At 61.1% G+C, this 55466-nt stretch carries 53 protein-coding genes, 1 tRNA gene, 1 other RNA gene and 1 riboswitch (1 of these 56 running past the window's edge); of the genes, 34 read left to right on the forward strand and 21 right to left on the reverse strand.

The features are described 5' to 3' along the window. Positions 1–175: 175 nt before the first annotated feature. Entirely contained in the window at positions 176–829 is a 654-nt protein-coding gene (gene ribB / locus ACJ8IL_RS08240) for a 3,4-dihydroxy-2-butanone-4-phosphate synthase (protein ID WP_004937218.1), read from the reverse strand. Positions 830–938: 109 nt separating this feature from the next. Next, positions 939–1099: riboswitch (FMN riboswitch) on the reverse strand. A gap of 145 nt (positions 1100–1244) precedes the next feature. Here ribB and ubiK point away from each other — a divergent pair. Continuing rightward, the gene (ubiK, locus tag ACJ8IL_RS08245; protein ID WP_004937216.1) at positions 1245–1520 is read left to right on the forward strand and encodes a ubiquinone biosynthesis accessory factor UbiK; all 276 of its coding nucleotides are present in this window, start codon (positions 1245–1247) and stop codon (positions 1518–1520) included. Positions 1521–1581: 61 nt separating this feature from the next. On the opposite strand, the gene hldE is transcribed toward ubiK, so the two are convergent. The 3 genes from hldE to ACJ8IL_RS08260 all read right to left on the reverse strand — a co-directional run bounded on the left by hldE (position 1582) and on the right by ACJ8IL_RS08260 (position 7280). Next, positions 1582–3012: a bifunctional D-glycero-beta-D-manno-heptose-7-phosphate kinase/D-glycero-beta-D-manno-heptose 1-phosphate adenylyltransferase HldE gene (hldE, locus tag ACJ8IL_RS08250; protein WP_019453075.1), complete on the reverse strand. Its 1431-nt coding sequence runs from the start codon at positions 3010–3012 to the stop codon at positions 1582–1584. Positions 3013–3089: 77 nt separating this feature from the next. Continuing rightward, positions 3090–5927: a bifunctional [glutamate--ammonia ligase]-adenylyl-L-tyrosine phosphorylase/[glutamate--ammonia-ligase] adenylyltransferase gene (gene glnE, locus ACJ8IL_RS08255; protein WP_435967846.1), complete on the reverse strand. Its 2838-nt coding sequence runs from the start codon at positions 5925–5927 to the stop codon at positions 3090–3092. A gap of 45 nt (positions 5928–5972) precedes the next feature. Continuing rightward, positions 5973–7280 carry a CYTH domain-containing protein gene (locus tag ACJ8IL_RS08260; RefSeq protein WP_442516482.1) on the reverse strand — a complete coding sequence of 436 codons (1308 nt, stop codon included), beginning with the start codon at positions 7278–7280 and terminating at the stop codon, positions 5973–5975. A 278-nt stretch (positions 7281–7558) separates the two neighbouring features. On the opposite strand from ACJ8IL_RS08260, the gene ACJ8IL_RS08265 reads away from it, so the two are divergent. Next, positions 7559–8179, forward strand: a complete 621-nt coding sequence (locus tag ACJ8IL_RS08265; protein ID WP_016930153.1) for a TIGR04211 family SH3 domain-containing protein — start codon at positions 7559–7561, stop codon at positions 8177–8179. Positions 8180–8301: 122 nt separating this feature from the next. Beyond that, complete coding sequence (locus tag ACJ8IL_RS08270; RefSeq protein WP_442516483.1) at positions 8302–9546, forward strand: multifunctional CCA addition/repair protein; 1245 nt, start codon at positions 8302–8304, stop codon at positions 9544–9546. Between the two features lie 39 nt (positions 9547–9585). Here the strand turns inward: ACJ8IL_RS08270 and bacA are convergent, their stop codons facing one another. Together bacA and folB are read right to left on the reverse strand one after the other, a co-directional pair. Further along, positions 9586–10410 carry an undecaprenyl-diphosphate phosphatase gene (bacA, locus tag ACJ8IL_RS08275; RefSeq protein ID WP_004937204.1) on the reverse strand — a complete coding sequence of 275 codons (825 nt, stop codon included), beginning with the start codon at positions 10408–10410 and terminating at the stop codon, positions 9586–9588. Between the two features lie 132 nt (positions 10411–10542). Continuing rightward, positions 10543–10902 (reverse strand): bifunctional dihydroneopterin aldolase/7,8-dihydroneopterin epimerase, encoded by a 360-nt coding sequence (gene folB / locus ACJ8IL_RS08280; protein ID WP_442516510.1) that lies wholly within the window; start codon positions 10900–10902, stop codon positions 10543–10545. A gap of 107 nt (positions 10903–11009) precedes the next feature. Here folB and plsY point away from each other — a divergent pair, with 107 nt between their 5' ends. Beyond that, positions 11010–11654 (forward strand): glycerol-3-phosphate 1-O-acyltransferase PlsY, encoded by a 645-nt coding sequence (gene plsY / locus ACJ8IL_RS08285; protein WP_442516484.1) that lies wholly within the window; start codon positions 11010–11012, stop codon positions 11652–11654. Between the two features lie 30 nt (positions 11655–11684). On the opposite strand, the gene tsaD is transcribed toward plsY, so the two are convergent. After that, positions 11685–12698 carry a tRNA (adenosine(37)-N6)-threonylcarbamoyltransferase complex transferase subunit TsaD gene (tsaD, locus tag ACJ8IL_RS08290; protein WP_442516485.1) on the reverse strand — a complete coding sequence of 338 codons (1014 nt, stop codon included), beginning with the start codon at positions 12696–12698 and terminating at the stop codon, positions 11685–11687. 325 nt (positions 12699–13023) lie between these two features. On the opposite strand from tsaD, the gene rpsU reads away from it, so the two are divergent. The 3 genes from rpsU (at position 13024) to rpoD (ending at position 17126) form a co-directional block, all read left to right on the forward strand. Further along, complete coding sequence (gene rpsU / locus ACJ8IL_RS08295) at positions 13024–13239, forward strand: 30S ribosomal protein S21 (RefSeq protein WP_001144069.1); 216 nt, start codon at positions 13024–13026, stop codon at positions 13237–13239. 136 nt (positions 13240–13375) lie between these two features. Next, entirely contained in the window at positions 13376–15127 is a 1752-nt protein-coding gene (dnaG, locus tag ACJ8IL_RS08300) for a DNA primase (RefSeq protein ID WP_442516486.1), read from the forward strand. Between the two features lie 157 nt (positions 15128–15284). Continuing rightward, entirely contained in the window at positions 15285–17126 is a 1842-nt protein-coding gene (rpoD, locus tag ACJ8IL_RS08305) for an RNA polymerase sigma factor RpoD (protein ID WP_025304326.1), read from the forward strand. Positions 17127–17181: 55 nt separating this feature from the next. Here the strand turns inward: rpoD and ACJ8IL_RS08310 are convergent, their stop codons facing one another. Beyond that, on the reverse strand, positions 17182–17634 hold the full coding sequence (locus ACJ8IL_RS08310) for a nuclear transport factor 2 family protein (protein WP_442516487.1): 453 nt from the start codon (positions 17632–17634) through the stop codon (positions 17182–17184). A gap of 16 nt (positions 17635–17650) precedes the next feature. Further along, positions 17651–18139 (reverse strand): G/U mismatch-specific DNA glycosylase, encoded by a 489-nt coding sequence (mug, locus tag ACJ8IL_RS08315; protein WP_442516488.1) that lies wholly within the window; start codon positions 18137–18139, stop codon positions 17651–17653. 146 nt (positions 18140–18285) lie between these two features. Between mug and ACJ8IL_RS08320 the strand changes: the two genes are divergently transcribed. Then, a tRNA-Ile gene (locus ACJ8IL_RS08320) sits at positions 18286–18361 on the forward strand. Positions 18362–18496: 135 nt separating this feature from the next. Here the strand turns inward: ACJ8IL_RS08320 and ACJ8IL_RS08325 are convergent. Further along, complete coding sequence (locus ACJ8IL_RS08325; protein WP_025304329.1) at positions 18497–18901, reverse strand: winged helix-turn-helix transcriptional regulator; 405 nt, start codon at positions 18899–18901, stop codon at positions 18497–18499. Between the two features lie 96 nt (positions 18902–18997). Here ACJ8IL_RS08325 and ACJ8IL_RS08330 point away from each other — a divergent pair, with 96 nt between their 5' ends. The 3 genes from ACJ8IL_RS08330 to aac(6') all read left to right on the forward strand — a co-directional run bounded on the left by ACJ8IL_RS08330 (position 18998) and on the right by aac(6') (position 21236). Beyond that, positions 18998–19606 carry an FMN-dependent NADH-azoreductase gene (locus ACJ8IL_RS08330; RefSeq protein WP_442516489.1) on the forward strand — a complete coding sequence of 203 codons (609 nt, stop codon included), beginning with the start codon at positions 18998–19000 and terminating at the stop codon, positions 19604–19606. Between the two features lie 148 nt (positions 19607–19754). After that, positions 19755–20657 (forward strand): pirin family protein, encoded by a 903-nt coding sequence (locus tag ACJ8IL_RS08335; RefSeq protein WP_442516490.1) that lies wholly within the window; start codon positions 19755–19757, stop codon positions 20655–20657. 138 nt (positions 20658–20795) lie between these two features. Beyond that, entirely contained in the window at positions 20796–21236 is a 441-nt protein-coding gene (gene aac(6') / locus ACJ8IL_RS08340) for an aminoglycoside 6'-N-acetyltransferase (RefSeq protein WP_442516491.1), read from the forward strand. Here the strand turns inward: aac(6') and ACJ8IL_RS08345 are convergent, their stop codons facing one another. Continuing rightward, positions 21237–21953, reverse strand: coding sequence for an HPP family protein (locus tag ACJ8IL_RS08345; protein WP_107227067.1), 717 nt, complete (start codon positions 21951–21953; stop codon positions 21237–21239). Positions 21954–22123: 170 nt separating this feature from the next. Here ACJ8IL_RS08345 and yfcF point away from each other — a divergent pair, with 170 nt between their 5' ends. After that, the gene (gene yfcF / locus ACJ8IL_RS08350) at positions 22124–22759 is read left to right on the forward strand and encodes a glutathione transferase (RefSeq protein ID WP_004937171.1); all 636 of its coding nucleotides are present in this window, start codon (positions 22124–22126) and stop codon (positions 22757–22759) included. Between the two features lie 73 nt (positions 22760–22832). On the opposite strand, the gene ACJ8IL_RS08355 is transcribed toward yfcF, so the two are convergent. From ACJ8IL_RS08355 to ACJ8IL_RS08365, 3 genes are read right to left on the reverse strand one after another with little or no spacing between them, the layout of a single operon-like run. Then, positions 22833–24074 (reverse strand): aromatic amino acid transport family protein, encoded by a 1242-nt coding sequence (locus ACJ8IL_RS08355; RefSeq protein WP_028127589.1) that lies wholly within the window; start codon positions 24072–24074, stop codon positions 22833–22835. 58 nt (positions 24075–24132) lie between these two features. Then, positions 24133–25587, reverse strand: coding sequence for an NAD-dependent succinate-semialdehyde dehydrogenase (locus ACJ8IL_RS08360; RefSeq protein WP_038879538.1), 1455 nt, complete (start codon positions 25585–25587; stop codon positions 24133–24135). A gap of 12 nt (positions 25588–25599) precedes the next feature. Further along, positions 25600–26865, reverse strand: a complete 1266-nt coding sequence (locus ACJ8IL_RS08365; RefSeq protein ID WP_043142044.1) for a 4-aminobutyrate--2-oxoglutarate transaminase — start codon at positions 26863–26865, stop codon at positions 25600–25602. A 121-nt stretch (positions 26866–26986) separates the two neighbouring features. Between ACJ8IL_RS08365 and pdxR the strand changes: the two genes are divergently transcribed. Continuing rightward, positions 26987–28477, forward strand: a complete 1491-nt coding sequence (gene pdxR, locus ACJ8IL_RS08370) for a MocR-like pyridoxine biosynthesis transcription factor PdxR (protein WP_442516492.1) — start codon at positions 26987–26989, stop codon at positions 28475–28477. 15 nt (positions 28478–28492) lie between these two features. On the opposite strand, the gene ACJ8IL_RS08375 is transcribed toward pdxR, so the two are convergent. After that, positions 28493–30112, reverse strand: a complete 1620-nt coding sequence (locus ACJ8IL_RS08375) for an ABC-F family ATP-binding cassette domain-containing protein (protein ID WP_147823198.1) — start codon at positions 30110–30112, stop codon at positions 28493–28495. A gap of 424 nt (positions 30113–30536) precedes the next feature. Here ACJ8IL_RS08375 and ACJ8IL_RS08380 point away from each other — a divergent pair, with 424 nt between their 5' ends. Next, a complete protein-coding gene (locus ACJ8IL_RS08380) occupies positions 30537–32558 on the forward strand; it encodes an oxidoreductase (RefSeq protein WP_442516493.1) in 2022 nt (673 codons plus the stop codon). A 34-nt stretch (positions 32559–32592) separates the two neighbouring features. Here the strand turns inward: ACJ8IL_RS08380 and rlmG are convergent, their stop codons facing one another. Further along, complete coding sequence (gene rlmG, locus ACJ8IL_RS08385) at positions 32593–33732, reverse strand: 23S rRNA (guanine(1835)-N(2))-methyltransferase RlmG (RefSeq protein ID WP_060434619.1); 1140 nt, start codon at positions 33730–33732, stop codon at positions 32593–32595. Positions 33733–33881: 149 nt separating this feature from the next. Here rlmG and ACJ8IL_RS08390 point away from each other — a divergent pair, with 149 nt between their 5' ends. From ACJ8IL_RS08390 to sstT, 5 genes are all read left to right on the forward strand, one after another. Further along, positions 33882–34388, forward strand: coding sequence for a M48 metallopeptidase family protein (locus ACJ8IL_RS08390; RefSeq protein WP_004937154.1), 507 nt, complete (start codon positions 33882–33884; stop codon positions 34386–34388). 50 nt (positions 34389–34438) lie between these two features. Further along, entirely contained in the window at positions 34439–35419 is a 981-nt protein-coding gene (locus ACJ8IL_RS08395; RefSeq protein WP_025304343.1) for a Gfo/Idh/MocA family protein, read from the forward strand. 1 nt (position 35420) lies between these two features. Then, entirely contained in the window at positions 35421–36152 is a 732-nt protein-coding gene (locus ACJ8IL_RS08400) for a glutamine amidotransferase (RefSeq protein ID WP_334273851.1), read from the forward strand. A gap of 252 nt (positions 36153–36404) precedes the next feature. Next, the gene (locus tag ACJ8IL_RS08405; protein WP_025304345.1) at positions 36405–37373 is read left to right on the forward strand and encodes a TerC family protein; all 969 of its coding nucleotides are present in this window, start codon (positions 36405–36407) and stop codon (positions 37371–37373) included. Between the two features lie 262 nt (positions 37374–37635). Further along, complete coding sequence (gene sstT / locus ACJ8IL_RS08410; protein ID WP_164063435.1) at positions 37636–38871, forward strand: serine/threonine transporter SstT; 1236 nt, start codon at positions 37636–37638, stop codon at positions 38869–38871. Positions 38872–38923: 52 nt separating this feature from the next. Here sstT and ACJ8IL_RS08415 read toward each other — a convergent pair whose 3' ends face one another. Further along, positions 38924–40411, reverse strand: coding sequence for a UxaA family hydrolase (locus ACJ8IL_RS08415; protein WP_439056267.1), 1488 nt, complete (start codon positions 40409–40411; stop codon positions 38924–38926). Between the two features lie 20 nt (positions 40412–40431). After that, the gene (gene uxaC, locus ACJ8IL_RS08420; RefSeq protein ID WP_147823195.1) at positions 40432–41844 is read right to left on the reverse strand and encodes a glucuronate isomerase; all 1413 of its coding nucleotides are present in this window, start codon (positions 41842–41844) and stop codon (positions 40432–40434) included. A 284-nt stretch (positions 41845–42128) separates the two neighbouring features. Between uxaC and ACJ8IL_RS08425 the strand changes: the two genes are divergently transcribed. The 11 genes from ACJ8IL_RS08425 (at position 42129) to ACJ8IL_RS08475 (ending at position 49664) form a co-directional block, all read left to right on the forward strand. Next, entirely contained in the window at positions 42129–43427 is a 1299-nt protein-coding gene (locus ACJ8IL_RS08425; protein WP_025304349.1) for an MFS transporter, read from the forward strand. Positions 43428–43545: 118 nt separating this feature from the next. Then, a complete protein-coding gene (gene exuR, locus ACJ8IL_RS08430) occupies positions 43546–44322 on the forward strand; it encodes a transcriptional regulator ExuR (RefSeq protein WP_033636102.1) in 777 nt (258 codons plus the stop codon). 186 nt (positions 44323–44508) lie between these two features. After that, a complete protein-coding gene (locus ACJ8IL_RS08435; RefSeq protein ID WP_025304351.1) occupies positions 44509–44955 on the forward strand; it encodes a hypothetical protein in 447 nt (148 codons plus the stop codon). Positions 44956–45091: 136 nt separating this feature from the next. Beyond that, a complete protein-coding gene (locus ACJ8IL_RS08440) occupies positions 45092–45772 on the forward strand; it encodes a DedA family protein (protein ID WP_025304352.1) in 681 nt (226 codons plus the stop codon). Next, positions 45769–46143 carry an EnvZ/OmpR regulon moderator MzrA gene (gene mzrA / locus ACJ8IL_RS08445; protein WP_004937130.1) on the forward strand — a complete coding sequence of 125 codons (375 nt, stop codon included), beginning with the start codon at positions 45769–45771 and terminating at the stop codon, positions 46141–46143. Before ACJ8IL_RS08440 ends, mzrA begins: the two co-directional genes overlap by 4 nt. Before the next feature lie 242 nt (positions 46144–46385). Then, entirely contained in the window at positions 46386–46757 is a 372-nt protein-coding gene (locus tag ACJ8IL_RS08450) for a DUF1090 domain-containing protein (RefSeq protein ID WP_025304353.1), read from the forward strand. Between the two features lie 164 nt (positions 46758–46921). After that, the gene (locus ACJ8IL_RS08455) at positions 46922–47227 is read left to right on the forward strand and encodes a DUF883 family protein (protein WP_004937125.1); all 306 of its coding nucleotides are present in this window, start codon (positions 46922–46924) and stop codon (positions 47225–47227) included. Positions 47228–47229: 2 nt separating this feature from the next. Further along, on the forward strand, positions 47230–47631 hold the full coding sequence (locus ACJ8IL_RS08460; RefSeq protein ID WP_015379160.1) for a phage holin family protein: 402 nt from the start codon (positions 47230–47232) through the stop codon (positions 47629–47631). Beyond that, positions 47628–47915 carry a YqjK-like family protein gene (locus ACJ8IL_RS08465; RefSeq protein ID WP_004937121.1) on the forward strand — a complete coding sequence of 96 codons (288 nt, stop codon included), beginning with the start codon at positions 47628–47630 and terminating at the stop codon, positions 47913–47915. The genes ACJ8IL_RS08460 and ACJ8IL_RS08465 overlap by 4 nt, the downstream gene beginning before the upstream one ends. Before the next feature lie 295 nt (positions 47916–48210). After that, positions 48211–48606, forward strand: a complete 396-nt coding sequence (locus tag ACJ8IL_RS08470) for a DoxX family protein (protein WP_004937119.1) — start codon at positions 48211–48213, stop codon at positions 48604–48606. A 71-nt stretch (positions 48607–48677) separates the two neighbouring features. Further along, complete coding sequence (locus tag ACJ8IL_RS08475) at positions 48678–49664, forward strand: glutathione S-transferase family protein (RefSeq protein ID WP_049208330.1); 987 nt, start codon at positions 48678–48680, stop codon at positions 49662–49664. Between the two features lie 50 nt (positions 49665–49714). Here ACJ8IL_RS08475 and ACJ8IL_RS08480 read toward each other — a convergent pair whose 3' ends face one another. Further along, positions 49715–50611: a LysR family transcriptional regulator gene (locus ACJ8IL_RS08480; RefSeq protein WP_025304355.1), complete on the reverse strand. Its 897-nt coding sequence runs from the start codon at positions 50609–50611 to the stop codon at positions 49715–49717. A gap of 107 nt (positions 50612–50718) precedes the next feature. On the opposite strand from ACJ8IL_RS08480, the gene ACJ8IL_RS08485 reads away from it, so the two are divergent. Next, on the forward strand, positions 50719–51420 hold the full coding sequence (locus tag ACJ8IL_RS08485) for a pirin family protein (protein ID WP_261425116.1): 702 nt from the start codon (positions 50719–50721) through the stop codon (positions 51418–51420). Between the two features lie 58 nt (positions 51421–51478). Here the strand turns inward: ACJ8IL_RS08485 and rnpB are convergent. Both rnpB and rsmI read right to left on the reverse strand, forming a co-directional pair. Then, an RNA gene (rnpB, locus tag ACJ8IL_RS08490) (RNase P RNA component class A) lies at positions 51479–51856 on the reverse strand. Between the two features lie 41 nt (positions 51857–51897). Next, the gene (gene rsmI, locus ACJ8IL_RS08495) at positions 51898–52761 is read right to left on the reverse strand and encodes a 16S rRNA (cytidine(1402)-2'-O)-methyltransferase (protein ID WP_004937108.1); all 864 of its coding nucleotides are present in this window, start codon (positions 52759–52761) and stop codon (positions 51898–51900) included. 62 nt (positions 52762–52823) lie between these two features. Here rsmI and ACJ8IL_RS08500 point away from each other — a divergent pair, with 62 nt between their 5' ends. The 3 genes in view from ACJ8IL_RS08500 to diaA are tightly spaced (at most 51 nt apart) and all read left to right on the forward strand, a layout consistent with a single transcriptional unit that may run on beyond the window. Beyond that, a complete protein-coding gene (locus ACJ8IL_RS08500) occupies positions 52824–54863 on the forward strand; it encodes a penicillin-binding protein activator (protein ID WP_043141990.1) in 2040 nt (679 codons plus the stop codon). Next, entirely contained in the window at positions 54860–55213 is a 354-nt protein-coding gene (locus tag ACJ8IL_RS08505; protein WP_015379164.1) for a YraN family protein, read from the forward strand. The genes ACJ8IL_RS08500 and ACJ8IL_RS08505 overlap by 4 nt, the downstream gene beginning before the upstream one ends. Before the next feature lie 51 nt (positions 55214–55264). After that, positions 55265–55466, forward strand: the 5' end (the start) of a protein-coding gene (gene diaA / locus ACJ8IL_RS08510) for a DnaA initiator-associating protein DiaA (protein WP_004937103.1). It continues 389 nt past the right edge of the window; only the first 202 of its 591 coding nucleotides appear in the window; its start codon is at positions 55265–55267; the stop codon falls past the right edge of the window.

The following is a 55466-nucleotide window of genomic DNA, read 5'->3' on the forward strand; positions in this document are numbered from 1 at the left end:
TCGACGACAGCCAGTTTAAAGGATAGAGAGTAATCGCGTTGTGTGCGTTTAATATACTGGTTCATCACATTTTCCTCTGTGCGTGAGTAAAATGTGTCAACGCTATTCAGGACGGGTCATAGCCACAAAAAAAGCCGCGTAACGCGGCTTTTTTATCGTTGAAAGCGGCCGGCTATCAGCTGGCTTTTTTCTCGTGCGCCTGGCGGTAGGCCACCAGATCTTCGATGGTCAGCACCACCATGTCGTGCTGTTTGGCGAAGGTAATCACTTCCGGCGCATGCGCCATGCTGCCGTCGTCATTGGTCAGTTCACACAGCACGCCGGCAGGTTTGAAACCGGCCATGGAGACCAGATCGATGGTCGCTTCGGTGTGGCCGCGACGGCTCAGCACGCCGCCCGGCTGCGCACGCAGCGGGAACACGTGGCCCGGACGGTTCAGGTCGCTCGGCTTGGCGCTGTCTGCCACCGCCGCGCGGATGGTGGTCAGGCGATCGGAAGCGGAAACCCCGGTGGTCACGCCCTGCGCCGCTTCGATGGTCACGGTGAAGGCGGTCTGGAACTGGCTGGAGTTGTTGGTCACCATCATCGGCAGCTCGAGCTGCTGACGGCGTTCTTCGGTGATGCACAGGCACACGATACCGCTGCCGTGGCGGATGGTCAGCGCCATCTGCTCAACGGTCATGGTTTCCGCGGCGAAGATCATGTCACCTTCGTTTTCACGATTTTCATCATCGAGCACCATTACGCCGCGCCCGTTGCGCAGTGCGTCAATCGCGCGTTCAACGCGTTCTGTCGGCGTGCCGAAGTCTGAAAGTAGCGTCTGATTCATGGTAAAAAACCTCATTAAAAATTATGGATTACCAGAACCAGGGCGATCTTGAGGAGTAGCTAGCAATAGCTAAAAAAATAACGCAAGCGGGCGCATGCCCGGCAGATACCGTTACTCTCTCCCATCCGGACTATAACCGTCGGCCCCGGAATTACACCGGATCTGCTGACCTCTAACCGGCCTTTACAGGCTGGCTGAGCGCTCGCGGGCTTTCACCGTAGAAGGTGATTTACCGCCGGTGGGGACTTTCACCCCGCCCTGAGAATAAGCAAGATGACTATAACGCTAATGGGTAGGCAGGGCAATTGGCAAAAGCACAATTCGGCCACGCGCGGTGAATGCGCTTAATGGTTTATCCGACGGGCAACTCGCATTACACTAAGCGGCAGCTATTAAACTCTGAAAGGGATACGCCATGATTGACCCGAAAAAAATCGAACAAATCGCACGCCAGGTTCATGAGTCCATGCCTAAAGGCGTTCGTGAATTCGGGGAAGACGTTGAGAAAAAAATCCGTCAGGTCCTGCAATCGCAGTTGACCCGCCTGGATTTGGTTAACCGCGAAGAGTTCGACGTGCAGACTCAGGTGCTGTTGCGCACCCGCGAGAAGCTGGCGCTGTTGGAACAGCGCATGGCCGAGCTGGAAAGCAAACTGAGCGCGGCGCCGGCAGCCAAGCAGGAAGACGAATAATTCCCGCGAAGGGCGCGCACCTGTATGAACCGCGCGCCCTTGTTCTTTAGATTACCCGGCGTTAGCCGCGCCCGTCTTTAATCGCTTTGATGATGTTGGTGGTCGACAGGCCGTCTTCAAAGTTCAACACTTTGACATCGCCGCCGTTGGCCCACACTTCCGCACTGCCGGCAATCTCTTCCGGTTTGTAATCGCCGCCTTTCACCAGCAGATCCGGCAGAATGTCGGCGATCAAGCGCTGCGGCGTGTCCTCTTCGAACGGCACCACCCAATCCACCGCTTCCAGCGCACCCAGCACGATCATGCGGTTCTCCAGCGCGTTGACCGGGCGTGTTTCCCCTTTCAGGCGCTTGGTCGACGCATCGCTGTTCACCGCCACGATCAGGCGATCGCCCAGCTTGCGGGCGTTGGCCAGATAAGAGACGTGGCCGGCATGCAAAATGTCGAAGATGCCGTTGGTCATCACCACTTTTTCGCCGCGCTGACGCGCCTGCGCGACGGCATGCTTCAACTGCGCTTCGGTCATCACGCCAAAACCGGTCTCGGCGCGGCCGCGCACCGCGTTTTCCAGCTCGATCGGCGACACGGTGGAGGTACCGAGCTTGCCCACCACCACGCCGGCGGCAGCGTTGGCCAGGAAACAGGACTCTTCCAGCGAGTTACCGGCGGCCAGCGAGGCGGCCAGCACGCCGATCACGGTGTCGCCGGCGCCGGTCACATCAAACACTTCCTGCGCCTGGGTCGGCAAGTGCAGCGGTTCAACGCCCGGCTGCAACAGCGTCATGCCGTGTTCTGAACGGGTAACCAGCAGCGCCGACAGCTCGAAATCCGCCACCAGCTTCATGCCGCGTTCCACCAATTCCGCTTCATCCTTGCAGTGGCCCACCACCGCTTCGAACTCGGACAGGTTCGGCGTCAGCAGCGTCGCGCCGCGATAGCGCTCGAAATCGGACCCTTTCGGATCGATCAGCACCGGCACCTTGGCGGCGCGCGCCAGTTGGATCATGCCCTGCACCTGGCTGAGCGCGCCCTTGGCGTAATCGGACAGCACCAGCGCGCCGATCTGCGGCAGCGCCTGCTGAATACGCTCCAGCATCGGCTGTGGATCAACGTTGGAGAAGCCTTCTTCGAAGTCGAGACGGATCAGTTGCTGGTTGCGGGACAGCACGCGCAGCTTGGTGATGGTCGGATGGGTCGGCACCGAGACGAAGTCGCAGCGCACGTTGACTTCATTCAGCTTGGCGCTCAGCGCCCGCGCCGCATCGTCGATGCCGGTCAGGCCCACCAGGCGGGAAGTGGCGCCCAGCGAAGCGATGTTCATCGCCACGTTAGCCGCGCCGCCGGGACGCTCTTCGATGGTATCGACCTTGACCACCGGCACCGGGGCTTCCGGTGAAATGCGGCTGGTCGGCCCATACCAATAGCGATCCAACATGACGTCACCGACCACCAGCACACCGGCGCGGCGAAAATCAGGCAGCGTAACTTTCATCCGATAACTCCAAAAAAGAACAAAATTTTAGTGGCGCAGATATTACCACAGACCGCCGGAATACCCGCAAAAAGGTATTAATCCAGCCATTTGGCCCAGCTGGCGCGTACCTGTTCGCGCTCGGCGGCAAACAGCTCGCTGCCGACCTTGCCGGAATGTTCCTGCAACGCCAGGTGGTGGATCTCGTCGCGCATGGTGACATAGGCCTGGGTCAACGCGCGCGCCTCCTCTTCCGGCATGATGTCGTAATTGGCCATCAGCTCGAAGATGCGCACGTTGTCCGACCAACGCGTCAGCCGCGGTTCACCCGGCGCATAGCGTAAGACCAGATATTGGGCGATAAATTCGATGTCGGTAATGCCGCCCTCATCGGTTTTGATATCAAACAGATCGCGCTGCTTGCTGCCGAGATGGTTGCGCATCTTTTCGCGCATCTCGCGGACTTCGCGCTTCAGGGTCTGCGCATCGCGCGTTTTGCACAGGATCTCGCGCCGGATCGCGTCGAACTGCTGATGCAGCGCCGGATCGCCATGCACGATGCGCGCGCGCACCAAGGCCTGATGCTCCCAGGTCCAGGCTTCGTTTTGCTGGTAGTCGGCGAACGCCTCCACGGTGCTGACCAGCATCCCCGCGGCACCGGAAGGCCGCAGACGCGCGTCCACCTCATACAAAATGCCGGAGGAGGTGCGGGTGCTGAACAGATGCATCACCCGCTGCGCCAGCCGCAGGTAGAACTGACGGCCGTCGATGCAGCGATCGCCGTCGGTCATCACTTCCGGCGGGCAATCCAACAGGAACACCAGATCGAGGTCAGAACTGTAACCCAGCTCCCAGCCGCCCAGCTTGCCGTAGCCGATCACCGCAAAGCCGCGCCCTTCACGCTCCTGCAGATGGGTCGGCTGGCCGTAGCGCGCCACCATGTCGCTCCAGGCCTGTTGCACCACCGCGTCGATGATCGCCTCCGCCAGATAAGTCAGGTGATCGCTCACTTTCATCACCGGCAGCGCGCCGGCGATATCCGCCGCGGCGATGCGCAGCTGCTGCGCCTGCTTGAACTGGCGCAGCGCCTCCAGCTTTTGCTCTTCGTCGTCTTCCGGCACCCGCAGCAGATACTGGCGCAGCTCGCTGCGGTAGGCGTCCAGCGCCACCGGCTGATACAGCGTGGCCGGATCCAGCAGTTCGTCCAGCAACAGCGGGTAACGCGACAACTGGTTGGCGACCATCGGCGACGCGGCGCACAGGCGGATCAGATGGCTGAGCGCCGCGTGGTACTCCACCAACAATTCGAGGTAGGTGGTGCGGGTGACGATGCTGAGCAGCAGCTGCGCCAGCCGCACCAGCGCGGTCGGCGCGTCCTGGCGCGGGCACACCTCCGCCAGCAGGCGCGGCATCAGTTGATCGAGCACGTCGCGGCCGCGCGGGCCAATGGTGCGCTTGTCGACGTCGTGGCAGAAATCGGCGATGGTGCGCAGCATCTGTCGACGGCCTTCTTCATCGAGGTGTGGCGTCAGCGGCGCCAGCTCGTTCTCCTCCAGCGCGTCCTGCCACAGGCTGTGGTAGTGCTGGTAGTCGGGATCTTCGCCGACATCCGGGCTATCGTCGCCGATCAGGTCGTCGAACACCGCGCGTACCGCCTGCATGTGCACGTCCAGCGCCGCCATCAGCGCCGGCCAATCCGCCAATCCCATGCCGTAGGCCAACCGCGCCTGATCGAGCGCCTCCTGCGGCAGCGTCTGAGTTTGCTGATCGCCGATCGCCTGCAGCAGGTTCTCCAGCCGCCGCAGGAACAGATAAGCGGCGCTCAGCGCCCGCACCTGCTCGGCCTCCAGCAGCCCCAGCTCACCCACCGCCTGCAGCGTCGGCAGCAGCGAACGCCCCTGCAGCGCCGGCTCGCGGCCGCCGCGGATCAGCTGGAATACCTGGGTAATGAATTCGATTTCGCGAATGCCGCCGGCGCCCAGCTTGATGTTGTCCTTCAGGCCGCGACGCCGCACTTCACGGGCGATCATACCCTTCATGTTGCGCAGCGACTGGATGACGCTGAAATCGATATAGCGGCGGAACACGAACGGCCGCAGCGTTTTGCGCAGCTCCTGGCTGTAGGCGTCTTCCGCCCCGCCCATCAGGCGCGCCTTCACCATCGCATAGCGCTCCCAGTCGCGCCCCTGCTCCTGATAATAATCCTCCAGCGCCGCGAAGCTCATCACCAACGGGCCACTGTCGCCGAACGGCCGCAGCCGCATGTCGACGCGATAGACGAAGCCGTCGATGGTCTGTTGATCCAGCGCCTTGATCAGCCGCTGGCCGAGGCGGGTGAAGAACTGGGCGTTGTCCAGCTCGCGCCGCCCGCCCTGAGTCTGGCCGTTTTCCGGGTAGGCGAAGATCAGATCGATATCCGACGAGAAATTCAGCTCGCCGCCGCCCAGCTTGCCCATGCCGAGGATCAGCAGCGGCTGCGGTTCACCGCCGGCGTTGCACGGCGTGCCCCACTCGCGACAGCAGGTTTGGTACAGCCAGTCGCGTGCGCTGACGATCAGCGTCTCCGCCAATCCGCTCAACTGCAGCAGCGTTTCTTCGGTCGAACACAGCCCCTGCGCCTGCGCCCAGGCAATGCGCACCAGCGTTTCGCGGCGAAACAGACGCAACGTGCGCATCAGTTGCGCCTCGTCGCGCACCTCTTCCAGCTCGTCCTGCAGCCAGGCGGCGTAGTGTTGCCACTCGCCGGGCGCCGGTGGTTGTTCGCGCAGCGTCCCCAGCCAGGCCGGTTGGGCGAGCAGCGCGTCGCTGACGAAGTCGCTCGACGCCAGCACCCACTGCTCCTGTTCGCTAAAGGCGCTGTCCGCGCCGTGAACTTCCTGAAAACGCTGCACAACCTGCTGTGCCTGAGCCTGTAACGCGGCTGAAAGTGGCGACATAGTGTATGACCCGTTCTGCGGCCCACGGCTGGCGGGCCGGCTTGATTAACGAAGCGCGCCGTTTAACCAGAATGGCGCATGCGATAAGGCCTGTTTGCGGCTGGCTTCATACCAGCCCTGGCGGCGCTCGCTCAGCGCCGCCTGCAGTTCGCGCCAGGCCTCGATATAAGGCCCGGTCTGCTCGTCGGGGTAAGCGCCCGACAACAGGATCAGCGCTGAAATCTGACGCGTCAGGCGCGGTAATTGTTCCTGATATTCATCTTCGTTCAGCGTACGGCTGAAGGCTTCTTTCAGCTCCGCGCCGCTGCGCCCCAGCATGATGTCGCTAAAGCGTTTGAAAGAACCGTCCAGCTTGGCCTGCCCTTTGGCATCGATAAACGGCCGCCAGGCGCCGCGCACCAGCCATGATGTGAGCGCCAACTTACATTGCAGGTAAGCTGTGCTGTAGCACAGGGTCTCTGGTTGCGCGGCTTTATCCGCCAACAATGGTTCGAGCTCGGTCAAACGGGCGCGCAGATCGGCGCTGGCCTTGCGCGGCACCAGGCCGCCGAAGATCACCAGCGCCTGACGGATCGTTCCAACCGCCTCAATCACCGAAGCGCGCGCCTGCGCGTCGCCGCGCAGCCATAGCTCTTCGTGATACTGCCAGTGGCTGAGCGCCTGCTCGAAGGCGGCGATCATTCCCTGCTCCACGGTCGCCTTCGCCGCCGGCTTCAACACCTGCAGCGAGCGCACCTGGCGCGGCGGATTGCCCTGCGCCAGGTGATAACCGCGCGCCGCCTTGCTCAGGCTGCCCTGACGCAGCCCATCGTGCGCCGCCAGCTCACCGGCCAACGCCAGCAGATCGGCGGTATTGCCGTTCAGCAACTCCAGTTCTATCTCGCTCAGGGCTTCGCTTTGGTCACCGGCGCGCACCTCGCCCTGATCCAGGCCAACTTCTATCTCGCTTTGGCCGTAAGTAACCACCCACTTCTCACGCACGAAATCGGTACGGAACAGCGGTTGCAACGCCTGCTGCAGCGCCGCGATATCGCAATCCTGCGGCCAGATGTCGGCAGGAAACTGCGCCAGCGCCAGCTGCGGTTCGGCGATGGCAACATTGTATTCCGGGCGCTGGTGCAGGCCTGCCACCACTTTACCGGCGGTTTTGATGGTCATCTCATAGCGATCGTCGAAACCGCGAATGCGCAGCCCCATGTCGTGACGGCGCAAGACGTTGTCGGCCGTTTCGAAGTAAATGTTGGTCAGTTTTTGCGGCGCGGAATGCTGATGCGGCCAGGCGGCGAGCCAGTGTGGCAGTGCGGCCACCGCTTGCGGCGCGGCGATGAATTTCAGTTCAATTTCAACGGTCATAATTCTTTAACACCAATAAGTTACGCATTCACGTCGGTTTCAGCTCGGCGCGCTCGGCCCGCCTTATGCTGCCCACTGACGCACAGTTGCCGTTATCTTACCGCGATTCCCGGCGCCTTAACCCTGCTAACTGTAGAAAAAACCTGTTACGTTATAAAACGCTGCGCAACTCACAGAATCAGCCACAGTAAGATAGTTCTCATTCCGGTTTTGGCGTTGCGTCGTCAGACTGAACCCTCTACTATCGTTCCATAAATTCACCCAGAAACGATGAACTAATGCAGAAATTACGCCTGATTTTCCTTGCCGCGCTGAGCTTCAGCATCACTTGGGCCGCACATGCCGAAGATAAACGCTATATCTCCGATGAGTTAAGCACTTACGTCCATAGCGGCCCAGGTAATCAGTACCGTATTGTCGGCACTCTGAACGCCGGTGAAGAAGTGACCCTGCTGAGCGTCAACGACAGCACCAACTACGGCCAGATCCGCGATCCGAAAGGCCGCACCACCTGGATCCCGCTCGACCAGCTCAGCCAGACGCCCAGCCTGCGCACCCGCGTGCCCGAGCTGGAACAGCAGGTGAAAACCCTGACCGACAAGCTGGCCAACATCGATAACACCTGGAACCAGCGTACCTCGGAAATGCAGGAAAAAGTCGCGGGCAGCGACAGCACCATCAGCAGCCTGCAGAAGGAAAACCAGGATCTGAAAAACCAGCTGGTGGTCGCGCAGAAGAAGGTCAACGCCGTTAACCTGCAGCTCGACGACAAGCAGCGCACCATTATCCTGCAGTGGTTCATGTACGGCGGCGGCGTTGCCGGCGTCGGTTTGCTGCTGGGCCTGCTGTTGCCGCACCTGATCCCGCGCCGCAAGAACAACAATCGCTGGATGAACTGATCTCAGTATCGTTCAGTTTGAGTATGGGCGCCTGCGGGCGCCCTTTTCATTGGCGCCGACATCCCGCGGCCAATTCATGTAATCTGATAGACAGAGCCTTACACGATATTCAGGAGTCAACAGTGCAGATTTATCTGGTCGGCGGCGCCGTTCGCGACAGCCTGCTCAACATCCCGGTGGTCGATCATGATTGGGTGGTGGTGGGCGCCACGCCGGCAGAGCTGCTGGCATTGGGTTACCAACAGGTCGGCAAAGATTTCCCGGTGTTCCTCAACCCCGACTCCCACGAGGAGTACGCGCTGGCACGCACCGAACGCAAATCCGGCCAGGGATACACCGGTTTTACCTGCTATGCCGCGCCGGACGTCACGCTGGAAGAAGATCTGCTGCGGCGCGATCTGACCATCAACGCCATCGCCCGTTCCTCCGAAGGGGAGCTGATTGACCCTTACGGTGGCGTGGCCGATCTGCAGGCGCGCGTGCTGCGCCACGTTTCCGACGCTTTCGGCGAAGATCCGCTGCGCGTGCTGCGCGTGGCGCGCTTCAATGCCCGCTTCGCCCATTTGGGTTTTCGCATCGCCGACGAAACGCTCACCCTGATGCGCCAGATGGCGCACGGCGGTGAACTGGCCGCGCTGACCGCCGAACGCGTCTGGAAGGAAACCGAAAAGGCGCTGCAAAGCCAAAGCCCGCAGGTCTATTTTCAGGTGTTGCGCGATTGCGATGCGCTGGCGGTGCTGTTCCCGGAAATCGACGCGCTGTTCGGCGTACCGGCCCCCGCCAAGTGGCACCCGGAGATCGACACCGGCGTACACACGCTGATGGCGCTGGCGATTGCCGCCCGCCTCACGCCGGAGGTGGACGTGCGCTTCGCCACGCTGTGCCACGATCTTGGCAAGGGGTTGACGCCGAAAGCGTTCTGGCCGCATCACCACGGCCACGGCCCGGCGGGCGTGCAGCTGGTCGAGGCGCTGTGCCAGCGGCTGCGGGTGCCCAACCCGGTGCGCGACCTGAGCAAGCTGGTGGCCGAGTACCATGATTTGATCCACACCGTGAATAAGCTGCGGCCGGAGACCCTGCTGAAGCTGTTCGACGCCATTGACGTCTGGCGCAAACCCCAGAGGCTGGAGCAGATGATCCTGACCAGCGAAGCAGACGCGCGCGGACGCACCGGCTTTGAGGAAAACCCTTATCCGCAGGGCGACTATCTGCGCCAGGCGTATCAGGTGGCGAACGCGGTATCGATTAAAGAAGTGGTGGCCAGCGGGCTGCAGGGTACCGCGATCCGCGACGAGCTCAAACGCCGCCGCCAGCAGGCGCTGGCCGACTGGAAGCTCAACCAAACTATCATCAACGATCAGGCATAAAAAAACCCCGCAGAGCGGGGTTTTTTCTTGGTATCGGGCTTACAGGAATACCATATAAACCACGGCCGCCACGATAAAGCGGTAGATGGCGAACGGCACGAACGAGATGCGTTTGATCAACGACAGGAAGGTCTTGATCGCAATCAGCGCCACCACGAAGGCAGTAACGAAACCGACGGCGAACATCGGCAAATCGCCCCAGGTCAGGAAGTGCAGGCTCTTGTACAGATCCAGGCCGCTGGCGCCAATCATCATCGGCACCGCCAAAATGAAGGAGAATTCGGACGCCGCATAGCGGTTCACGCCCACCAGCATGCCGCCGGCGATAGTGGAACCCGAACGGGAGAACCCCGGCCACAGCGCCAGACACTGGAAGCAGCCGATCATGAACGCCTGGCGGTAGGTGATGTCATCCAGCCCTTCCGCGCTCGGTTTCTTCGGCTTCAGCCATTCCGCCGCCAGCAGCAGCAGGCCGCCGACCACCAACGCGTACATCACGTTTTTCGGCGCGAACAGCGACTTGATGAAATCATGGAAGGCCAGGCCCAGCACCACCGCCGGGATCATCGCCAGCAGGATGTGCCCCAACTTCAGTTGGCCGCTGGTTTTCCCTTCGTGCTCCACCGGCTTGCCGCCGAAATGGATGCCGATCAGGCCGAACAACCGACGCCAGAACATCACCACCACGGCCAGGATCGACCCCAGTTGGATGATGACTTCAAAGGTTTTGGCTTTGTCGCCGGTAAAGCCCAGCCACTCGCCAACGATAATCATATGCCCGGTGGAAGACACCGGCAGAAATTCGGTTAACCCCTCGACAACCCCAAGAACAAACGCAATAAACAGTGAATGCATGTCAGCCATGTGCTTCGATCACCCTATAAAATAACGGCTATCACATAAAAAAGCGGCAGTGCTTAAAGACAATGCCGCTAAAACAATTCTCAGGATTAAGACCAGCTTAACGGCCTTTCGTTGCAAGCAGATGACATAAAATCATGCGGGACGAGTGCCGCGCTCAATGATCACGCCGACCCGATTGGCATGTGCTACAGCGCCCGGTTTGCTGACCTTAATACGGACCCACGGGGAATTGAAGCGCCGAAGCAAAATTTCGGATATTTCCTCCGCCACTCGCTCCACCAGCGCGAAGCGGTTCGACTCGACGTGCTGGATCACGGCGTCGCTGACGTCGGCATAGCTCAGACAGTCGGTTACGTCGTCGCTGGCGGCGGCCGGCCGGTTATCCCAGCCCATTTCGATATCGAACACCAGCTTCTGACGAATGCCCTGTTCCCACTCATAAACGCCAATGGTGGTAATTACGGTAAGCTCTTCAATAAATACGATATCCATCACGTCATTCTCTGTTTTTGGCCTTGCCGGATACCACTTCCAGCGGAATGTGCGTATTATCCATAGATGTTGCGAGTAAAACGACCATTATTAAACGGAACCGCGTTATGAGTGCTACCGCGCTTGGCATGATTATCTTCGCGTATCTGTGCGGCTCGATTTCGAGCGCGATCCTGGTTTGCCGGATCGCCAGGCTGCCGGACCCGCGTGAGCATGGCTCAGGAAACCCCGGGGCGACCAACGTCCTGCGCATCGGCGGCCGGCTGGCGGCGGCGGCGGTGTTGGTCTTCGATATTCTGAAAGGGATGTTGCCGGTCTGGCTGGCCTACAAATTCGATGTGCCGCCGCTGTACCTCGGCCTGACGGCGATCGCCGCCTGCCTGGGGCATATCTATCCGGTGTTCTTCCACTTCCGCGGCGGTAAAGGCGTGGCGACGGCGTTTGGCGCCATCGCGCCTATCGGCTGGGATCTGACCGGCCTGATGACCGGCACCTGGCTGCTGACGGTGCTGCTCAGCGGCTACTCTTCGCTCGGCGCTATCGTCAGCGCGCTGATCGCCCCGTTCTACGTCTGGTGGTTCAAACCGCAGTTCACCTTCCCGGTAGCAATGCTCTCCTGCCTGATCCTGATGCGGCATCACGACAATATCCAGCGCCTGTGGCGCGGCCAGGAAGGCAAGATTTGGGGCAAATTCCGCAAGAAGAAAAACGACGCGGATGCGGATAACGGCGACCAGCCGAAAGACGAATAACAGAAGGGCCGGATTATCCGGCCCTTTGCTTTATACCGCAGGCAGTTCCGCCAGCGGCCAGCGCGGCCGCACCGAAACGCTCAGCTCCGGATTGGCGCCGCTCTTCAGGCGCACCATGCCGGCATAGGCGATCATCGCGCCATTGTCGGTGCAAAATTCCGGACGCGCATAGAACACTTCACCGCCGCGTTTCTGCATCATCTCCGCCAGCTTGGCGCGCAACGTGCGGTTGGCGCTCACGCCGCCGGCCATCACCAGGCGTTTGAAGCCGGTTTGCTCCAGCGCGCGTTTGCATTTGATCGCCAACGTATCCACTACCGCATCCTCGAAAGCGCGGGCGATGTCGGCACGCGTCTGATCGTCGTTGCCGTTGGAGCGAATGGTGTTGGCGGCGAAGGTTTTCAACCCGGAGAAGCTGAAGTCCAGCCCCGGGCGATCGGTCATCGGCCGCGGGAAGGTGAAGCGCCCCGCCGTGCCCTGCTGCGCCATCTTCGACAGCATCGGCCCGCCGGGATAATCCAGGCCGAGCAACTTGGCGGTTTTGTCGAACGCTTCGCCGGCGGCATCGTCGATCGACTCGCCCAGCAGTTCATACTCACCGATGCCGGTGACGCTGATCAGCTGAGTGTGGCCGCCGGAGACCAGCAGCGCGACGAACGGGAACACCGGCGGGTTGTCTTCCAGCATCGGCGCCAGCAAGTGGCCTTCCATGTGGTGCACCGGCACTGCCGGCACGTTCCAGGCGAACGCCAGCGCGCGCCCCACAGTAGCGCCGACCAGCAGCGCGCCCACCAGGCCCGGCCCGGCCGTGTAGGCCACGCCGTCGATGTCGGCCGGGGTCAGGTTGGCCTCTTTCAGCGCCGCCTGAATCAGCGGCACGGTTTTGCGCACGTGATCGCGAGAGGCCAGTTCAGGCACTACGCCGCCGTAGTCGGCGTGCAGCTTGACCTGGCTGTATAATTGGTTGGCCAACAAACCGGTTTGATCGTCATACACTGCAATTCCGGTTTCATCGCAGGACGTTTCTATACCCAGTACTCGCATTACATTTCCCATCATTCACGTGCGGCCGCCAGTCTACCACATTCCGCCGCATTTACCGCCAGCGCCGCGCATCTTGTCACCGGTCCGCACCTATGTCGATGATTCATCCAGAAAATGCCCGTGCGATTAAACACGAGCATTTTTTTCTGATTAGTCTATAATCAGCGCCCGGTGCAAAATTGCGCACGTTGCGGCAGAGCGACGCGGGTTTCAATTTGCTGCGGTGCTTTACAAAGCAGCATCCATTGGAGTAAAATTCCGCACCATTTTGAAAAGGCTGGCGCTTGGCCAGCAGCAAACCGAATTTTATTGAGGTGAGAGGCACATGCCGGTAATTAAAGTACGTGAAAACGAGCCATTTGACGTTGCTCTGCGTCGTTTCAAACGCTCTTGCGAAAAAGCGGGTGTTTTAGCTGAAGTTCGTCGTCGTGAGTTTTATGAAAAACCAACTACCGAACGTAAACGCGCTAAAGCTTCTGCTGTGAAACGTCACGCGAAGAAACTGGCTCGCGAAAACGCACGCCGCACTCGTCTGTATTAATTCTTCGGGGGCAACCCCACCGCGTGAATTTCTGATTTTCAAAATCGCGCAGACCGAGTAGTTGCATACGAAGGCCGTGCTTTCCGAAAGGAATGCGCGGCTTGTTCTCGTTTATAGGCTAATGAAGTAAGGGCTTATGGCTGGACGAATTCCGCGCGTATTTATCAATGACTTGCTGGCTCGCACCGACATCGTCGATTTGATCGACGCCCGCGTGAAGCTCAAGAAGCAAGGCAAGAACTACCACGCGTGTTGTCCGTTCCACCACGAAAAGACGCCTTCCTTTACCGTTAATGGCGAAAAGCAGTTTTATCACTGTTTTGGGTGTGGTGCGCACGGCAACGCCGTCGACTTTTTGATGAATTACGACCGACTCGAGTTTGTCGAAACCATCGAAGAATTGGCGACCATGCACGGGCTGGAAGTGCCTTACGAAGCGGGCACCGGGCCAACCCAGATCGAACGCCATCAGCGCCAGAGCCTGTACCAACTGATGGAGCAGCTCAGCGCGTTCTATCAACAGTCACTGCAGCAGTCCTCCGGGGCGCCGGCGCGCAGCTATTTGCAGCAGCGCGGATTAAGTGACGACGTTATTCGCCATTTCGCCATCGGCTTCGCGCCGGCGGGATGGGACAACGCCCTGAAGCGTTTCGGCCGCGACGCCGACTCGCGCCGCGCATTGAACGATGCCGGCATGCTGGTGACTAACGATCAGGGGCGTTCGTACGACCGCTTCCGCGAACGGGTGATGTTCCCCATCCGCGACAAGCGCGGGCGCGTGATCGCCTTCGGCGGCCGCGTGCTGGGCGACGGTATGCCGAAGTACCTGAACTCGCCGGAAACCGAAGTTTTCCATAAGGGCCGCCAGCTGTACGGCCTGTATGAAGCACAGCAGAACCACCCTACCCTGCAGCGGCTGCTGGTGGTGGAAGGGTATATGGACGTGGTGGCATTGGCGCAATTCGGCATCGATTATGCCGTCGCCTCGCTCGGGACCTCGACGACGGCTGAACACATTCAGCTGCTGTTCCGCGCTACCGACAACGTCGTCTGCTGTTACGACGGCGACCGCGCCGGCCGCGAAGCGGCCTGGCGGGCGCTGGAAACCGCGCTGCCGTACCTGAACGACGGGCGCCAGCTGCGGTTCATGTTTTTGCCCGACGGTGAAGACCCGGACACCCTGGTGCGCAAAGAAGGTAAAGAAGCCTTCGAACAGCGAATGGAGCAGGCGCAGCCGCTGTCCACGTTCCTGTTCGAAAGCCTGCTGCCGCAGGTGGATCTGAGCAGCCCGGACGGGCGCGCCAAGCTGAGCACGCTGGCGCTGCCGCTGATTACCCAGGTGCCGGGCGAAACGTTGCGCTTGTACCTGCGTCAAGAGCTCGGCAACAAGCTGGGGTTGCTGGACGACAGCCAGCTCGACAAGCTGATGCCCAAGCAGGCGGAAAATGCGAATCCTTATCAGGCGCCCCAGCTAAAACGCACAACCATGCGTATACTGATAGGGTTACTGGTGCAAAATCCGCAGTTGGCTACACTTGTACCTTCTCTTGAAGGGTTACAACACGCCAAACTGCCAGGTCTGCCGCTGTTCAGCGAGCTGGTGAGCCTTTGCCTGGCTCAACCTGGAATAAAAACGGGCCAGATCCTGGAAGAATATCGGGATACAAAGTTCAGCGCTAACCTTGAAACTTTGTCTGCCTGGAACGATATATCAGATACAGAGATTGCAGAAAGAACCTTTCTGGACTCCCTGAATCATATGTTCGACTCTGTGCTCGAACAACGGTTAGAAGAGTTGCTGGCACTCTCCCGTACACAGGGCTTAACCCCCTCAGAGCGAGAAGAAGTTCGTATGATCAACGAGTCAAGAGCTGGAAAGAAAAACTGAATACCAAACGGCTTAAGTGCCGATAATTGCGAGGGCAGAGCCCTGCACAGTGCCGCCATAGTGGGCCGCGGCGATAACGAAAACGCCCCAAATGCTATTGTTGGCGGTTTCGCCGACCGACACCAACCTAAATACTCTGAAGTGTGGATACCGTCTTATGGAGCAAAACCCGCAGTCACAGCTGAAGCTACTTGTCACCCGTGGTAAGGAGCAAGGCTATCTGACCTATGCTGAGGTCAATGACCATCTGCCGGAAGATATCGTCGACTCCGATCAGATCGAAGACATCATCCAGATGATTAACGACATGGGCATCCAGGTGATGGAAGAAGCACCGGACGCCGATGACCTGCTGCTCGCCGAAAACTCGAACAGCACGGACGAAGATGCGGAAGAAGCCGCCGCACAGGTTCTGTCCAGCGTGGAATCCGAAATCGGCCGCACCACCGACCCGGTGCGCATGTACATGCGCGAAATGGGTACCGTCGAACTGCTGACGCGCGAAGGCGAAATCGACATCGCCAAGCGCATCGAAGACGGCATCAACCAGGTGCAGTGCTCGGTTGCCGAATACCCGGAAGCCATCACCTACCTGCTTGAGCAGTACGATCGCGTCGAAGCGGGCGAAGCGCGCCTGTCCGATCTGATCACCGGCTTCGTCGATCCTAACGCGGAAGAGGACATCGCCCCCACCGCGACCCACATCGGTTCTGAACTGTCGAGCGAAGAGCAAGACGACGACGAAGAAGATGAGGACGCCGAAGACGACGACACTGAAGACGACAACAGCATCGATCCTGAGCTGGCGCGTCAAAAGTTTGCCGAGCTGCGCGATCAGTATGAAGCGACGCGTCTGGTGATCAAGAAGAACGGCCGCAGCCACGCCAGCGCAGCGGACGAGATCCTGAAGCTGTCTGAAGTGTTCAAGCAGTTCCGCCTGGTGCCGAAACAGTTCGACTTCCTGGTCAACAGCATGCGCACCATGATGGACCGCGTTCGCACCCAGGAACGCATCATCATGAAGCTGTGCGTTGAACAGTGCAAAATGCCGAAGAAAAACTTCGTCACCCTGTTCGCCGGCAACGAAACCAGCGATTCCTGGTTCGAAGCCGCACTGGCGATGGCCAAGCCATGGTCGGAAAAACTGAAAGACGTTGCCGAAGACGTGCAGCGCAGCCTGCAGAAACTGCGTCAGATCGAAGAAGAAACCGGCCTGACCATCGAGCAGGTCAAAGACATCAACCGTCGCATGTCGATCGGTGAAGCGAAAGCCCGCCGCGCGAAGAAAGAGATGGTTGAGGCCAACCTGCGTCTGGTTATTTCCATCGCCAAGAAATACACCAACCGCGGCCTGCAGTTCCTGGATCTGATCCAGGAAGGCAACATCGGCCTGATGAAAGCGGTAGACAAGTTCGAATACCGCCGCGGCTACAAGTTCTCGACGTACGCCACCTGGTGGATCCGTCAGGCTATCACCCGCTCCATCGCCGACCAGGCGCGCACCATCCGTATTCCGGTGCATATGATTGAGACCATCAACAAGCTCAACCGTATTTCGCGTCAGATGCTGCAAGAGATGGGCCGCGAGCCGACGCCGGAAGAGCTGGCCGAGCGCATGCTGATGCCGGAAGACAAGATCCGCAAGGTGCTGAAGATCGCCAAAGAGCCAATCTCGATGGAAACACCGATCGGCGACGACGAAGATTCGCATCTGGGCGACTTCATCGAGGATACCACCCTCGAGCTGCCGCTGGATTCCGCGACCTCGGAAAGCCTGCGCTCCGCCACCCACGACGTGCTGGCCGGCCTGACCGCGCGCGAAGCGAAAGTGCTGCGCATGCGTTTCGGCATCGACATGAACACCGACCACACGCTGGAAGAGGTAGGCAAGCAGTTTGACGTTACCCGTGAGCGTATTCGTCAGATCGAAGCCAAGGCGCTGCGCAAGCTGCGTCACCCGAGCCGCTCCGAAGTGCTGCGCAGCTTCCTGGACGACTAAGTCCGGCTGCCGCACCCAAAACAAAAACCCCGGCTTGCCGGGGTTTTTTTATGCCTCAGAACATGCTGTTGCCGCTGGCGGTCTTCTCCGTTACCGGCTGCGTCACGTCCCAGTGTTCGACGATTTTTCCGGCGCTGTCGAGACGGAAGATATCGACGATCGCCGCGGTCTTGTCGGCCTCGCGCCCGCTGACCTCGACATGCAGGATCACATAGTCGCCGTCGACGAACGCCTGTTTAACCTCACTGTGCGAGTTGGGGTAACGCGTTTTCAGCAGCTCGACAAATTGCCGAAAGCCCGCCACGCCGTCTTTGGCATTAGGGTTATGCTGCTTGTACTGCTCGCCCAAAAACGGCCGCGCCGCCGCAAAATCCTTGTTGTTCAGCCCCTGCCGATAAAACTCCAGCACGTTCTGCTTGTTGCGCGCTTCCTGTGGCGAATGCCCCGCCTGCGCAGCGCCGGTCACCAATAACAGCGCAATCACACAACCTTTCATCATCGATGTCATCGCATACCCCCTTATGTCATCGCAGCGCCAGGAACAGCTCACGATAGCTGGCGGTAAGCTGCTCCAGCGTGGCGCGGTTCAATCCGCTGGGGTTGGGCAATACCCACACCTCGGTTGCCCCCAGCGTCAGCGTCTGCTTGCCCCAGGGCGCGTTTTTCACCCCGAAGGCGGTGGTGAACGCCTGTTTGCCCAAAATCGCCAGCGCGCGCGGCTGATAGCGCAGGATCTTCTCTTGCAGCGCCTCACCGCCGCTGCGCAACTCGTCGCGCGACAGTTCGCTGGCCGCCACCGTCGGGCGCGCCACCAGCGCGGTAATGCCGCAACCGTTGTCTTTCAGCTGCTGCCACTGCTCCGGCGCCAGCTGGCTCTTGGTAAAACCGGCCTGATGGATCACCTTCCAGAAGCGGTTGCTGCCGTTGGCGAAAGGATAGCCCTGATGGGCGGAAGAAAGGCCGGGGTTGATGCCGCAAAACACCACCCGCAGATTGGGCGCCAGAAGTTCCATGAGTGTCGTGAGTCCATTGCAGGGATTTACTGCGGTTATCGCAAAATCCGCCAGCAATTACAACAGGCTAGAACTGCGCAGAAAAGCAACATACGGGCGGGTAACAGTAGACCGATGCTTAAGGATTCCCTATAATCTCGCGGCTTGGCCCCTTAGCTCAGTGGTTAGAGCAGGCGACTCATAATCGCTTGGTCGTTGGTTCAAACCCAACAGGGGCCACCAAATTTTCAAAGGGTTACGTCAACAGCGTAGCCCCTTGGCGTTTTCTGCGGCACAGCGTTGTATAATCACTGCCATAAAACTAAAGCCCCCATAACTTCAGAAACAGGGCAAAAATCTCATGTCCCTCTGTCGCCTCTACCGTGAATTAGCATCATGACCGGCCTCGCTATTTTGTGCATCGAATGCTGTTCTGGCCGCATCAATATCGGCAATATGTTCATTCGCCCAGGTTCCCAGCGCGATGACCGGCACCGTTAATGAGCACCCGAGCGGCGTCAATTCATATTCGACGTGCGGCGGCATGACGGCAATAACTGTCCGCTTGACCAACCCATCTCGTTCCATATTGCGCAGGCACAACGTCAGCATCCGCTGAGATATTCCATTGATTGTACGCTTTATTTCAGTGAATCGGCGTGGCCCGTTCGCCAAGAACATAATGATCAGGACACTCCACTTCTCACCAACGCGCGCCAATACCTGACTGATCTTTTGGCAGTCGGCATGTCTTAAATCTCGAGGTTGATCAGTCACATTCATGATACCGGGTTCTCCTAATGTGCCTTATTGTCTGCCATTTTAGGGCATGGTTATATTGTTATCCCTGGTTACCATTTTATACCTAAGGATTTCACCATGACACTGCTTCATATCGATTCCAGCATTCTCAACGAACAGTCGGTAAGCCGCCAGCTCACGGCGGCGATCGTCAAACATCTTTCTGCTGCTGAGCCGGACGCCAGGATCATCCACACCGATCTCGCCGCCGACCCGATTAACCACCTTTCGAGCGCCGAATTTTTGGCTCTGCAGGGCGTGGAGCCGCAAGACGAGCACGTCAAACAGGCCGTTGCCCGCAACGCTAAACTCGTCGACGACTTCCTTGCCGCCGATGTCATTATCGTCGGTGCACCTATGTATAACTTTACGTTGCCGACTCAGCTGCGCGCCTGGCTTGACCGACTTGCAGTGCCAGGCAGAACTTTCCGCTATACGGAAAAAGGCGCTGAAGGCCTCGCCAAGGGGAAACGCGTTATCGTCGCTTCCACTCGCGGTGGCCTGTACGGCGAAGGCACGCCACTGGCCTTCCTGGACCATCAGGAAACCTATCTGCGCAGTTTCTTCGGCTTCCTTGGCATTACGGACATCACCTTCATTCGAGCAGAGGGACTGGCACTCAGCCCGGAAAACCGCACTGTCGCCATCGATGCAGCGGCGGCTCAGATTGACGGCCTGACCGCTTAATCGGGGCCTGTTCGGAACAGCAATAGCAGGCTCGCGGCCAGTCCCGTTTTTGGGCTGGCCACCGGCGATGCAATACCGCTCAATCGTATGGCCGTGCCGCGTACCCCGAAATTCGTTTGCACCGGATGTATAAACTGGAGATTCAATCATGAACACCACGTTGACCTCACCACCCGCGCCCAACCCGCGGCGTATTACACAACGCACCCGAGGGCAAGGCCACGGCCCGATAACCCGACTGATGAGCCCGTCCGACCTGGGCCAGGTGATTAAACCTTTCGTCTTCCTCGATCTGTTCGATGCGGATCAGCGCACCATGGCAATGCTGGCCAACATGCCGCTGCATCCGCATTCAGGCATAGCCACCGTGACCGTGCCGCTCGAAGGCGCTTTTCACTACGAAGATCCCGCCAGCGGCACTGTCGGGACGCTCGGCTATGGCGCGGTAGAGTGGGCGCGTGCCGGCGGTGGGATGTGGCACGGCAAAGAATTGTCCGCCACGGATACGCCGCGCATCCGAGGATTCCAGCTCTGGTTGGCCCTGCCCGCCGAGCTGGAGAACGGTGAACAGGAAAGCCGTTATATCGAAGCCCGGAACATGCGCCAAATCGGGCCGGCGCATATCATCGTCGGCAACCATGAAGGCGTGCAAAGCCCGGTGCCCGCACACGAAGGCATCAATTATTTGCTCGTCACCCTCAAACCCGGCGAAAGCTGGACTTACCTCCCGCCAGCCAAGCATTCAGTCGGCTGGCTCGCGCTGGCCAAAGGCCGGCTCAGCGCAGACGCGCCTATCAACGCGGGCGAGATGGTGGTATTCGAACCGGGGGAAATGCCCATAGCGCTCGAAGCATCCGGCAATGAAGATGCCGTATTCGTTCTCGGCTCAGCCGTGCCTCACCCGTATCCGCTGCACCTCGGTTCCTATTCGGTACATACCTCAGCATCCGCGCTGGAAGCCGGCGAACGTCGCATCGCCGAACTGGGGCGCAGACTTAAAGAGGCCGGCGAGCGGCGTACGGCCTCGGGCACGATCCCCATCTTCCGATGACGTTGATGATGGGATCACAATCTGCGACGAACGATCCAGGGCAGGCTAATCTCATGCGCCGACGTATCCGGCCGCTCGCTGGCGGCGCAACGTGATATTATCGCCCCACTCCCTTCAGTTGCCGGATAAGGATCCCGCATGATCGTCATCTGCGACCACGACAACCTCGACGCCTGGCTGGCGCTGCGCTCGGCGCTGTGGCCCACTTGTCCGTTGGAAGAGCACCGCGCGGAGATGCGCGAGATATTGGCTTCGCCGCACCACACCGCATTTATGGCGCGGGGGCTGGACGGCGCTTTCGTTGGCTTTGCCGAGGTCGCACTGCGCTACGATTACGTCAACGGCTGCGAATCGTCGCCGGTGGCGTTTTTGGAAGGGATTTTTACCGTCGAGCGCGCCCGCCGCCAGGGCTGGGCGGCGCGTCTGATCGCGCAGGTGCAGGAGTGGGCCAAGCAACAGGGGTGCAGCGAGCTGGCGTCGGATACCGACATCGCCAATCTGGACTCCCAGCGCCTGCATGCGGCGCTGGGCTTTGCCGAAACGGAGCGGGTGGTGTTTTACCGTAAAATGCTGGGCTGATCAGGCGATCTTGCTTTGCCGCTGATGCGCCAACTGCTCGGCGCGCAGCAGGATCTCCTGCAGATCGTCCTCGTCGATATCGAATAGATCCCCCTCCATCAGCGCCTCGTGCAGATCGGCGCGGGTGATGGAAACGGCATCGATCGGCAGATTGGCCGGTTTGGCCTCCGCCGGCGCCAGCGCATGCGGGTAGCGTCGCCCGGCCAGGTTATTGAACAGAATGGCCAGCGCCGCCAGCAGCACCGAGTTCAGCAGCACCGGATACAGTACGAAGTCATAGCCCATCTGGTGAATGCCGGGGCCGCCGAGGATGGCGGTCAGCGCCACCGCGCCGCCGGGTGGATGCAAGCAACGCAGCTTGAACATCAGGCCGATGGCCACCGCCGCCGCCGCGCCGCAAGCCAGGCCCGGATCGGGGATCAGCAGACCAGCGCTGACACCCACCGTCGCCGCCAGCGCATTGCCGCCGACGATCGACCAGGGCTGCGCCAACGGGCTGTTGGGCACGCCGAACAGCAGCACCGCCGAAGCGCCCATCGGCGCGATAAACCAGAGGTTCACCTCACCCAAAATAAAGTGGCTGATCCAACCGGCGAGCATCAGCCCCAAACCGGCACCGACGCTGGAAATCAGCATCTCTCGCTTGCCCACCGCCAGCGGGTGCGGCCACAGGCGCGCACATCCCACTTTCACTCGTTCTATCCACTGCGTCTTCATGTTACCCAATACGGCTCAATTCACTTGTTGGCAACAAATATATCACATCATCCTGAAGGAACTCACGGCGCCGTAAACCGCGCCGCCCAAGAACTTTTAGCTAACAGATTGATTTTTAGCCTCCCCTCGACAATGATGAATGTTCCCCCTTTAACCCCGAGGAACCGCCGATGTCTCAACCGATCACCGAGCTTTATACCGACAGTGAATTTTTCAGCCCGTACGCCATGTCCGCCTTTGTCGTGCTGACGGAAAAAGGCATTCCGTTCACCGTGAAGCCGGTGGATCTGGCGAAGGAAGAGAACAAAGAGGCGGCCTACGCGGCGCTGTCGCTCACCCGCCGGGTGCCGACGCTGGCGATCGGCGAATTCCAGCTCTCAGAGTCTTCGGCGATCGCCGAATACCTGGAAGACATCCACCCGGCCCACGCCGTGTACCCGCGCGACGTGAAGCTGCGCGCCAAAGCGCGCGAGATCCAGGCCTGGCTGCGCAGCGATCTGCTGCCGATCCGCGCCGAGCGTTCGACCGAGGTAGTGTTCAACAACGGCAAGTTCCCGCCGCTGTCCGAAGCCGCGCAAGAGGCCGCGCGCAAGCTGATCGCCGCCGTGGAAAAGCTGCTGAGCCACGGGCAGGATAATCTGTTCAGGGAGTGGTGCATCGCCGACACCGATCTGGCGCTGATGCTCAACCGGCTGGTGATGCACGGCGATCCGGTGCCGGAGCGCGTTCGCCACTATGCGCACAAGCAGTGGCAGCGCCCGTCGGTGCAGGCCTGGCTGGCGTTGTCGGAAAAACGGCGCGCCTGAGAAAAAAATCGGCGGCCACGACGCCGCCGTTCTCAATGCCGAGAAACAACATCACTGCTTGAGGGAAGGCAAATCACCATCCAGAGGGCAGATAGCCTAACAATGAAGCGATGGCGTACACCGCGCTGGCCAGGTACAGCAACACAATGCTGACCTGCAGCAACGGGTGCGTGATCCAATTGCACTGCCAGCGCGGGGTCTGGTCGCCATGCTTGCGCGCGCCGCGCAGGATCAGCATCGGCATGATCGACAGGATCACCCCGCTGAACACCCCGGCGAAGTAGAGCGCGTTGACGAACGACACCAGGCCGCTGTAGGCCAGCGCGAACGGCGGCACCACCACCAACAGCAGCACGCCGAAGCGGCGCAGCGGCAGCTCGTCGTTGCCCAACCGGAACTTGTCGAAAATATTGGTCAGGAAGCTGCCGCCCAATCCCCAGTACGAGGTCAGCATCGCACACAGCGCGAAGATGTTGGCGGAGAAGAACGCCCACTGCCCCAGCGCCTGGCCCCAGGAAATGGTGGCCACGTCGGAGATGTCATCCAGCCCGCTGAGCGCGATCACCGACATCGGCACCGCCGCCAGCAAAATGAACGTCACCACCATGCCGACGATGATCGCCTTCGGCAACTGCTCCGGCTTGTCGGCGAAGCCGCGCGCCATTTCCGGCACGATGTACTGCGCCGAGAAGCAGAACACCACCACGTTGAACACCGGCACCATATAGCGCCAGTCGCCGTCCAGCAGGTTGCGCATCTGGGTGGTGTCTTTCAGCAGCGTCGCCGCCACCAGCGCGGTCAACATCACTACCATGCCGATGCTGATGAACTTCTCGCCGCGGCCGATCGCTTTCAACCCCAGGTACAGCACGCCGGCGGCGGGCACGAAGAACAGCAGGCTGCCCAGCGCCGGCGAGATACCGAACAGCGATTGCAGCAGCTTGCCGCTGCCGGTCATATAGGCGGTGAGCGCCCCAACGCTGTTGACGCACACCGAAGCGAACATCAGCCAGGCGCCCAGGCCGCCGACGTAGCGCTTCGCCAGTCCGCTCAGCTGCAGATGCGCGCGGGTGCGCAACGTAGATTCGGCAACGTACAGCATGGTGATGGTGGTCAGGCTCCCCACCAGCACCAGCCAAAACAGCAGCGGCAGGAAACCGGCCTTGCTGGAGGCGTAGGCGATGGAGAGTACGCCGGCGCCGATGTTGGTGCCGACGATCATCGCCACCCCTTCGAGGAAACTTAACGATTTGGCGGGTGCAGGTGCTCGCACCCCGGCGGCAAGCGCCGGAGAAACAGAGATATTATCAGACATGCATCATCCTTTATCACCCGGCGACGCTGGCCGCCGGGATGGGTTAACGTCCTGACGCTCAACAGCTCACATCGATACACAGGTATTTCAGCTCCAGATATTCTTCTATCCCGTAGCGCGATCCTTCACGCCCGAGCCCTGACTGTTTCACGCCGCCGAACGGCGCCACTTCGTTGGAAATCAGCCCGGTGTTGATGCCGACCATGCCGTACTCCAGCGCCTCCGGCACACGCCATTGGCGTGCGGCGTTCTGCGTGAACAGGTAGGCGGCCAGGCCGAATTCGGTGTCGTTGGCCATGGCGATGGCTTCCGCTTCATCATGGAAGCGAAACAGCGGCGCCACCGGCCCGAAGGTCTCTTCTTTGGCGAAGCGCATCTTCTGCGTTACGCCGGTCACCACCGTCGGCTGGAAGAAAGTGCCGCCGAGCGCGTGCGGCTGGCCGCCGGTGGCGATCTGTGCCCCTTTGATCAGCGCGTCGTCGATATGGCTCTGCACCTTCGCTACCGCATCGCTGTCGATCAGCGGCCCCTGGGTGGTGCCTTCCTGGCTGCCGTCGCCGACTTTCAACTGCTCGACCGCCGCCACCAGTTTCTCCGCCAGCCGCTCGTAGATGCCGTCCTGCACGTAGATGCGGTTGGCGCAGACGCAGGTCTGGCCGCTGTTGCGGAACTTGGAGGCCATGATGCCCGCCACCGCCGCGTCCAGATTGGCGTCGTCGAACACGATGACCGGCGCGTTACCGCCCAGCTCCAGCGACAGTTTCTTGATGCTCGGTGCGCACTGCGCCATCAGGATGCGGCCGACCTCGGTCGAGCCGGTAAAGCTCAGCTTGCGCACCACCGGGCTGTCGCACAGCACCTTGCCCACCTGCGCCGCTTCGCCGGTCACCACCTGCAAAACGCCGGCGGGAATGCCGGCGTCCTGCGCCAGCTTGGCCAGCGCCAGCGCGGTCAGCGGCGTTTGCTCGGCCGGTTTGACGATGATGGCGCAACCGGCCGCCAGCGCCGGCGCCACCTTGCGGGTGATCATCGCCGCCGGGAAATTCCACGGTGTGATGGCCGCGCACACGCCGATCGGCTGCTTCACCACCACCAGACGCTGCGAAGCCTGCGGCGCCTGCAATACCGCGCCGTCCACCCGCTTGGCCTCTTCGGCGAACCAGGTGATGAACGACGCGGCGTACGCCACTTCGCCGCGCGCTTCCGCCAGCGATTTGCCCTGCTCGGCGGTCATCAGCTGCGCCAGATCTTCCTGTGCGGCCAGCACCTTGTCGGCCCAGGCCAACAGCAGCGCGGAACGCTGCTTGGCGGTCAGCTGTTTCCACTCGTTTTGCGCCCGCTGCGCCGCCGCGATCGCCTGCTGGGTTTCCTCTTCGCTGACCAGCGGAATGCTGGCCAGTTCGGCGCCGGTCGCCGGGTTGATCACCGCTTCGCGCTTGCCGCTCAGGGCATCGCACCATTCGCCGTTGATCAGACACTGGCTGCGCAGCAGCTCGGGATTATTCAATTTCATGCCGTTCGCTCCTTAGTGAGCCAGCGCGCGGGACAGGATGCCCATCGCCTTGGTGAACTGATCGTCCGGGATGGTCAGCGGGTACAGGAAGCGGATCACGTTGCCGTTCACGCCGCAGCTCAGCAGCAGCAGCCCTTCCGCCATCGCCTTCTGCTGCACCTGACGGGTGATCTCCGCCGAAGGCTTGCCGGTAGACGGATCGTTGAACTCCACCGCCACCATCGATCCCTGCGCGCGCACATCGGCGATCGCCGGGCTGGTTTTGCGCGCCTGCTGGAGCACTTCCACCAGGTGCTGCCCCAAGCGCTGAGCGCGCTGGCACAGCTGCTCTTCGTCGATCACGTCCAGCACCGCGTGCGCGGCGGCCACCGCCAGCGGGTTACCGGCGTAGGTACCGCCCAGCCCGCCCGGCGCCGGCGCATCCATCACCTCGGCGCGGCCCGCCACCGCCGACAGCGGCATGCCGCCCGCCAGGCTTTTCGCCATGGTGATCAAATCGGGCTTAACGCTGTAGTGCTCCATGGCGAACAGCTTGCCGGTACGGGCGAAGCCGGTCTGCACTTCGTCGGCGATCAGCAGAATGCCATGCTGGTCGCACAGCGCACGCAGCGCCTGCATGAATTCGGCCGGCGCCACGTTGAAGCCGCCTTCGCCCTGCACCGGCTCCAGCACAATGGCCGCCACCTGCTTGGGATCGATATCCGCTTTAAACAGGCGATCCAGGCTGTTCATCGCGTCTTCGGTGGTCACGCCGTACAGCGCATTCGGATACTGGCCGTGAAACACCGAGCCGGGGAATGGGCCAAAGCCCAGTTTGTAAGGCGCCACTTTGCCGGTCAGCGCCATGGTCATATAGGTACGGCCGTGGAAACCACCGCCGAAGGTGATCAAGCCCGGACGGCCGGTGTAAGCGCGGGCGATCTTCACCGCGTTTTCCACCGCTTCCGCGCCGGTGGTGAAGAAGGCGGTTTTACACGGACCGGCGATCGGCGCGCGCTGGTTGATGCGCTCCGCCAACGAGACATAGCTTTCGTAAGGAACGATCTGATAGGCGGTGTGGGTGAAGGCCTGCAGCTGCTTTTCAATTGCGGCGATCACTTTCGGGTGGCGATGCCCGGTGTTCAGCACGGCGATCCCCGAAGCGAAGTCGATCACTTCTTTGCCTTCCACATCCCACAGCGTGGCGTTCTCTGCGCGCTCGGCGTAAAAACCACACATCACGCCCACTCCGCGCGGGGTGGCGTCCTGACGGCGTTGGTTCAATTCTGCGTTTTTCATGCTGTTCTCTCCGGTCGGTGCCAGTTACACGTTTCGTTCACATTCGTGAAACAATGCCGTTTATTTACACAGGATGTGGCCCTATAATCGAGTGCCAGTTACGAATAATTGAGGGATCCAATTGCGCTCATTGAGTGGTGATCTGTTGCTGCAGCGCCTCGGCGAACAGCCCGATGACAAGCTGCACAAGCGGCTTTACAACGCGATCCGCACCAGCATTCTCGACGGCAGCCTGCCGCCCTCCAGCCGCCTGCCCGCCTCGCGCGATCTGGCGCAGGAGCTCAGCCTGTCCCGCAACACCGTATTAACCGTTTATGAACAACTGCTGGCGGAAGGCTACGTGTCGGCGCGCGCCGGCAGCGGCACCTTCGTCGCCGACACGGTGCCGGACAGCTGCCTCTCCACCGGCGGCGCTCCGGCGGACGGCAGCGGGCAACCGCGGCGCGTCGAACTGTCGGAGCGCGGCGCCACGCTGCTGCACCACGCCAGCGCCAGCCCCAAACAGTGGGGGGCATTCATTCCCGGCGTCCCCGACGTCAACGCCTTTCCCCATCAGCTGTTCAGCAAGATCCAGGCGCGCCTCAGCCGCCGCCCGGCGCCGCAGCGGCTGACCTACAGCAATCAGGGCGGCAGCCCGGAGCTGCAGCATGCGTTGGTGGAGTATTTACGGGTGGCGCGCTCGGTGCGCTGCTCGCCGGAACAGATCCTGATCACTGAAGGCATCCATCAGGCGATCGATCTGGTGACGCGCATGTTGTGCAATCCGGGGGATGACGCCTGGATCGAAGAACCGGGCTATTGGGGGATCCGCAATATCCTGCGCATCAATGCGTTGAACATCTGCCCGCTGGCGGTGGACGAGGCCGGGCTGGTGCCGCCGGAGCAGCCAACGACGCCACCCCGCCTGATTTTCGTCACCCCGTCGCACCAGTATCCGCTCGGCTCGGTGATGAGCCTGGCGCGCCGCCAACGGCTGCTGGCGCTGACGCGCAACGCCGGCGGTTGGATCGTCGAGGACGACTACGACAGCGAATTCCGCTTTTCCGGCCAACCGATCCCGGCGCTGCAAGGGCTGGAGGCCGACGCGCCGGTGATTTACATCGGCACCTTCAGCAAGACGCTTTACCCGGCGCTGCGCCTCGGCTATGTGGTGTTGCCGCCGCCGCTGGTGCAAGCGTTGAAAACCGCCCACGCCGAGCTGTACCGCGGCGGGCACCTGCTGATCCAGAGCGCGCTGGCGGAGTTTATTCAAGAGGGGCACTACACCGCGCATATCCGCCGCATGCGGTTGCTGTACGCCCGGCGGCGCGCCTTCCTGACCGGATTGATCGAACAGCATCTCGGCAAACAGGCGCTCAGCGAATTCAACAGCAACGCCGGATTGCACCTGATCCTCAACCTGCCGGACGAGGCCGACGACGTGGCGATCGCCGCCGCCGCCGGCGCGCAGGGGGTGCTGGTGCGGCCGCTGTCGCGCTACTACATGCTGCCCAACCGCCGGCGCGGCCTGCTGATGGGATTTGCCTGCGTACCGGAAGAGCAGATGGCCGCGGCCTTCACCCAGCTGCTGGCGTGCATCAACACGCCCGAGGTGAAAAAGGCGGCCCCCTAGGGCCGCCTTCGCGCGTTACCAGGCCTGAAGCCGCCAGCCGTCCATCTGTCGCTGCAGACGGTGTGTCGGCCGCAGCGCCTGCAGGAAGTCTTCGTCGTGCGACACCACCAGCATCGCGCCGGGGAAATCCGCCAGCGCAGTTTCGATCGCCAGCGACGACGCCAGATCCAGGTGGTTGGTCGGCTCGTCGAGCAACAGCAGCTGCGCCGGTTGTCGCCGCCACAGCGCGCAGGCCAACGCCGCCTTGAGCCGTTCGCCGCCGCTCAGCGAGCCCAGCGGCAGCGCGATGCGATCCGCGCCAAGCTGCAACTGCGCCAACCGGGTGCGCAACGCGCCTTCCGCCAACGGTGAATCCTGCAGCCCCAGATGCTCCATCACCGACAGATTCGGGTCGAGCTGCGACAGGGTTTGATCGAGGTAGGCCGTCGACAGCGGGCAATGACAATGGCCGGAAAGCGCCGTCAGCTGACCGAGAACGGTCTTCAGTAAGGTGGACTTGCCACAGCCGTTGGGGCCGGTCAACGCCACGCGCATCGGGCCGTCGATACGCAGATCGAGCGGCGGCGCGCTGACGAACGGCAGCTGCAGCTGCTCGAGCACCAGCACCTGCTTGTTCGCGCTCACTTCGCTGCCCGGCAGCGCCAGCAACACCGGCTGCTCCTCTTCCACCCGCTGATAGGCTTCGCGCACCGCCGCATCGAGGCTGTCGCGCTGATCCTGATGCTGTTTGCGCAGCGTACCGAGGCTCTCCTTCGCCGCCGACTTGTAGGCCACCCGCTCAAAAGAGGCGATATTCAGCGTATCGACGACGCGCAGCGTTTGCGCCGAGCGCCGCTGGCTCATGTCGTGCTCTTTTTGCTGGCGGGCGCGGGTGCGGCGACGCTCCTCGCGCGCATGCTCCAGATCGGCGCGCGCCGCCTGCTGTTCCGTGTCGCGCTGGCGCCGGTAGTCATCGTAGTTGCCGCCGTAGCTGCGCAGCGCACCGGGTGTCAGTTCGACAATGCGCTCCATGCGCGCCAGCAGCTGCCGGTCATGGCTGGCGATCAGCAGCCCGCCCCGCCACTGATCCAGCTGCTGATACAGCCAGGCACGCCCGACGCTGTCGAGGTGGTTGGTCGGTTCGTCCAGCAGCAGAAAATCCGCTTCGCCCAGCAACGCCCCGCACAGCGCCGCGCGCATCCGCTCGCCGCCGCTCAGAGAGCTTGCGGATCGCAACGGATCGAAGGCCGGCAGCCCGGCGGCGACAAAGGCGTTTTGCAGACGATCGTTGAGATCCCAGCGCCCTTCCAGACGATCGATATCGTCCGCCAGCGGCTGCCCCTGCTCGAGACGCGCCAGCGCGGCAAACACCTCGCCATAGCCCAACAGCTGGGCCAGCGTGGTGTCCGCGGCGATCTCCGGCTGCTGCGCAACGTAAGCCAATGCGGCATGGGATTCGACGTGACCGTTACCCGGCCGATCCAACCCGGCGATCAGGCGCAGCAGCTGGGTTTTGCCGACGCCGTTGCGCCCCACCAGGCCACAGCGCTGCCGATCGAAAGCGAGATCCAGCGGGCCGAACAGCGTTTCGCCGTCAGCAAATTGGCAGGTCAGTTGATGTAAAACGAAATAAGGGGACTGCGCAAAATGAGCCATAAGCACTCCTGAATGAGATCAAAACATCCCCACAGGGCGCAAGAGCGCACAGCGTGGGACCAGATATCAACAGGTGTGGGTGTTCATTTTCGGTAGTGGCTCCGCAGAGAGAAGGAATTTACAACGCGCAAAGGTTAACCGATCTTTTGTTCGTTATGCAAACAGAGTCTGAGATTCATGACGTCTATCACATTCGGCGCAACGCAGATTCCCAAGCGGCATGACAACGGCTAGATTTATCTCATCCGACCACTTGTGTTCACATAATAATAACAGATGCTCATCCCCAATCGCTTTCAACCTGCAGCTAGGCGGCAAGTTCGGGCGTTCCCAGGAGCTTACTCAAGTAAGTGACTGGGGCGAGCGAACGCAGGCAACAACGCTGCAGGTTGAAAGAGGCGGGGGATGAACGATGGAGAGTGCAATGAGCAATTACCCTCACCTGCTGGCGCCGCTGGATCTCGGCTTCACCACCCTGAAAAACCGGGTGCTGATGGGATCGATGCATACCGGCCTGGAAGAGCTGCCCGACGGCCCGCAGCGCCTGGCCGCGTTCTATGCCGAGCGCGCCGCCGCCGGCGTGGCGCTGATCGTCACCGGCGGCATTGCCCCGAACGAACAGGGCGTGGTGTTTCGCGGCGGTTCGATCCTCAACAGCGAGGCGCAATTGCCTCACCACCGCCCGGTAACCGAGGCCGTCCACCGGGCGGGCGGCAAAATTGCGCTGCAGATCCTGCACACCGGCCGCTACAGCTATCAACCCAAGCTGGTGGCCCCTTCCGCGCTGCAGGCGCCAATCAACCCGTTTACGCCGAGCGCGCTCAGCGCAGCGGAGATCGAGCAGACTATCGCCGACTTTGCCCGCTGCGCGGCGCTGGCGCAGCAGGCCGGCTATGACGGCGTTGAGGTGATGGGATCCGAAGGCTACCTGATCAACCAATTCTTGACGACGCGTACCAATCAGCGCGACGACCAATGGGGCGGCAGCTTCACCAACCGCATGCGGTTCGCCGTCGAGACCGTCAGGGCGGTGCGCCAGGCCGTGGGCCCGGCATTCATTCTGATCTACCGGCTGTCGATGCTCGATCTGGTGGAGGACGGCTCCAGCTGGCAGGAGATCGAACAGCTGGCGCTGGCGGTCGAACAGGCGGGCGCCACGATCATCAATACCGGCATCGGCTGGCACGAAGCGCGCATCCCGACCATCGCCACCATGGTGCCGCGCGCCGGATTCAGCTGGGTAACCCGCAAGCTGATGGGCAAGGTCAGCATCCCGCTGATCACCACCAACCGCATCAACGATCCGGCGGTGGCCGAGCAGGTGCTGGCGGACGGCTGCGCCGACATGGTGTCGATGGCGCGCCCGTTCCTCGCCGACGCCGCCTTTGTGCAGAAAGCCGCCGAGGGGCGCGCCGACGAGATCAATACCTGCATCGGCTGCAACCAGGCCTGCCTCGACCAGATATTTGAAGGCAAGCTGACCTCCTGCCTGGTCAACCCGCGCGCCTGCCGCGAAACCGAAATGCCGCTGACGATGGCGGAGAAACCGAAAAAGCTGGCGGTGATCGGCGCCGGCCCCGCCGGGCTGGCGTTTGCCACCACCGCCGCCAGCCGTGGCCATCAGGTGACGCTGTTCGACGCCGCCGAACAGATCGGCGGCCAGTTCAACATCGCCAAACAAATCCCCGGCAAGGAAGAATTCCATGAAACCCTGCGTTACTTCCGCCGCCAGCTGGCGCTGCGCGAAGTGACGGTCAGGTTGGGCGTCAAGGTCGAGGCGGCGGATTTAAGCGAATTCGACGAAGTGATCCTCGCCTGCGGCATCGTGCCGCGCACCCCGGACATCCCCGGCATCGGGCACGCCAAGGTGCTGAGCTATCTGGACGTGCTGCGCGATAAAAAACCGGTCGGCCAGCGGGTGGCGATCATCGGCGCCGGCGGCATCGGCTTCGACACCGCCGAGTACCTTAGCCAGCACGGCATGTCCAGCAGCCTGGATCAGACGGAATTCAACCGCGAATGGGGCATCGATGGTCGCCTTGAGCAACGCGGCGGGCTTGCAGCGCAAGGCCCTCAGGCGCCACGCGCCGCGCGGCAGATCTACCTGTTGCAACGTAAAACCAGCAAGGTAGGCGAAGGCCTGGGGAAAACCACCGGTTGGATCCACCGCGCCAGCCTGGCGATGCGCGGCGTGAAGATGCTCAATAGCGTCAGCTATCGGCTGATCGACGATGAAGGGCTGCACATCACCCGCGCCGAGCAGGAAAGTTGCCTGCCGGTGGACACGGTGATCGTCTGCGCCGGGCAGGAACCGCGCCGCGAGCTGCAGCAGCCGCTGCTGGCGATGGGGAAAATCGTGCACCTGATCGGCGGCGCCGACGTGGCTGCCGAGCTGGACGCCCGCCGTGCGATCGATCAGGGCACGCGGCTGGCGATGGCGCTGTAAAAAAAAAGGGCGCCCGGCGCCCCTTGTTATTCACTCAGCGACGCGCGCCGGATTTCACCGCTTTCAGGATCACGAACTTCTTGTTCGAGGCCACCAGCGTGCAGTTGCCGAACAGACGCTTGAGCTTCTGGTGATAGTCGAGGTGACGGTTGCCGACGATGCGCAATTCGCCGCCCACCTGCAGGCAGCGCTTGGCGTCGCAGAACATCTGCCAGGCGGTGTGATCGGTAATGGCGTGCTGCTGGTGGAACGGCGGGTTACACAGCACCGCCTGCACGCTTTCGCGCTCGATGCCCGCCAGCGCGTTGTTCACCTCAAACTGACAGCGATCCAGCTCTTGCGGCAGGTTGTGCTCCACGTTCAGCTCGCTGGAAGCCACCGCCATGTAAGATTCATCGACGAAGGTCATCTGCGCTTCCGGGTTTTGCGCCAGCGCCGCCAGGCCAATCACGCCGTTGCCGCAGCCCAGATCGATGATATGGCCGTTCAGGCCACGCGGCAGATGATCCAGGAACAGGCGCGCGCCGATATCCAGGCTGCCACGCGAGAAGACGTTGGCGTGGTTGTGGATCAGCCAATCGGTGCCGTCCAGCGTCCAGTTGGTGGTTTCCGCTGCCGCCGGCGGGACGATGTCCGCCGCCTGACAGAAGATCAGGCGCGCCTTCTTCCACGCCAGGCTGGTGCGCGTCGGGCCCAGCACCTTTTCAAACAGCTGCATCGTCGAGGTATGCACGTCGCGCGCCTTGGCGCCGGCGACGATCAGCGTGTCTTCGGTCACGACGTGGCGCAGCGCGCGCAGCTGCTGTTCCAGCAACGCCAGCGCTTTCGGCACGCGAATCAGCACCACCGCCGGCGCTGCCGGCAGCTCGGCCAGGCTGTCCAACAGCGTGACCTGCTCAGGATCCAATCCGTTGAGTTTCAGGTTGTGACGCGTCGCCAGCTGGCTCATGTACGAGTCGCTGACGCTGTAAGGGCGATGCGCGTGCAGCGCACAGGCCAGGGTGCCGAAGTTATCGTTGAAAATCAGCACCGGGCGGCCGCCGATATCTACGTTTTCAAGCTGTTGCAGCAGATATTCGTCCGCCGCTTCCCACGCCTGCAGCTGGGTGGATTCTTCCTGTTGGGGATAACGCTCCAGCTCAAGTTGCTGTGTTCCCAGATCGAGTTGGCTCATTGCCCCTCCTGACTGATAAAATTTGGGCTGTTTATCCCCTAAAAACGCCCGTCAGTAAAATGTTTTTTCGGATAAATTGCGTATGTCAGGATTTGAGCGAAAAAACAGCATAGAATGACCGGCTGAATGGCCGTTGATACGGAACAAGAATGTCTGAATTGACCTACCTGCAAGGCTACCCAACGCATCTGCAAAGCCAGGTGCAGCAACTGATCCATCAGAATCGGCTGGGGGACGTGCTGCTGCAGCGCTATCCACAGGTGCACGACTGCACGACCGACAAATCGCTGTATCAGTTTACCGTCGATCTGAAAAACCAGTATCTGCGCAACGCCCAGCCGCTGAGCAAGGTGGCCTACGACAGCAAGATCCACGTCATGAAGCACGCGCTCGGCCTGCATACCGCTATCTCGCGCGTGCAGGGCGGCAAGCTGAAGGCCAAGGCGGAAATCCGCGTGGCGACGGTGTTCAAGGTCGCGCCCGAACCGTTCCTGCGCATGATCGTGGTGCATGAGCTGGCGCACCTGAAAGAGAAAGATCACAACAAGGCATTCTACAGTCTGTGCTGCCATATGGAGCCGGATTACCACCAGTTGGAATTCGATACCCGGCTGTATCTGACGCACCTTTCGCTGTTCGGCGAGCTGTATGCATAGCGCGTGAGGGCGTGATAATCTGCGGTTTTAAGCCTGGACCGGAGCTCGCCATGATTCGCTTTGCCGTCGTCGGCACCAACTGGATTACGGAACGTTTTATCGATGCCGCCCATGAAAGCGGCAAACTCAAGTTGAGCGCCGTGTATTCACGCTCGCTGGAACAGGCGCAGGCGTTTGGCGCCAACTATCAGGTCACGCAGTTTTTCGACTCTCTCGAGGCGATGGCCCAGTCCGACGCCATAGACGCGGTGTATATCGCCAGCCCCAATTCCCTGCACTGCCCGCAATCGCTGCTGTTCCTGCGCCATAAAAAGCACGTGATCTGCGAAAAACCGCTGGCCTCCAACCAGCGCGAAGCGGAACAGCTGGTAGCCTGCGCGCGGGAAAATCAGGTGGTGCTGTTCGAGGCGTTCAAAAGCGCCTATCTGCCGAATTTTCTGGCGCTGCAACAGGCATTGCCGAAAATCGGCCGGCTGCGCAAAGCCTTCATCAACTACTGCCAATACTCTTCGCGCTACCCGCGCTACCTGGCCGGCGAGAACCCCAACACCTTTAATCCACAGTTCTCCAACGGCTCCATCATGGACATCGGCTACTACTGCCTGGCCAGCGCGGTGGCGCTGTTCGGCGCGCCGCAGTCGGTGCTCGCCAGCGCCACGCTGCTCGATACCGGCGTGGACGCCCACGGCACCGTCTGCCTGAACTACGGCGATTTCGACGTCACGCTTTCCCATTCCAAGGTCAGCGACTCGGCGATCCCCAGCGAGATCCAGGGGGAGGAAGGCACGCTGATTATCGACAAGATTTCCGAGTGCCAGGGCGTGGCGCTGACGCCGCGCGGCGGCAACCGCCAGGATCTGAGCCAGCCGCAGCACATCAACACCATGTTGTATGAGGCGCTGGCCTTCGCCGAGTTGGTTGAGAAGCGTCAGGTGGAACATCCAGGGCTGGAGAATTCGCTGATCGTCGCCCGCCTGCTGACCGACATCCGCCGCCAGACCGGCGTCGTTTTCCCCGCCGACGGAGAATGAGATGAAACCGCTGCTCGTGATGCAAACCGGCGACGCGCCGCAGGCCATTCGTCAGGAATTGGCCAACTTTGAAGGCATGTTTCTGCAACAGGGCAACATCGACGCCGAACGCGCGCACATCGTGCATCTGCCCGCCGGCGAGCGGCCGTTGCCGCCGGCCGCCTATTGCGGCGTGGTCATCACCGGCTCGCCGGCGATGGTGACCGAACGGCTGCCGTGGAGCGAGGAGGCCGCCGAATGGCTGCGCCAGGCAATGGCGATCAAACTGCCGCTGTTCGGCGTCTGCTACGGCCACCAGCTGTTGGCCTACGCGCTCGGCGGCGAAGTGGGTTACCACCCGCAGGGCATGGAGGTCGGCACGCTTGAGATCGAACTGCTGCCCGCCGCGGCCGAAGACCGGCGGCTCACCCTGCTGCCGCCGCGCTTCAAAGCCAACCTGATCCACTCGCAGAGCGTGCTGACGCCGCCCGCCGGCGCGCAGACGCTGGCGCGTTCGCAGCAGGATGCGCACCAGATCCTGCGCTATGGCGATCATGCCCTGACCACCCAGTTCCACCCGGAATTCAACGGCGCGGTGATGAGCCAGTATCTGCAGTGGCTCGGCGAGCTGCATCCCGAGCAGCAGGACCGCTATCAGCAGCAACAACAACAGGTTAGCGACACGCCGTTCAGCCGCCTGCTGCTGCAGGGATTCGTCGTCAGCCTCGGCGCGCAAAAAGCGATGGCCGGCTAACGCGATTCACGTTGACCGCCGACACATTTTGCATTACTTTCTGCTCTGCAAAGGGGAGTAACTTCATTGCCGGTCAATCGTCATTACGATGCGCAAGCATCCGGTTACCGGGCAACCTGATGTCAAAGGTGTAATCACCTTCATCAACGTTGTAAGTGAGACCTTGCCGGAAGGCGAGGTTTGCTTGCAGCGTTCACAGAGCGGCTGGCGTCTTCCGACGTTGGCCGTTTTTGTTTTTGAAGGATACCTCTGATGATGAATTCCGTTGGCACACCGTGGTTATGGGGCAGCTTCGCCGCCGTCATAGTCGTGATGCTCGCAATCGATCTCCTGTTGCAGGGCCGTAAAGGCGCGCACACCATGACCCTGAAGCAGGCCGCCAGCTGGTCGCTGGTGTGGGTCAGCCTCTCTCTGCTGTTCAATTTCGGTTTCTGGTACTACCTGAATGAAACCGCCGGGCGCGCCGTCGCCGATACCCAGGCGCTGGCCTTCCTGACCGGCTACCTGATCGAAAAAGCGCTGGCGGTGGATAACGTGTTCGTCTGGCTGATGCTGTTCAGCTACTTCGCCGTGCCGGCCAACCTGCAACGGCGGGTGCTGATCTACGGCGTGCTGGGGGCGATCGTGCTACGCACCATCATGATCTTCGCCGGCAGCTGGCTGGTCAGCCAGTTCCAGTGGCTGCTGTATCTGTTCGGCGCTTTCCTGCTGTTCACCGGTATCAAGATGGCGCTGGCGAAGGAAGATGATTCGGCGATCGGCGACAAGCCGCTGGTGAAATGGCTGCGCAGCCGCCTGCGCATGACCGACAGCCTGGAAGGCGAGCGTTTCTTCGTGCGCCGCAACGGCATCCTGTTCGCCACCCCGCTGGTGCTGGTGCTGATCCTGGTGGAACTGAGCGACGTGATTTTCGCGGTGGACAGCATCCCGGCGATTTTCGCCGTGACCACTGACCCGTTCATCGTGCTGACCTCTAACCTGTTCGCCATCATGGGCCTGCGCGCCATGTACTTCCTGCTGGCCAACGTGGCGGAACGTTTCTCGATGCTGAAATACGGCCTGTCGGTGATCCTGGTGTTTATCGGTATCAAGATGCTGATAATCGACTTCTTCCACATCCCGATCGGCATCTCGCTCGGCGTGGTGGCGGGCATCCTGACGCTCACCTTGCTGATCAACGCCTGGGTCAATCGCCGCAACGATCGCCTGGCGAAGAAATAACCATAATCTGTTATCCGGGGCGCTAGTCGCCCCGCGATTGTTTGGCAATTCCCCCAAAACGCCAAACGTTATTACGATCACACAAATGTAACCAGTATGTTATCAAGTGTTGATCCGCGCTCAGAATTTCACCCTCGCCTCTTTCCAACATCATTCGATTGCTGAATACTGATTCGGCAAACACACTTAGTTACAGAATCATATAAAGCTGCCCGGCGTCGTTCCCGCCGCGGCGGCCAGATAACATCAGGAAGAAAGCACTATGCAAAAACTACTACAAAAGATCACGCAGGGCAGCCTGGTCAAACAAATCATGGTCGGCCTGGTGGCCGGCATTCTGGTGGCGCTGGTTTCACCGGCGGCGGCAGCGGCGGTCGGCCTGCTCGGCACCCTGTTCGTCGGCGCGCTGAAAGCGGTAGCGCCACTGCTGGTGCTGATACTGGTGATGGCCTCGATCGCCAACCATAAACAGGGGCAGAAAACCAACATTCGCCCCATCCTGTTCCTCTATCTGCTGGGCACCTTCGCTGCGGCGCTGGTGGCGGTCGTCGTCAGCTTTATCTTCCCTTCCACGCTGGCGCTGACCACCGGCGCAACCGACATCACCCCGCCAGGCGGCATCGTGGACGTGATGAAGGGCCTGTTGATGAGCGTGGTGGCCAACCCGTTCCATGCGCTGATTAACGCCAACTACATCGGCATTCTGGCGTGGGCCGTCGGGCTGGGGCTGGCGCTGCGCCACGCTTCCGAAACCACTAAAGGGCTGATCAACGACATGTCCCATGCGGTTACGCTGGTGGTGCGAGCGGTGATCCGCTGTGCGCCGCTTGGCATCTTCGGCCTGGTGGCTTCCACGCTGGCGGAAACCGGCTTCGGTGTGCTGTGGGGCTACGCCCAGTTGCTGATGGTGCTGCTCGGCTGCATGTTGCTGGTGGCGCTGGTACTCAACCCGCTGATCGTTTACTGGAAAATCCGCCGCAATCCGTATCCGCTGGTGTTCGCCTGCCTGCGCGAGAGCGGCGTGACCGCCTTCTTCACCCGCAGCTCAGCCGCCAACATTCCGGTGAACATGGAGCTGTGCAAGAAGCTGAACCTGAATGAGGACACCTACTCGGTTTCCATCCCGCTGGGCGCCACCATCAACATGGCCGGCGCGGCGATCACCATCACCGTGCTGACGCTGGCGGCGGTGAACACGCTGGGCATCGCGGTGGACGTCCCGACCGCTCTGCTGCTGAGCGTGGTGGCCGCCCTGTGCGCCTGTGGCGCCTCCGGCGTGGCCGGCGGCTCGCTGTTGCTGATCCCGCTGGCGTGCAACATGTTCGGCATTCCGAACGACGTGGCGATGCAGGTGGTGGCGGTCGGCTTTATTATCGGCGTGCTGCAGGATTCGGCGGAAACCGCCCTCAACTCCTCCACCGACGTGCTGTTCACCGCCGCCGCCTGCCAGGCGGAAGATCAACGGCTGGCGAACGAAGACCCGCTGAAGGTGCGTTAAGCGCAAGTTGCTTCATAAAAAGGCGCTCCCTCGAGCGCCTTTTTTGTCAGCTTTAGAGCGTCACCCCGCTTTTAAAGATCGCCAGCTCGCGGAAATCGTTGGCTTCATTGCGCGCCGGGCGGCCGTTGGCGATCTCGACAATCAGATCGATGAAGCGGCTGAGCAGCGTCTCCATCGCCACGCCGTGAACCAGGCTGCCGGCGTCGAAATCGATCCAGTGCGGTTTCTTCGCCGCCAGCTCGCTGTTGGTGGCCAGCTTCACCGTCGGCACAAAGCCGCCGTACGGCGTGCCGCGCCCGGTGCTGAACAGCACCATATGGCAGCCGGCGCCGGCCAGCGCGCTGGTCGCCACCGCATCGTTGCCCGGCGCGCTGAGCAGATTCAGCCCCGGCACACGCAGCCGCTCGCCGTATTTCAGCACGTCTACCACCTGGCTTAGCCCCGCTTTTTGGGTGCAGCCGAGCGATTTCTCCTCCAGCGTAGTGATGCCGCCGGCCTTGTTGCCCGGCGACGGATTCTCATAAATTGGCTGTTGATGGGCGATGAAATAGCGTTTGAAATCGTTGATCATGTCGACGGTTTTTTCGAAGGTCTCCCCATCGCGGCAGCGGCTCATCAGAATGCGCTCGGCACCGAACATCTCCGGCACTTCGGTCAGCACCGTGGTGCCGCCGTTGGCTATCACATAGTCGGAAAAGCGCCCCAGCAGCGGGTTGGCGGTGATACCCGACAATCCGTCCGAACCGCCGCACTCCAGGCCGAACTTCAACTCGCTCAGGCGGCCCGGCTCGCGGCGATCGTGGCGCATCTCCCGGTACAGCTCGTGCAACAGCGCCAGCCCGGCTTCCACCTCGTCGTCCTGTTGTTGGCACACCATAAAGCGCAGCCGCCGCTCGTCCGCCATCCCCAGCGTGGCGCGAAAAGCATCTACCTGATTGTTCTCGCACCCCAACCCGATCACCAGCACCGCGCCGGCATTGGGATGGCGCGCCATGTTCTGCAGCATGATGCGGGTGTTGGCATGATCCTGCCCCAGCTGCGAGCAGCCGAACGGATGGCTGAACAGATGCACGCCGTCGATCCCCTCCGCCTGCGTTTGCTGCAAAAAGCGCTGTTGGATCTGACGGGCGATGCCGTTGACGCAGCCGACGGTCGGCACGATCCACAGCTCGTTGCGGATCCCCACGTCGCCGCCGGCCCGGCGGTACAGCTGCACCTCGCGATCCGCCGCCTGCGGCGGCAACGTTGGGAACTGCGGCTGGTAACGGTAGCTGTCCAGATCGCTCAGGTTGGTTTTGACGTTTTGCGAATGAATGTGCTCCCCAGGCGCAATGGCCGCGAGCGCATGGCCGATCGGCTGGCCGTATTTGATGATGTCTTCGCCCTCGGCGATCGGGCCGAGCGCAAACTTGTGCCCGCGCGCCACCGGCTGCGCCAGCTGAATACGCTCCCCGCCCAACTCAAGCATTTCTCCGGCGGCCAGATCGCGCAGCGCCACCGCCACGTTATCCTGCTCGTGAATCTTTATCGTACTTTGCATAAACCAGTCCCGGATAACGGCTACGCCAGTTCGATGGCGAAATAGTTTTTGGCGTTGTCGAAGCAGATGTTTTTCACCATCTCGCCTAGCAGCGCGATATCCGCCGGCGCTTCGCCGTCCGCCACCCAACGGCCGATCATCTGGCAAAGGATGCGGCGGAAGTATTCATGCCGCGTATACGACAGGAAGCTGCGACTGTCGGTCAGCATGCCGACGAAGCGGCTCAGCAACCCGAGCTGGGCCAGCTGCGTCATTTGGCGCTGCATGCCGTCCTTCTGATCGTTGAACCACCAACCGGAGCCGAACTGCATCTTGCCCGGCGTGCCTTCCCCCTGAAAATTGCCGATCATGGTGCCGATCACTTCGTTATCGCGCGGATTGAGGCAATAGAGAATGGTTTTTGGCAGACCGCCCTGCCGCGCCTGAGCATCCAGCAGCCGCGACAGCGGTTCCGCCAGCGGCCGGTCGTTGATCGAGTCGAAGCCGATATCCGGCCCGACGGCGGCCAACATGCGGCTGTTGTTATTGCGCAGCGCGCCAATGTGATACTGCTGCACCCAGCCTCGGCGCCGGTATTCGCCAGCCAAAAACAGCAGCACAGCGCTTTTGAACTGGGCGCTCTGTTCCGGCGTCGGCAGCTCGCCGTTCAGGCGGCGCAGCAGGATCGCATCCAGCGCCGCTTCATCGGCCTCGCCGAACACCACCACGTCCAGCGCATGATCGGCCACTTTGCAACCGTGAGTGGCGAAGTGATCCATGCGCTTGTACAGGGCGTCGCACAGCGCGCTGAAGCGGCCGATGGCGGTGTCCGCCGCCGCCTCCAGCTGCCGCAGATAGTCGTTGAAGCCGGGCGCATCGATGGTGAAAGCTTTGTCCGGCCGCCAGCTCGGCAGCACCTTGATATCGAAGCTATGATCGTCGGCGATCGCCCGATGATGGCGCAGATCGTCGATCGGATCGTCGGTGGTGCCGACCATTTTCACATTCATCTGCTGCATGATGCCACGTGCGCGAAACTCATCCTGCGCCAGCAGCGCATTGCCGCGCTGCCAGATTTCATCCGCCGTGGCCGGCGACAACAGCGTATCCGTGATGCCGAACGGCCGGCGCAGCTCCAGATGCGTCCAGTGATAGAGCGGGTTGCCGATGGTGTGCGGCACCGTGGCGGCCCAGGCGTCGAATTTCTCGCGATCGCCCGCATCGCCGGTGCACAACCGCTCCGCCACACCGTTGGTGCGCATCGCCCGCCATTTGTAGTGATCGCCCCGCAGCCAGATATCGTACAGGTTGCTGAAGCGGGTATTCTCCGCGATCTGCTGCGGCGGCAAATGACAGTGATAATCAAAAATCGGCTGCTGCGCCGCGTAGTCGTGATACAAGCGCCGGGCAAATTCGCTGTCCAGCAGGAAATCTTCGCTCAAAAACGTCGCCATCTCGGGCTCCTTACTTGCCGTGCGGCACGGGGTTCGAATCACAAAAGTTATCACACCAATTTTCACTAACGTCCAGCAGATTTTTCCCGAGGTCTGCCGTTCATCCTCTCTCTACGCCCTTTTTCGCTCAATTTACCGGCAAAAATGCCCTATTTCACCGACCACAGTATTGCTCAGGCGAATAATTCCTTTTGTGATATCACTCAACTTTTAAACCTGTATGACAGGTTATTGTCTCGCCAGCCGCATCGACGGCCACACCTTCAAACGGGGAGACACTTCGGATGCGTAAAATTAAAGGGTTACGCTGGTACATGATCGGACTGGTGACCATCGGCACCGTGCTGGGTTACCTGACCCGCAACGCCATTGCCGTGGCGGCGCCGACGCTGGAAGATACGCTGCACATCACCACCCAGCAGTATTCCTATATCGTCGCCGCCTATTCCGCCTGCTACACCGTGATGCAGCCGGTGGCGGGCTATGTGTTGGACGTGCTGGGCACCAAGGTCGGCTACGCCATGTTCGCCATTCTGTGGGCGCTGTTCTGCATGGGCACCGCGCTGGCCAACAGTTGGGGTGGGCTGGCGTTGGCGCGCGGCGCGGTCGGCATGGCCGAAGCGGCAATGATCCCCGCCGGGCTGAAGGCCAGCAGCGAATGGTTTCCGGCCAAAGAGCGTTCGATCGCCGTCGGCTATTTCAACGTGGGCTCGTCGATCGGCGGCATGATCGCCCCGCCGCTGGTGGTATGGGCCATCGTCGCGCACAGCTGGGAGATGGCGTTCATCATCACCGGCGTGCTGAGCCTGATCTGGGCCATCTGCTGGCTGCTGTTCTACAAACACCCGAAAGATCAGAAGAAACTGAGCCAGGAAGAACGCCGTTACATCCTCGAAGGCCAGGAAGCGCAGCACCAGACCTCTAACGCCAAAAAGATGTCCGCCTGGCAGATCGTGCGCAATCGCCAGTTCTGGGGCATCGCGTTGCCGCGCTTTCTCGCGGAGCCGGCGTGGGGCACCTTCAACGCCTGGATCCCGCTGTTCATGTTCAAGGCCTACGGCTTTAACCTGAAAGAGATCGCCATGTTCGCCTGGATGCCGATGCTGTTTGCCGATCTCGGCTGCATCGTCGGCGGTTATCTGCCGCCGCTGTTCCAGAAATATTTCAAGGTCAACCTGATCGTCTCACGCAAGCTGGTGGTGACGATGGGGGCGGTGTTGATGATCGGCCCCGGCATGATCGGCCTGTTCACCAGCCCTTACGCGGCTATCGCGCTGCTGTGCGTCGGGGGCTTCGCCCATCAGGCGCTGTCCGGCGCGTTGATCACCCTCTCTTCCGACGTGTTCGGCCGCAATGAGGTGGCGACCGCCAACGGGCTGACCGGCATGGCGGCCTGGACCGCCAGCACGCTGTTCGCCCTGGTGGTCGGCGCCCTGGCGGACACCCTCGGCTTCAGCCCGCTGTTCGCCGCGCTGTCGGTCTTCGACATTCTCGGCGCCATCGTCATCTGGACGGTGTTGCAAAACCGCCCGGCCGCCGAACCGCAACCCGCCGCGCTGCAGCCCACCCCGGCGCGCAGCTGATCCCCCGCCCGGCCGCTGCGCCGGGCCCCTTGCTCCTCTGGCAGCGGTGCCGAATAAGTGGTATAACAAATCCGATGGCCACGCGCCCCTTCCCACCGCACCGTATAGAGCATTCACTATGGAATTCACTGAAACCAGACGCCTGTATCAGCAACTGGCCGCCGAGCTGAAGCAACGCATCGAAAGCGGCCGTTATCCGGTAGGCGACAAGCTGCCGGCCGAGCGATACATCGCCGAAGAGATGAATGTCAGCCGCACCGTGGTGCGCGAGGCGATCATCATGCTGGAAGTCGAAGGCTATGTGGACGTGCGCAAGGGATCCGGGATCCACGTGGTGTCCAACCAGCAAAAACACCTGGTGGTGCCGGGCGACAGCATCGAGTTCGCCACCGCCGGCCCGTTTGAGCTGCTGCAGGCGCGCCAACTGATAGAAAGCAACATCGCCGAATTTGCCGCCACCCAGGTGACCAAGCAGGATATCGTGCAACTGATGGAGATCCAGGAGCATGCCCGCAAAGAGGATCGTTTCCGCGACTCGCAGTGGGATCTGAAGTTCCACGTGCAGGTGGCGCTGGCCACCCAGAACACCGCCATGGCCACCATCGTGGAAAAAATGTGGGTGCAGCGGGTCAACAACCCTTACTGGAAGAAACTGCACGAGCATATCGACGAACGTTCGATCGCCAGCTGGTGCGACGATCACGATCAGATCCTCAAGGCGCTGATGCGCAAAGATCCTTACGCCGCCAAACTGGCGATGTGGCAGCACCTGGAAAACACCAAGCAGATGCTGTTCAACGCCACCAGCGACGACTTCGAATACAACGCCGATCGCTACCTGTTCGCCGAGAATCCGGTGGTGCATCTGGATGGCGTGAGCCACGAGCCGAAATAGCCACGGCGGTCAAAAACCGTCGGCTTATGTCAGGTAATGTAAAATCCGCTGAATCGATGCCGGAACCGCCGTTTGCCGTGTACTATTTCACCGTCGGCAACGTAGATTTCCCTGTTGCCAATCGTGCTATTTTGGTAGAGTTAGCCCACTTTTTTACCCATTGCTGCGGGGGCGGGACGCGAATAAATGCGCTGGTTGTTTGCCATGCTGATTGCTGTTTTCTGCTGGACCGGTTCGGTCTCCGGCCCACAGCTATGCGTGGCGTCACCCAAGCCCACCCCCAGCGCGCTGAGCAGCCTGCCGCTGTTGGCGGAGCCGGCGCTTTCCCCCTATGATCAGGTGTATCGGGCGCCGGCCGAAGCGCGCCGCAAAGCCCCCGGCAAGTTGCCGCTGCTGCTGCCCAGAGCGCACTCTTTCTCCGGCTCGCTGCTCGCCTCCTCCCTGCCGGTGCCGGTCTATACCCTGGCCGCAGAGCCGGGCTACCGAATTCGCTTCCCCCGCCAGGACACGCCGGCTCCCAACCGGCTTGCCCAGGTCGACGGGATGCTGGACGCCTCCAGGCAACAGAGTCGGCAGGCCGGCTGGAAAGAAAGTAACATGCAGTACCGTGGCACGCTGACTTACCACCTATGACCGGTGTCGCACCGCTTAGAAACCTTAAAGCAACGCCGTTTCATCGTTATCAGCATTCAGGATCGCCGCGCGTTTTCAGCCCACGCCCGTTCCACCGCTGAGATAAAAATAAACAATGACGTTTTAGGAACACCGGATGGACATCATTAAAGAACTGATACATGCCTTGTGGCAGCAGGATTTTGAGACGCTGGCGAACCCTTCGCTGGTGTGGACCCTCTACATCCTGCTGTTCATGATCCTGTTTTTGGAAAACGGCCTGCTGCCGGCCGCTTTCCTGCCGGGCGACAGCCTGCTGATCCTAGTCGGCGTGCTGATCGCCAAAGGCACCATGGGCTTCCCATTGACCATCGTTATCCTGACCGTCGCCGCCAGCCTGGGGTGCTGGGTCAGTTATATACAGGGCCGGTGGCTCGGCAATACGCGAACGGTGCAAGGCTGGCTTTCGCATCTGCCGGCTCACTACCATCAGCGTGCGCATAACCTGTTCCACCGCCACGGCCTTTCCGCCCTGCTGGTCGGCCGCTTCCTGGCCTTCGTGCGCACCCTGCTGCCAACCATCGCCGGCCTGTCCGGCCTGAACAACGCGCGCTTCCAGTTCTTCAACTGGATGAGCGGCCTGCTGTGGGTCTTGATCCTGACGACGCTGGGCTTCGCCCTCGGGAAAACCCCGGTGTTCCGCAAGTATGAAGATCAGCTGATGTTCTGCCTGATGATGTTGCCGCTGGTGTTGCTGGTGGTTGGGCTGGTCGGCTCGCTGATCGTGCTGTGGCGCAAGAAACGCGCCAGCGGCCAGAACCCGGGGAAAGGGGCGTGACAGCAAAGCGCCCGCGCTGGCAATACGTCTTGATGATCGCGCTCGCCCTACTGGCGTTGGCGACGCTGCTGGTGCCCTGTATGGTGCGCACCGAGAGCGAGCTGCGCATTCGCGCCAGCCAGCAAGGGCTGTCGCTGCCCGACGGCTTTTACGTCTACCAGCGCCTGGATGAGCGCGGCATCCGCATCAAAAGCATCACGCCGGAAGGTGATGGCCTGGTCATCCGTTTGGATTCGCCGGAGCAGCAGTTGCTGGCGCGCGAAGCGCTGCAAACCATCCTGCCGCCCGGTTACCACATCGCGTTGAGCGAATCCCCCGTGCCATCGCATTGGGTGCGCGAATTTGCGCGTTCCCCACTCAATCTGGGATAATCCCCCTTCAGATGAAGGGGTTTCCTTTCACTGCCATTATCTTCATTTTCATTCGCACCGATTAGCTCAAGAATTAACCAGTCAGCACTGAGTCACGGCTGATTCTTTGGGGGCACGCCGGTTTCATGACTATGCTGAAGGATAACTTCAGCCGGCAATGAACGCCCTCCTCTCGCGCTGCCACCTTCGGCAGCCAGGAAAGCGGGTGCCTGTTCAGGTACCCCATGAAAAGGAACTGAAAGATGAAATTACGCCACTCCCTGTTACTGCTGTTGCCTCTCTGCACGCTGCCGGCCCTCGCTGCGGCCGCTGAGGGCGGTTGTGCCGCCAAAGCGCAAAACATCCAACAGCAAATCGACTACGCCACCCAGCACGGTAACACCCACCGCGTGGACGGGCTAAAAAAAGCGCTAAGCGAAGTGCAGACTCACTGCACCGAAGCCGGCCTGCAGGCCGAACGCCAAAAAAACATCGCAGAGAAACAGCGCAAGGTCGACGAGCGCCGGCAGGAACTGAAAGAAACGCAGCAAACCGGCAAGCTGGACAAGGTCGCCAAGAAGCAGCAAAAGCTGGCGGAAGCGCAAGCTGAGTTGAAACGCGCCCAGGCGGAATAATTTTTTCACACCAGCGGATTTATCGATGAGAGCCCCATCACACGGGATTTCTTAAGCATATGAAATTGATGTCTGGTGTTATCTGCTGGCCATCACCCCTTTGCTCCGGCGAAAAAATCCGCTATGTTAAAAGTCTGTCGAAATAAACGTTAAGGAATAATCACATGGCACATGATTCAAATGCAGAAAACTTACGCGCTGAACTGAAGTCCTTAGCCGATACGCTGGAGGAAGTGCTGAACTCCTCCACCGACAAGCCGAAAGCCGAGCTGGAGAAGCTGCGCTCGAAAGCGGAAGGCGCGCTGAAAGAGACCCGCGCTCGCCTGAGCGACGCCGGTGACAAGCTGGCTTCGCAAACCAAGCAGATCGCCGGCCAGGCCGACGACTACGTGCGCGACAACCCGTGGACCGGCATCGGTATCGGCGCGGCGGTCGGCGTCGTGTTGGGCGTGCTGCTCGCGCGTCGTTAATCATGGCTGAACAACCGCAAGTGCGCGCGCAGGGCCCCGCTAAAGGGGTCCTGGATATCGGTCAGCGCATCATCACGATCCTGGTCGGCATGGTGGAAACCCGCGTCCGGCTGGCAGTGGTCGAGCTGGAAGAGGAGAAAGCCAACCTCATTCAGCTGCTGATCATGGCCGGCATGACGCTGCTGTTCACCGCCTTCGGTTTGATGAGCCTGCTGATCCTGATCTTCTGGGCCATCGATCCGGTCTACCGGCTGGTGGCGCTGGGCGCGACAACCGGCGTGCTGCTGTTCCTCGCCGTGGTCGGCACCATCTGGACGCTGGTCAAGGCCCGTCGCACCACGCTGCTCGGTGCCACGCGCAAACAGCTGGAACTCGACCGCGCCGAACTGGAGCGCGAGCCATGAGCCGCCGCCGCTATCTGGAATGGAAAAAAGAGAGGCTGATTCGGCAGATCCAGCAACAGCGTCTGGATCTGGCCGAACACAAGTCTCTGTGGCTGGAAAAGACCGAACGCATCGACCGCGGCTGGCAAACGGTGTTTGGCCTGCGCCGCTATCTGGTGCTCGGTTCCAGCGTCATGGCGCTGTACGGCATCCGCCATCCCAGCAAGATGATCCGCTGGTCGCGTCGCGCTTTCGGCGCATGGAGCGCTATCCGTCTGTTTAAAAAGACGTTTTCTGCCAAGTAAGCCGCTTAGTCTTTCCTTCAAACCTCCTGTTGCTCTGCCCGCATTTTCTCCCTTGATACAACGCGTCCAACCCCGGGGCCGGGCAACCTGCTGATCGGCGGCATTTTATTAGCACGCTAAAGATTCAGATTTTTTGAAAAATTACGACAGTTTTACTTGCTAACAACCTGAGCACTTCCCGCTTAACATTCACTCCATCAATACGATACGGAGCGGACAGGGTCAGAGACCCGCTACGCCGCCCGTTGATATGACTACCGCCGAACAGGCGCACAAAAACACTTTGGAGTAGATGATGAAAAAATTAGAAGATACAGGTTTGTTGGTTGCTCGTATTCTGATGCCAATCCTGTTTATCGTGGCAGGCTACGGCAAAATGGGTGACGCATATGCCGGTACCCAACAGTACATGCAATCGATGGGCGTGCCTGGCTTCTTGCTGCCGCTGACCATCCTGCTGGAATTTGGCGGCGGTCTGGCGATCCTGTTCGGTTTCCTGACCCGCACCGTGGCGCTGTTCACTGCCGGTTTCACCATCCTGACCGCGCTGCTGTTCCACACTGACTTTGCGGAAGGCGTAAACCAGCTGATGTTCATGAAAAACCTGACCATCGCCGGCGGCTTCATCGTGTTGGCGGTCGCAGGCCCGGGCGGCTTCAGCATCGACCGTCTTCTGAACAAGAAATGGTAATCTAAACTGTCATTCAGGGCCCGGCATGCCGGGCTCTGTCGTTTTTTAACTCGGACACCAAGGAGATTCCCATGGGACAACTCGTCGATGGCGTTTGGCAAGACATCTGGTATGACACCAAATCTACCGGCGGCCGTTTCAAACGTTCAACCGCTCAGTTTCGCAATTGGGTGACCGCCGACGGTCAGCCGGGCGAACACGGCGTGGGCGGCTTCCAGGCCGAAGCGGGCCGTTATCACCTTTATGTTTCTCTCGCCTGCCCTTGGGCGCATCGCACGCTGCTGATGCGCAAACTGAAAGGGCTGGAGCAGATCATTCCGGTCTCGGTGGTGCACCCGCTGATGCTGGAAAACGGCTGGACCTTCGGCCAGGATTTTCCGGAAACCACCGGCGATCCGCTGTATCACGCCGACTTCCTGTACCAGATCTACCTGCGGGCCGATCCGCACTACAGCGGGCGCGTGACCGTGCCGGTGCTGTGGGATAAACAGCGGCAAACCATCGTCAGCAATGAATCCGCCGACATCATCCGCATGTTCAACAGCGCATTTGACGGCGTCGGCGCTCGGGCAGGCGACTACTACCCGACCGCGCTGCGCGGCAAGATCGATGAGCTGAACGGTTGGATTTACGATCAAGTGAACAACGGCGTGTACAAAGCCGGTTTTGCCACCAGCCAGGAAGCCTATGACGAAGCGGTCAACGGGGTATTCAACGCGCTGGAGCGCCTGGAGCAGATCCTGGGGCAGCATCGCTACCTGACCGGCGATCGGCTGACCGAAGCCGACCTGCGTCTGTGGACCACGCTGGTGCGTTTCGATCCGGTGTACGTCACCCACTTCAAGTGCGATAAACACCGCATCAGCGACTACCTCAACCTGTACGGCTTCCTGCGCGACATCTACCAGATGCCGGGCATCGACGAGACGGTCAGCCTGCCGCACATTCGCAACCACTACTACCGCAGCCACGCCACCATCAACCCGCACGGCATCATTTCCATCGGGCCGGCGCAGGATCTGGACGAGCCGCACGGCCGCGACCAGCGCTTCGGTTAAGGCGAAAAAAATCCCCTTGCCGCCCGGCAAGGGGATGTCATCCAACCGACTTAACGCTGCGCGAACAGGCGCGGAATTTCGCGCAGGAACCAGGCTTTCGCCTCCCCCATGCTGTCGCGCCGCCAGGCCATGATGATATCGGCTTCGCGGCTGTATTCCGGCCCCACCACGCGCAGCCGCCCGGCCTCGATATCTTTCTCCACCATCGGATACGGCATGGTCGCCACCCCCAACCCGGCCAGCAGCGCCAGACGTTTGTCTTCAATGGTGCTCACCGTCAGACGCTGCTGCTTATCCAGCAGCTGTACGGTCAACACCGGGCGCTCGCGAGCGGTATCCGCCACCGCGATGCCGCGGTATTTCACGCGGGTCACTTCGGAAAGCGGCTCCGGCTCCAGGTGGATAGGATGATCCGGCGCGGCGACATAAACGCTCATCACCTTATACAGTTTGCGGGTGTTGATCTCGGACGACGCGCGAAAATGCATGTCCGGCGCGATCACGATGTCGGCGCGCCCCTGCTCCAGCCGCTCCCAGGCGCCCGCCAGCACCTCGGTGAAAATCGACACCTGGGTGTTGGCCTTCAGCGCCAGCTTGTCCACCAGCGGGAACAGCAGGCTCGGCGGCGACAGCGCTTCGCTGACGATGGTCAGGTGAGTTTCCCAACCGCGCGCCAGCGCCTCGGCGTCGGTGGTCAGCTTGTCGGCCGCTTCCAGCAGCACCCGCCCGCGTTCCAGCAACATGCGCCCCACGTTGGTGAACTTGGTGCGGTGGCCCGAACGGTCGAACAGCACCACGTCCAATTCTTCTTCCAATTTTTGCATGGTGTAGCTGAGTGCCGACGGCACCCGGCCCAATTCGTCGGCGGCCGCGGCGAAACTGCCGCGCCGGTCGATTGCATCCATCACCCTTAGTGCCTCAAGCGTGAGCGCCCGATCTCTGGCCATCGCATCCCTCTGTCAGGAAATTTGAATATGCCGACCAGATTAACTGGCTAACAATCCGACGTCCAGATGCTTACCATTTGGATAATGAATTTAGAGAGCCGATTGCCATGATTACATGCAGAACAGCACAACAATGCGGGCAAGCTGACTTTGGTTGGCTGCAGGCTCGCTACACCTTTTCCTTTGGTCACTACTTCGATCCCAAACTGATGGGCTACGCGTCGCTGCGGGTGCTGAATCAGGAGGTGCTGGCGCCGGGCGCGTCGTTCCAGCCGCGCACCTATCCCAGCGTCGATATCCTGAACCTGATCCTGCAAGGCGAGGCGGAATACCGCGACAGCGACGGCAACACCGCACGCGCCAAAGCCGGCGAAGCGCTGCTGTTGGCCACCCAGCCAAGCCTGAGCTACAGCGAACAGAACGTCAGCAGCGATACGCCACTGACTCGTCTGCAGCTGTGGCTGGATGCCTGCCCGGAACGCAACAACGAGCGGGTGCAGCGTCTGACGCTGCCGGCGGCAGGCAACCTGCTGCTGGCCTCGCCTGACGGCGCGCAGGGCAGCCTGCAGCTGCGCCAGCAGGTCTGGATCCATCATCTCGATCTGCAGCCGGGCGAAGAACACACGCTGACGATTAATGGGCCGCGCGCTTATCTGCAGTCGATACACGGTACCATCGCCGCCACCGGCGAGCGCCACGAAGCGCAACGCCTGACCTGCGGCGACGGCGCCTTCGTGCGTGAGGAAAACCGCCTGACGATCCGCGCCGAGACGCCGCTGCGCGCGCTGTTGATTGACCTGCCGGTGTAAGGCCGGCCGGAAAACGAAAAACCCCGCGCAACGCCAGTTGCGCGGGGTTTTCTTTTGTCGAGGGAGTTGACCGGTAAGCCGGGTTCTGTCGTGGACAGTCATTCCTCTAGGCCAGCAATCGCTCACTGGCTCAAGCAGCCTACCCGGGTTCAGTACGGGCCGTACCATGTGAACCCCTATTTGGCCTTGCTCCGGGTGGAGTTTACCGTGCCACGAACTGTTGCCAGCCGCGCGGTGCGCTCTTACCGCACCCTTTCACCCTTACCTGATCCCGCTTGCGCGGGCCATCGGCGGTTTGCTCTCTGTTGCACTAGTCGTAGGCTTGCGCCTCCCAGGCGTTACCTGGCACCCTGCCCTATGGAGCCCGGACTTTCCTCCCCTCCATCTGTCTCCCCGAAGAGGACGGCAATGAAGCGGCGACTGTCTGGTCAACTCCGGCGCGGATAGTAGCGTTGCGGCGGCGGCAGGTCAACCGCTTTACGGCTGTTGTTGCTCCAGCGCGTGCTTATACAACGCATTTTTCTTCACGCCGTGGATTTCCGCCGCCAGCGCCGCCGCCTTTTTCAACGGCAGCTCTTTTTGCAGCAGCGCCAGCGTGCGCAGCGCCTCGAGCGGCAACGCATCCTCCTGCGCTTTGTGGCCTTCGACGATCAGCACCATCTCACCGCGGCGGCGCACTTCATCTTCCTGCACCCACGCCAGCAGCTCGCCCACCGGCGCGCCGTGGATGGATTCCCAGGTTTTGGTCAGCTCGCGCGCCAGCACCACATAGCGCTGCGGGCCCCAGACGGTGACCATGTCCTGCAGGCTTTCCAGCAGGCGGTGGGTGGATTCGTAGAAAATCAGCGTGCGCGGTTCCTCCGCCAGCGCCATCAGCGTATCCTTGCGCCCCTTGGTTTTCGCCGGCAGGAAACCTTCGTAGCAGAAACGGTCGGAAGCGACGCCCGCGGCGCACAGCGCGGTAGTGGCGGCGCAGGCGCCCGGCAGCGGCACCACGCGAATGCCGGCCTCGCGGCAGCGGCGCACCAGGTGATAACCGGGATCGTTGATCAGCGGCGTCCCGGCGTCGGACACCAGCGCGATGCTCTGGCCTTCCTGCAGTTTCGCCAGCAGCTGATCGGCCTTTTGCTGTTCGTTGTGGTCGTGCAGCGCGAACAGACGCGCGTTGATCGCGAAGTGTTGCAACAGCAATCCGGTATGGCGCGTATCTTCCGCCGCGATCAGATCAACGCTTTTCAGTACCTCTAACGCACGGTGGGTAATATCGCCCAGATTGCCGATGGGGGTGGGCACCACATACAGCGTTGATGCAGAAATGACTGATTGTTGGTGTTGATTCATTGTTTCATCCGGGTTGCCGATTTAATATTGAGCATCTTGAAAAAAACATCACTGGATACAGTATGCTTTCCTCAACATTCGTTCGTACCAAAGCAGGGCGTTCCAAGCCTGTCCGACTTACCGCAGTCATCGCGGCCGCCCTTTTCCTGGCAGGCTGTCCAAGTCGGGCCCCGCAAACGCCGCCCGCCAATATACAGGACGAAGCGAGCGCCAGCTCCGATTACTACCTGCAGCAGTTGCAGCAAAGCAGCGATGATAACAAGGCTGACTGGCAATTACTTGCTATTCGCGCCTTGCTGCGCGAAGGAAAACTGCCGCAGGCCGGCGACCAGTTGAATCAGTTGCCGAAAAACCTCAGCGGCGCACAGCAGACTGAGCGCCAGTTGCTGACCGCCGAACTGCAGATCGCCAACAAGAGCTACGTCAGCGCCCGCAGCACGCTGGGCCACCTGGACAGCGGTGCGCTGTCGCCAAATCAGAAGGTGCGCTACTACCAGGCGCAGATCGCCGCCAATCAAGGCAAAGCGTCGCTGCCATTGATCCGCGCCTATATCGCTCAGGAGCCGTTGCTGACCGGCAAACCGCACCAGGACAATCTGGATCAAACCTGGCAGGCCCTGCTGCAGCTGACGCCGCAGGAGATGAACAGCCTGGTGATCAACGCCGACGAGAACGTGCTGCAAGGCTGGCTGGATCTGCTGCGCGTCTATCAGGACAACAAGCAGGATCCCGATCTGCTGAAGGCCGGCATCAAAGATTGGCAGAACCGTTATCCGAAGAACCCGGCAGCCAAAACGCTGCCGGCTCGCCTGAACCAGGTGCTGAACTTCACTCAGGCCTCCACCTCGAAAATCGCCCTGCTGCTGCCGTTGAACGGCCAGGCGAAAGTGTTCGCCGACGCCATCCAGCAAGGCTTCGAAGCGGCGAAAAACGGCGGTTCCATGCCGGCGCCGCAACCTCAAGCCGCGCAACCTGCCAGCGCACCGGCCCAAACGGCGCCGGCCGATCAGGCCGCAGCGGGTGACATCAACGCCAACGGCGCGGTCAGCCCTTCGGCGCAAGAGAGCCAGCCGGCCGTGACCGCCGCGCAACCCGCTGCACCGTCCAGCGCGCCGATAACGCCGCTGCAGGCCGCTAATGCGCAGGTCAAAGTGTACGACACCACCAGCCAGCCGCTGGCCGCCTTGCTGAGCCAGGCGCAGCAGGATGGCGCTACTCTGGTGGTCGGGCCGCTGCTCAAAGAGAACGTCGATCAGCTGTCCGCCAGCACCACCACGCTGAACGTGCTGGCGCTCAACCAGCCGGAAACGCCGAAGGACAACCTGAACATCTGTTACTTCGCCCTGTCGCCGGAAGATGAAGCGCGCGACGCCGCCCGCCACATCTGGGAACAGCAGAAGCGTCAACCGCTGCTGCTGGTGCCGCGCGGCGCCTTCGGCGATCGCGTCGCCAAGGCCTTTAACCAGGAATGGCAGAAACAAGGCGGGCAAACCGTGCTGCGTCAGGACATCGGCTCTGCCGGCGAGCTGCGCCAGATGGTGAACAGCGGCGGCATCCGCATGACCGGCACGCCGATGTCGAGCGCCCCGGCGCCGCAGAGCGTCACCATCGCCGGGCTGACCATTCCTGCGCCGCCGAGCGACGTGCCCGCCGCCACCGGCGGCAGCGTCGACGCGGTGTATATCGTCGCTACCCAGTCCCAACTGACGCTGATCAAACCGATGATCGACATGGCCACCAGCTCGCGCGGCAAACCGGCGATGTACGCCAGCTCGCGCAGCTACCAGGCCGGCGCCGGCCCGGACTTCCGTCTGGAAATGGAAGGCCTGCAGTTCAGCGATATCCCGCTGCTGGCCGGCTCAAACCCTCAGCTGCTGCAGCAGGCCAGCGCGCGCTTCCGCAACGATTACTCGCTGGTGCGCCTGTATGCAATGGGGATGGATGCCTGGACATTGGCCAACCACTTTGCTGAAATGCGCCAGCTGCCGGGTTTCCAGGTTTCCGGCACCACCGGTACGCTGAGCGCATCGCCGAACTGCGTGATCAACCGCAAGCTGCCTTGGCTGCAATACCGTCAGGGTACGGTCGTTCCGGTCTCTTGAACCCACGCGCCTCCGGGGCGGGCTACGAGTTACTGGCCCGCCGTCACCTGGAACACGCCGGGCTCACCTTCTGCGCCGCCAACGTCGCGGTGCGCGGCGGTGAGCTCGACCTCATCATGCGCGACGGCACTACCTGGGTATTCGTCGAAGTGCGCTACCGCCGCAACGACGCCTTCGGCGGCGCGGCCGCCAGCGTCACCTTTCGCAAACAACAGCGGTTGCTGCACGCCGCCGCCGTCTGGCTGGCGGGGCGCGGAGCCAGTTTTGACACATCATCTTGCCGTTTTGATGTTTTGGCCATTACCGGTAGCCAGTTAGAATGGATACCCAACGCCTTCAATGCGGATTAATTGGGGTTTTGCGGCGCAGACCGGCCCTTTGACTTAGTGGATTAATACAACGTGCTGGATAGAATTAAAGTCTGTTTTACCGAAAGCATCCAAACCCAGATCGCGGCGGCGGAAGCACTGCCGGACGCCATTTCCCGCGCTGCGATGACGCTGGTTCAATCCTTACTCAACGGCAACAAAATCCTGTGCTGCGGCAACGGCACCTCGGCGGCCAACGCGCAGCACTTCGCCGCCAGCATGATCAACCGTTTTG

This window comes from Serratia sp. CY47444, from assembly GCF_052168635.1.
Classification (GTDB): Bacteria; Pseudomonadota; Gammaproteobacteria; order Enterobacterales; family Enterobacteriaceae; genus Serratia; species Serratia bockelmannii.

What these genes read in the sequence shown, in the direction of transcription:
- plsY (WP_442516484.1), top strand. Translation starts at nt 11,010, where the DNA reads ATGAGTGCTACCGCGCTTGGCATGATTATCTTCGCGTATCTGTGCGGC.
- ACJ8IL_RS08330 (WP_442516489.1), top strand. Translation starts at nt 18,998, where the DNA reads ATGACACTGCTTCATATCGATTCCAGCATTCTCAACGAACAGTCGGTA.
- ACJ8IL_RS08450 (WP_025304353.1), top strand. Translation starts at nt 46,386, where the DNA reads ATGAAATTACGCCACTCCCTGTTACTGCTGTTGCCTCTCTGCACGCTG.
- ACJ8IL_RS08425 (WP_025304349.1), top strand. Translation starts at nt 42,129, where the DNA reads ATGCGTAAAATTAAAGGGTTACGCTGGTACATGATCGGACTGGTGACC.
- ACJ8IL_RS08375 (WP_147823198.1), bottom strand. Translation starts at nt 30,112, where the DNA reads ATGGCTCATTTTGCGCAGTCCCCTTATTTCGTTTTACATCAACTGACC.
- sstT (WP_164063435.1), top strand. Translation starts at nt 37,636, where the DNA reads ATGCAAAAACTACTACAAAAGATCACGCAGGGCAGCCTGGTCAAACAA.
- ACJ8IL_RS08400 (WP_334273851.1), top strand. Translation starts at nt 35,421, where the DNA reads ATGAAACCGCTGCTCGTGATGCAAACCGGCGACGCGCCGCAGGCCATT.
- ACJ8IL_RS08380 (WP_442516493.1), top strand. Translation starts at nt 30,537, where the DNA reads ATGAGCAATTACCCTCACCTGCTGGCGCCGCTGGATCTCGGCTTCACC.
- ACJ8IL_RS08485 (WP_261425116.1), top strand. Translation starts at nt 50,719, where the DNA reads ATGATTACATGCAGAACAGCACAACAATGCGGGCAAGCTGACTTTGGT.
- ACJ8IL_RS08395 (WP_025304343.1), top strand. Translation starts at nt 34,439, where the DNA reads ATGATTCGCTTTGCCGTCGTCGGCACCAACTGGATTACGGAACGTTTT.
- ACJ8IL_RS08440 (WP_025304352.1), top strand. Translation starts at nt 45,092, where the DNA reads ATGGACATCATTAAAGAACTGATACATGCCTTGTGGCAGCAGGATTTT.
- ACJ8IL_RS08405 (WP_025304345.1), top strand. Translation starts at nt 36,405, where the DNA reads ATGATGAATTCCGTTGGCACACCGTGGTTATGGGGCAGCTTCGCCGCC.
- ACJ8IL_RS08260 (WP_442516482.1), bottom strand. Translation starts at nt 7,280, where the DNA reads ATGACCGTTGAAATTGAACTGAAATTCATCGCCGCGCCGCAAGCGGTG.
- ACJ8IL_RS08310 (WP_442516487.1), bottom strand. Translation starts at nt 17,634, where the DNA reads ATGACATCGATGATGAAAGGTTGTGTGATTGCGCTGTTATTGGTGACC.
- ACJ8IL_RS08460 (WP_015379160.1), top strand. Translation starts at nt 47,230, where the DNA reads ATGGCTGAACAACCGCAAGTGCGCGCGCAGGGCCCCGCTAAAGGGGTC.
- ribB (WP_004937218.1), bottom strand. Translation starts at nt 829, where the DNA reads ATGAATCAGACGCTACTTTCAGACTTCGGCACGCCGACAGAACGCGTT.
- ACJ8IL_RS08390 (WP_004937154.1), top strand. Translation starts at nt 33,882, where the DNA reads ATGTCTGAATTGACCTACCTGCAAGGCTACCCAACGCATCTGCAAAGC.
- bacA (WP_004937204.1), bottom strand. Translation starts at nt 10,410, where the DNA reads ATGGCTGACATGCATTCACTGTTTATTGCGTTTGTTCTTGGGGTTGTC.
- ACJ8IL_RS08355 (WP_028127589.1), bottom strand. Translation starts at nt 24,074, where the DNA reads ATGTCTGATAATATCTCTGTTTCTCCGGCGCTTGCCGCCGGGGTGCGA.
- mug (WP_442516488.1), bottom strand. Translation starts at nt 18,139, where the DNA reads ATGGAACTTCTGGCGCCCAATCTGCGGGTGGTGTTTTGCGGCATCAAC.
- dnaG (WP_442516486.1), top strand. Translation starts at nt 13,376, where the DNA reads ATGGCTGGACGAATTCCGCGCGTATTTATCAATGACTTGCTGGCTCGC.
- ACJ8IL_RS08265 (WP_016930153.1), top strand. Translation starts at nt 7,559, where the DNA reads ATGCAGAAATTACGCCTGATTTTCCTTGCCGCGCTGAGCTTCAGCATC.
- ACJ8IL_RS08500 (WP_043141990.1), top strand. Translation starts at nt 52,824, where the DNA reads ATGCTTTCCTCAACATTCGTTCGTACCAAAGCAGGGCGTTCCAAGCCT.
- ACJ8IL_RS08365 (WP_043142044.1), bottom strand. Translation starts at nt 26,865, where the DNA reads ATGAAAAACGCAGAATTGAACCAACGCCGTCAGGACGCCACCCCGCGC.
- uxaC (WP_147823195.1), bottom strand. Translation starts at nt 41,844, where the DNA reads ATGGCGACGTTTTTGAGCGAAGATTTCCTGCTGGACAGCGAATTTGCC.
- tsaD (WP_442516485.1), bottom strand. Translation starts at nt 12,698, where the DNA reads ATGCGAGTACTGGGTATAGAAACGTCCTGCGATGAAACCGGAATTGCA.
- ACJ8IL_RS08475 (WP_049208330.1), top strand. Translation starts at nt 48,678, where the DNA reads ATGGGACAACTCGTCGATGGCGTTTGGCAAGACATCTGGTATGACACC.
- rpsU (WP_001144069.1), top strand. Translation starts at nt 13,024, where the DNA reads ATGCCGGTAATTAAAGTACGTGAAAACGAGCCATTTGACGTTGCTCTG.
- rlmG (WP_060434619.1), bottom strand. Translation starts at nt 33,732, where the DNA reads ATGAGCCAACTCGATCTGGGAACACAGCAACTTGAGCTGGAGCGTTAT.
- folB (WP_442516510.1), bottom strand. Translation starts at nt 10,902, where the DNA reads ATGGATATCGTATTTATTGAAGAGCTTACCGTAATTACCACCATTGGC.
- ACJ8IL_RS08470 (WP_004937119.1), top strand. Translation starts at nt 48,211, where the DNA reads ATGAAAAAATTAGAAGATACAGGTTTGTTGGTTGCTCGTATTCTGATG.
- exuR (WP_033636102.1), top strand. Translation starts at nt 43,546, where the DNA reads ATGGAATTCACTGAAACCAGACGCCTGTATCAGCAACTGGCCGCCGAG.
- rpoD (WP_025304326.1), top strand. Translation starts at nt 15,285, where the DNA reads ATGGAGCAAAACCCGCAGTCACAGCTGAAGCTACTTGTCACCCGTGGT.
- ACJ8IL_RS08345 (WP_107227067.1), bottom strand. Translation starts at nt 21,953, where the DNA reads ATGAAGACGCAGTGGATAGAACGAGTGAAAGTGGGATGTGCGCGCCTG.
- ACJ8IL_RS08465 (WP_004937121.1), top strand. Translation starts at nt 47,628, where the DNA reads ATGAGCCGCCGCCGCTATCTGGAATGGAAAAAAGAGAGGCTGATTCGG.
- ACJ8IL_RS08360 (WP_038879538.1), bottom strand. Translation starts at nt 25,587, where the DNA reads ATGAAATTGAATAATCCCGAGCTGCTGCGCAGCCAGTGTCTGATCAAC.
- glnE (WP_435967846.1), bottom strand. Translation starts at nt 5,927, where the DNA reads ATGTCGCCACTTTCAGCCGCGTTACAGGCTCAGGCACAGCAGGTTGTG.
- ubiK (WP_004937216.1), top strand. Translation starts at nt 1,245, where the DNA reads ATGATTGACCCGAAAAAAATCGAACAAATCGCACGCCAGGTTCATGAG.
- ACJ8IL_RS08455 (WP_004937125.1), top strand. Translation starts at nt 46,922, where the DNA reads ATGGCACATGATTCAAATGCAGAAAACTTACGCGCTGAACTGAAGTCC.
- hldE (WP_019453075.1), bottom strand. Translation starts at nt 3,012, where the DNA reads ATGAAAGTTACGCTGCCTGATTTTCGCCGCGCCGGTGTGCTGGTGGTC.
- ACJ8IL_RS08325 (WP_025304329.1), bottom strand. Translation starts at nt 18,901, where the DNA reads ATGAATGTGACTGATCAACCTCGAGATTTAAGACATGCCGACTGCCAA.
- ACJ8IL_RS08435 (WP_025304351.1), top strand. Translation starts at nt 44,509, where the DNA reads ATGCGCTGGTTGTTTGCCATGCTGATTGCTGTTTTCTGCTGGACCGGT.
- ACJ8IL_RS08335 (WP_442516490.1), top strand. Translation starts at nt 19,755, where the DNA reads ATGAACACCACGTTGACCTCACCACCCGCGCCCAACCCGCGGCGTATT.
- yfcF (WP_004937171.1), top strand. Translation starts at nt 22,124, where the DNA reads ATGTCTCAACCGATCACCGAGCTTTATACCGACAGTGAATTTTTCAGC.
- rsmI (WP_004937108.1), bottom strand. Translation starts at nt 52,761, where the DNA reads ATGAATCAACACCAACAATCAGTCATTTCTGCATCAACGCTGTATGTG.
- ACJ8IL_RS08480 (WP_025304355.1), bottom strand. Translation starts at nt 50,611, where the DNA reads ATGGCCAGAGATCGGGCGCTCACGCTTGAGGCACTAAGGGTGATGGAT.
- ACJ8IL_RS08415 (WP_439056267.1), bottom strand. Translation starts at nt 40,411, where the DNA reads ATGCAAAGTACGATAAAGATTCACGAGCAGGATAACGTGGCGGTGGCG.